Raw genomic sequence first — 55930 nt, 5'->3', positions numbered from 1 at the left:
GTTCGTCGGGCCGGGCCCAGCGCCCGAGCGCGGACTTCTCGGCGTACGCGCGGCCCCAGTCGGCGTCGTCGCGGATCTGGCGGGTGAGTGGGGTCTCCACGACGCCCGGTGCGACGGCGTTCACCCGCACCCCGGCGGGCCCGTACTCGGCCGCCGCCGTCCGCAGCAATTGCACCAGCCCGGCCTTGGTCGCCGCATACACGCCCTGGCCCGGTTCGGTGGTCACCGCCCGGATGGAGGAGAAGCCGATGATGCTGCCCCCGCCGCGCGCCGCCATCGCGCCGCCGAACTCGCGCACCAGCGCGAACGACGCGCGCAGATTCAGCGACACGACGCGCTCGAAGTCGTCGGCGGTGTAGTCGGCGATCCGCTTGCGGACATTGGTCGCCGGGGTGAAGACGAGGACGTCGACGGTCAGCTCGGCGGCCGCCCGCGCGACGGCTGCCGGGTCCAGCACGTCGAGCGGGTACGCCGTCGCGGGCTCGCCGAGACGGCGTACCGTCGTCGCCAGCGCCGCCTCGTCGCGGTCGGCACAGATCACCGCCGCACCCTGGGCGGCCAGGCCCGCGGCGCACTCGGCGCCGATCCCGCCCGCCGCACCCACCACCAGCGCGCGCCGGCCATCGAGCCGGAACAGGTTCGCATAGTCCATGATCATCTCCGTCTGGTCAGGCCCCGCCTTGTCAGGCCCCGGCGCGGGTGTCCGGCCGGATGATCGCCATCCGGGTCACGGTGAGTTCCTCGATCGCGAACCGCGGCCCCTCGCGGCCGGCGCCGGAGTCCTTCACGCCGCCGTAGGGCATCACGTCGGAGCGAAATCCCGGCACCTCGTTGACGACCACGCCGCCCGCCTCGATCCGTTCCACAGCGGCGAAGGCGGCGGCCAGGCTGGCGGTGAAGATCGCGACGTGCAGCCCGTAGCGCGAGTCGTTGACCAGGTCGATCGCGGCGGCCAGGTCGGGCACCGAGCGGACGGCGACGACCGGCCCGAAGATCTCCTCGGCCCAGGCCTCGGTGACCACCGGCGGGTCCACCAGCACCGTCGGCTCGATGGCGCCACCGACCAGTCGGCCGCCGGCGATGATCTCGCCGCCCGCGGCCTGCGCCGCGGCCAGCCAGTCCCGCACCCGCCGGGTGGACCGCTCGTCGATCAGCGCGGCGACCCGGGTCTTCGGGTCCCGCGGATCGCCGACGACCACCTCCGCCAGCCGCGGGGCCAGTTCGGCGAGGAAGGCCTCGCGTACCTCCTCGACCACGATCACCCGCTGCACGCTGATACACGCCTGACCCGAGGCGTAGTAGCCGCCGCGGATCACCGCATCGGCCGCCGCGGCCAGGTCGGCATCGGCGGCGACCACCAGCGCCGCATTGGATCCCAGCTCCAACAACACCTTGGTCGGCGCGGCGTCGCGGGCGATCGCGTGCCCCACCGCGGCCGAGCCGGTGAACGAGACCGCGCCCACCCGCGGGTCCGTCGTCAGCGCGCGACCCACCGCCGCATCGCCGGTGACCAACTGCACGGCGCCGGCCGGCGCGCCCTCGGCGACCAGCGCCCGGCGCAGCACGTCGACCAGCCACAGCGTGGCGAGCGGCGTCTGCGGCGCGGGCTTGACGATCACCGGACAGCCCGCGGCGAGCGCCGGCGCGATCTTGTGCATCGCCAGCAGGAAGGGATAGTTGAAGCCGGCGATGCCCACCACGACGCCGATCGGGCGGCGCTGCCAGAAGCCGATCAGACCGTCGCCGCTCGGCAGCAGATCCAGCGGCACGGTCTCGCCGTGCAGCCGGGCCACCTCCTCGGCGGACAGCTCCAGGGTGAGCAGGGCTCGGTCGACCTCCACCCGGCAGTCGATCAGCGGCTTGCCGGTCTCGGCGACCAGCAGTTGCTCCAGCTCGGCGCGCTGCCCGCGCAGCTCGGCCAGCGCGCGCTGCAGCGCGCCGCGGCGGATCCGCGACGGCAGGGCTCCGACCACGTCGGCCAGGGCTGCGGCATGGTCGACGGCCCGCGCGGCGACCGCCTGGTCGCCCACCGGCGCAGTGCCGATCACCGATCCGTCGTGCGGGAAGATCACCTCTTCAGAACCCGGTACGCGCTGCCAGTCCTCGCCGATCGGAAGCCCGTCGGGCCAGCGCTGTTCGATCATGGTTCCTCTCCGTCCGTGCCGGCAAGCAGGTCGGCGGTGCCGGCACCCGCCAGTGCGCGATCGAGATCGGGCACCGCGGTGATCAACTGGCGGGTGTAGGCGGCCGCGGGATCGGCCCAGATGCGTTCCACCGGGCCGATCTCGACGATCTCGCCCGCGCGCATCACCGCCATCCGGTCGCAGACGTGCCGGACCACCGACAGATCGTGCGAGACCAGCACGAGCGTCAGCCCCAGGTCGTCGACGAGCCCGGAGATCAGGTCGAGCACCTGCCCGCGCACCGAGACGTCGAGCGCGCTGACCGGCTCGTCGGCCAGCAGGATGTCCGGTCGCGGGGCGAGCGCGCGGGCGATCGAGATCCGCTGCCGCTGCCCGCCGGAGAACTGGTGTGGGAAGCGGCGGGCGGCCTCGGCCGGCAGGCCGACCTGTTCCAGCAGCTCGCCGACGCGGGCGCGTCGTTGCGCGGGGGTCGCGCCGATCAGCGGCTCGGCCACGATGTCGGCGATCCGCATCCGCGGGTCCAGCGAGCCCGCCGGATCCTGGAAGACGAGTTGCAGCCGCCGGCGCAGGAACCCGAGCCGGCGCTCGGGCAGGCCGGAGACGGGCGTACCGTCGATGATCACCCGGCCGGCGCTCGGTCGGTCCAGCGCGGCCAGCAGTCGCAGCAGGGTCGACTTGCCCGATCCCGACTCGCCGACGATCCCGAAGCGCTCCCCCGCCGCGACCTCGAAGTCCACCCCGCGCAGGGCGTCGACCACCGGCGCCGGCCCGAACAGCGACCGGCGGGCGCGTCGGTAGCGCCGGGACACGCCCTGGGCGACGACGAGGCTCATCTGCCCACCTCCGCCCGCGGGGTCAGCCGGGATGCGGCGAGCAGTTTGCGCGTGTAGGTGTGCTGGGGCCGGGCGAGCACCTCGCCGACCGCCCCGGCCTCCACGATCCGGCCCTCGGTCATCACCAGTACCCGCTCGCAGACGGTCGCCACCACCCCCAGGTCATGGGTGATCAACAGCAGCGCCGCATCGTGCTCGGCCACGCCGCGCCGAATCAGGTCGAGCACCCGGGCCTGCACGGTGACGTCGAGCGCGGTGGTGGGCTCGTCGGCGATCAGCAGCTCCGGGTCATTGGCGAGGGCGATGGCGATCACCACTCGCTGTCGCTGGCCGCCCGACAGTTGGTGGGGGTACGCCAGCGCCGCCTGGGCGGGATCGGGCAGCCCGACATCGGCGAGCAGCTCGACGGCCCGGCGCCGGGCGGCCGCCCGGTCCGGGCGGGTGCGGTGGATGATCATCACCTCTGCCACCTGGTCCCCGATCCGCATCGTCGGGTTCAGCGCGGTCATCGGCTCCTGGAAGACCATGCTGGCCAGCCGCCCGCGGATCCGGGCGCGGGCGCGTTCGCCGGCCTCGACCAGATTGCCCTCGAACCCCGCCAGCCCGACCCGCCCACCTGCCCGCAACCCGTCGGCGAGCAGGCCCAGCGCGGCGAGGGCGGTCAGCGACTTGCCCGAGCCCGACTCGCCGATCAGCCCCACGCGCTCGCCGCGGCCGACGGTGAACGAGACGTCGTCGACCAGCCGCCTCGCGCCGGCGGTGACGGTCAGGCCCTCAACCTCGAGCACGCTCATTGCACACCCGCCAGTCGTGGGTCGAGGCGGTCGCGCAGGCCGTCGCCGAGCAGGTTGAAGCCGAGCACCGCAAGGGCAATCGCGATCCCGGGGATGATCACCAGCAGGGGTGCGGCGTAGATCAACTGCTGGCTCTCCTGCAGCATCCGGCCCCAGGACGGCGTGGGCGCCGGCGTGCCGAACCCGAGGAAGGACAGCGCCGCCTCGGCGAGGATGGCGATCGCGAACGAGACGGAGGCCTGGACGATGATCAGGCTGGCGACGCCCGGCAGGATGTGCCGCACGGCGATCCACAGCGGCGAGCGGCCGGCGGCCCGGGCCGCCGTGATGTAGTCCGCGTGCAGCAACTGCAGGGTGCCGGACCGGATCACCCGGGCGAAGATCGGCACCGTGGAGATGCCGATGGCGATCATCGCGACGGCGGTGCTTCCGCCGTAGACGGCGGTGAACATGATCGCCAGCAGCAGGGCCGGGAAGGCCAGCAACAGATCGACCCCGCGCGCCAGCAGCACGCCGAAGATGCCGGGCAACATGGCGGCCAGGATGCCCAGCGGTACGCCCACCACGGCCGCCACCCCGACGGCCACCACGCCCACCCACAGCGTGGTCCGGGCACCGACCATGAGCTGGCTGAAGACATCGCGTCCCAGCGCGTCGGTGCCCAGCAGATGCTCTGCCGACGGACCCTGCAGCCGGTCGATCGCGTTCACCAGGGTCGGGTCCCACGGGGTCCAGACGAAACTGATCAGCGCCATCGCGATGATCAGCGCAACCAGGATCCCGCCCACCCACAGGCTCGGGTTGCGTGGGCCGCTCATCGCGCCGCCCGCAGCCGCGGGTCGATCACCAGGTACAGGGCGTCGACCACGAAGTTGACCACCAGCACGGCGACGACCAGGACCATCACGACGTCCTGGACGACGATCAGGTCGCGGTTGGCGACGGCGTCCAGCAGCAGGGAGCCGATGCCCGGCACCACGAAGACCCGCTCGACCACCACGGCCCCGATCAGCAGCGTGGTCAACTGCAGACCGAGCACGGTGACCACCGGGATCGCGGCATTGCGCAGCCCGTGCCGCAACAGCGCCGGCACCGGCCGCAATCCCTTGGCCCGGGCCGTGCGCAGATAGTCCTCGCCGAGCACGTCCAGTACCGCGCTGCGGACATAGCGGGCCAGCACGGCCGCCTGGACCAGGGCAAGCGCGAGCACCGGCATGATCAACTGCTTGACGAACATCGCCGGGTCCTCGCTCGGCACCGTCCACCCGCCGGCCGGCAGCCAGCGCAGGCGTACCGCGAAGATCGTCACCAAGACGATGCCCGCGGCGAAGGCGGGCACCGCCATGCCGACCTGGGACAGCGCCGACAGGACCAGACCCGAGACCCGGCCGTTGCGCAGCGCCATCAGGCAGCCGAAGGGCACGGCGATCAGCACCGCGACGATCATCGCGCAGGCGACCAGCCAACCGCTGACCTGCAGCCGGTCACCGATCAGCGGCGCGATCGGCGTGCGGCCGATCCAGGAGTCGCCGAGGTCGAGGGTGAGCAGCCCGCGGACCCAGTCGACGTACTGCACCACCAGCGGACGGTCGAGCCCGAACTCCGTGCGCAGCCGGGCCACCGCCTCCTCCGAGCTGTTCACCCCCAGTGCGACCCGCGCCGGATCGCCCGGCAGCACCGCCATGAAGAGGAAGACCAGCACGGAGGCCGCGAACAGGCTGATGATCAGCAGCCCGAGCCGGGCCAGCAGCCGCAGCGCCATGGTTCAGCTACGGCCCAGGCCGGACAGGTCGAAGGACTCGGACACCGCATTCTTCGGCAGCCCGGTGATGTCGGCATCGGCGACCATCAGGTTCGGGAAGAGGAACAAGAAGTCCGCGGCGGCATCCTCGGCGATCATCCGGGCCGCGCGCTTCATGTTCTCGGTCTGCTCGGCCTCGGTGCCGGTGTCGGCGGCCTTCAGCGCCGCGACGAACTCGGGCTTGCCGTAGTGGGTGTAGTAGTCCGGGTCGCCGAAGACGGTGCCGATGTCGCGCGGCTCGACGTGCGCGACGATCGACATGTCGTAGTCTGAGTCCTTGAACACCGTCTGCAGCCACTGCGCCGGGAACTCGAGCTGATCGAGTTCGACGGTGAAGCCGGCCTGCTGTAGCTGGCTCTGCACCACCTGGCCGCAGGAGACCGCGTAGGGCAGGTTCGGGACCCGTAGCCGGATCGTCTCGTCGGCCTTGCCGGACTCGGCCAGCAATTGCCGCGCCCGGGCGGGGTCGTAGGGGTCGACCGCGGTCAGGTCCTCATACCAGGGGTCGGTCGGCGGGACCATCGAGCCGATCAGCGTGCCGCGGCCCGCCCAACAGGTGTCCAGCAGGGCCCGATGATCGATGGCCGAGCGGACGGCCCGGCGTACCCGCTGATCGCTCATCGGCTCGGTCGAGTTGTTGAACGACAAGACCACCTCGCCGTTCGTGGTGCCCTCGATGATCTGGAACCGCTGATCGCCCTCGAACTGGCGCAGCGCCTCGGGCGCCTGCACGGTGCCGATCACGTTGATCGTGTTCGACAACAGCGCGTTGTTCAGCGCATTCGGGTCCTTGAAGTAGCGGAAGGTGACCTCGCCGAAGGCCGGCGGGTTGCCCCAGTAGTCGTCGTTGCGGGTCAGCGTGATCGAATCGCCGCGGCGCCACTCGCCGAAGGTGTAGGGGCCGGTGCCGACCGGGGCGTTGGCAAGATCGCCGACGCCGTCGGGGGTCATCATCGCGCCGATCCGGGTGGTCATCCGGTAGAGCCAGTCGTTGGACGGCTCGCGCAGGGTGACCCGCAACTGGGTCGGCGAGACGGCCTCGGCGCTCGCCACGCGATCCATCGCAGACTTCAGCGACACCGACCAGTTCGACTTGACTCGCTCGATGGAGAAGGCGGCATCGTCGGCGGTGAAGGGCTTGCCGTTGCTGAAGGTCGCGCCCTCGACCAGCTCGAAGGTGTAGGTACGCCGGTCCTCGCTGAGCGTCCAGGACTTCGCCAGGGCCGGGACGATCTGGCCCTCGTTGTCCACCTTCACCAAGGTCTCGTAGACGTTGTAGAGCAACACCTGCGGGATGGCCGCCCCGTCGGTGCTGGTGAAGTCGAGGTTGGCGGGCTCGGCGATCAGGCCGACCGCGAGCGCATCGGTGTTCGGCCCGTCGGTCCCGCCCGGTGCGCCGCCGTCACCGGTGGCACCGGCCGAGCACGCGCTCATGATCACCAGCGCCAGCACCGCCAGCGCACCCGCGGCAGCCCGCGCCCATCCGTCAGTCCGGCCAGCCATCGCCCGCCCTCCCTCGCATTCGTGGGCCTCGTCGCCCGCGCTCAGCGTACGGTCCGAGCCGCCGCCCGCCGGCGCCGTCTCAGTGGTCTGACCAGTTGACTCGCCCGACCGTGGGGCTACCCTGCTGTTCGGATCGGGCGGTGTCAAGGGCCCGGCGAGATGCCCGCCGACGGGCAGAGCGGAGACGTCGATGACGAACCCGGCACGACTGAGCGCGGCCGAGTTGCTCCGCCGCTACGCCACGGGCGCCCTCACCCCGACGCAGGCCCACGACGCGGTGCAGGCCGAGATCGAACGCCGCGAACCCGTACTGAACGCCTTCTGGGTACGCGATGCCTCCGCCTCGGCGGCCGCGGCGGAGCAGAGCACGAAGCGCTGGGCCCGGGGCGAACCGGCCGGGCCGCTGGACGGCGTACCGGTCACGATCAAGGAGAACCTGGCCCGGGCCGGCGTACCCATGCCGGCGGGCAATGCCGCCGTGGCGCCGGTGCTGCCGGAGCGCGACTCGCCCGTCGCCGCGCGGCTGGCGGCCACCGGGGCGATCATCCTCGGCTCGACCGTGATGCCGGACTGGGGCATGTTGTCCTCGGGCGTGTCCAGCCTGCACGGGATCACCCGCAGCCCGTGGAACCCCGACTGGACCACGGGCGGGTCCAGTTCCGGGGCGGGCGCCGCCGCGGCGGCGGGATTCGGCCCGCTGCATGTCGGCACCGACATCGGCGGCTCGATCCGGCTGCCCGGCACCTGGCTCGGCCTGGCCACGCTGAAGCCGACCGGCGGACTGATCCCGCTGGATGCGCCCTATCTCGGTCGGGCCGCGGGACCGATGGGGCGCTCCGCCGATGATCTTGGTCTGCTGCTCGGCGTGCTCGCCGGGCCCGACCGACGCGACTGGACCGCGCTGCCGACGGTGACGGAGCCGACACCCGCACCGTCCGTGGCGGGTCTGCGAGTCGGGGTCCAGCGGGCGGCCGGCGCCGGGATGGACGTCGACGCCGAGGTCGCGGCGGCGACCGATGCGGCGGCCGCGATCTTCGCCGCGGGAGGCGCGGAGTTGGTCGACCTGGCCGGGTTCTTCACCCCCGAGCTGTTGCGCCGCCTCGACCTGTTCTGGCGGGTTCGCTCGCTGCATGATCAACGCGCGCTGCCGGCCGAGCGGGCGGAGCGGACGCTGCCGTTCATCCAGCGCTGGGTGGCCGGCGGCGCGGGCGTGGACGGTCTCGAGCTGATGGCCTGCTACAACGCGATCATCGAGCTCCAGTCCCGCACCATCGCCGCCACCGACGGGCTCGATCTGATCATCTCGCCGGTGGCGCCGGTCGCGGCCTTCCCCGCCGAGTGGCCGATGCCGTTCGGTGATCAGGATCTCGGGATGGCCCATATCGGCTTCACCGCGCCGTACAACATGTCCGGTCAGCCCGCCGGGACGATCAATTGCGGATTCACCTCCGACGGCCGGCCGATCGGGCTGCAGGTCGCCGGGCAGCGCTTCGCCGACCGGGCGGTGCTGGCGGCGCTGACCTGGTTCGAGAACCACCGGCCGGCGACCGCCGAACCGCACTGGCCGATCGGGGGGTCGTGATGGCGCCCTTCTCGCCGGTCCAGCCCGTCCGCCTCTACGAACGGATCGTCGAGCAGATCGAGCAGGCGGTCCGGGCCGGCGAGCTGCGCCCCGGGCAGCGACTGCCGAGCGAGCGGCAACTGGTTGCCGAGTTCGGCGCATCCCGGGCGACGGTGCGCGAGGCCCTGCGCGTGCTGGAATCGAACGGCGTCGTCCGCTCGCGACCCGGCGACCCGGGCGGGCCGGAGGTGCTGGGCTTCTCCACCGCGGCACTGAGCCGCCAGCTCCAGCGGCTCGCCGGCTCCGCCGAACTCGATCTCGCCGATCTGGTGGGATTCCGGATGATCATGGACGGCGCGGCCGTGACGCTCGCGGCGCAGCGGCGTACCGACGACGATCTGGCGACGCTGGATGCGCTGGTCACCGAGATGGAGGCCGCCGCCGAGCGGGGCTTCGGACCGTTCAGCGAGGCGGACCTCGCCTTCCACGAGGCGCTGACCCGCGCCGCCGGGAACACGCTGGTGCTGTTGTGCCTGCAATCGGTACGCAGTGCGGTGCTCGGATTGATCGCCGACGAGCTGGCCCGGGCGAGCGACGCGACCGCGCGGATGCGGGAGTCGGTCGAGCGTCACCGCGGCGTGCTCGCCGCCGTCCGGGCCGGCGACGGCGAGGGCGGCGCGGCGATTGCCCGGCGCGACCTCTACGACTACTACGCACCCCATGTCGCGGCGTCGGCCCGCGATCAGTTGCGGGCGCTGCTGGGCTGATCGGGCTCGAGCCAGCGGCGCACCTCGGGCTCGATCTCGCGCCAGGAGCCGACCGCCTCGGCCTGCTGCCCGCGCATCGCCCTCAGGTACAGGCCATCGCCGATCAGCAACAGGATGCGGGCCATCGCCGGGTCGCCGACGACGTCCAGCAGTGCGGCGTACCAGCCGTCCTCGAGGCCGTTCAGCACCGTCCGCGCACGGTCGGCGCCGGTCTGGGTCAGCCGGCTGGCGGCGATGTAGAGCTCGTTCAGATCGCTCGGGGACTCCGCCGAGGTGCGCAGGTAGTAGTCCACCGGCCCTTCGGGTGCCTCCCGCATCAGCGCGACGTCCTCGCCACCGAGCTCGGCGAGTCGGTCGAGCAGGCCGTCGACGAGCGCCTCGCGCGACCCGAAGTGATAGAGCAGGCCGCCCTTGGAGACGCCGGCCCGAGCCGCCACGGCGTCCATGGTCGCCGCCTGTTCGCCCGCCTCGGCGACGATCGCGGCGAAGGCGTCGAGCACCTTGTCACGGGCGGCGGGCGGTCGCGGCATGCGCTGCAGCGTACCCAGCAAGCCGGCGGGCGCTCAGCGCGGCACGCCCGCGCCCGGTGCTGAGCGGCTCTCGCGCGCGGCCGGCCGCTCCGGGGCCTGCCCCGCCGACGCGGCCCCGGCCAGGGCCTGCTCGAGATCGGCGATCACGTCCGCCGGTTCCTCCAGGCCGACCGACAGCCGCAGCAGCCCGGCATGCGGGCGCGCCTCGGCGGCGACCGGGCGGTGGGTCAGCGCCGCCGGGTGCTGGATCAGACTGTCCACCCCGCCCAGGGAGACGGCATGGGTGATCAGCCGGCAGCGCTCGGCGACGGCGGCCGCCGCGGCGTACCCGCCCCGCAGGCTGAACGCGAGCACCGCACCGGGTGCGCTCATCTGCCGCTCGCAGATCCGCTGCGGATCGTCGATGCCGGGATGGTGCACGCGAGCCACGGCGGGCTGGGCGGCGAGCCAGTTGGCGATCATGGTCGCGTGCTCGGACTGGGCGCGCACCCGCAGCGGCAGCGTCTGCAGGCCGCGCTGGGCCAGATGTGCCGCATCGGGATGCAGCAGGCCACCGGTGATCGCGCGGATCCCGCGCAGGCGCCGGGCCCACGCGGCATCGGCGGCGATCGCGCCGCCGACCAGGTCGCCGTGTCCGCCGACGAACTTGGTCAGGGAGTGCAGGGCCATCGCTGCACCGTGCGCCAGCGGGTTCTGCAGCACCGGGGTGGCGAAGGTGTTGTCGATCACCACGGGTACGCCGCGCGCCTGCCGCACCAGGTCGGCGATGTCGACGAGATCCAGGGTCGGGTTCGCCGGCGTCTCGGCGAGCACGATGCCCGTGCGGGGCGTGATCGCGGCGGCCACCTCGGCGGGACGCGCCCAGGTCACCTCGGTGCCGAGCAACCCGGTCGCGAGCAGGTGATCCGTGCCGCCGTAGAGCGGGCGGACCGCCACCACGTGCGGCGTACCGGCCTGCACGCAGGCAAGCAGCAACGCGGACACCGCGGCCATTCCGGACCCGAACGCGACCGCCTCGGGCGCGCCCTCCAACTCGGCGAAGGCGTCCTCGAACCGGGCGACCGTCGGGTTCCACAGCCGCTGGTAGACGAAGGAGTCGGCCGGCCCGGGGCGCCCGCCCGTGGCGAGCGTCTCGTAGGCGTCGCCGCCCGCCAGCACGCCCGGGAGCGCCGAGGTGCTCGACCGGTCGATCGGCGGCACGTGGGCCCAGCGCGTCGCCGGGCCGCCCAGGTCGCGGCGTCCCGCGTGTACGGCCCGGGTATCTGCGCTCATGCCGGTCATCTCCGCTGCTCCTTTGCTCGTCGATCTGACGTGATCCTGCACAGATGCCCGCGAGAGTGCGACACTGATGACGCAAGATTTCGCAGATTGTCCGTCTGTCACTCGATTCCTCGATGACAGCGGTACGCCGGGAGGACCTCGTGCAGGAGATGCAGCCCCTCGACGACCTCGACCGCACCCTGGTCCGGCTGCTGGCCGAGGACGCCGCACGGTCCAACAAGACGCTCGCCCGGGCAGCCGGCGTGGCCGAGTCGACCTGCCTGAACCGGATCCGCGCGTTGCGCCGCCGCGGGGTGATCACCGGCGTCCGCGCCGAGATCGCCCCGGAGCAGCTCGGGCTCGGGGTGGTTGCGATGGTCTTCGTCCGCTTCCACGCCCAGCAACGCACCCAGTTCGCGCAGTGGCGGCGCGAGATCTCCGCGCTCCCCGGCGTGATCGCCGGCTATCACCTGTCCGGCGCCTACGACTACCTGGTGCACGTCGCGACCGAGTCCCCCGACGCGTTGCGGGACTTCGTGCTCGATCACCTCTCACACCGTCCGGGCGTCGCCCGGGTCGAGACCAGCCTGGTCTTCGACACGGTCCGCGGCCCCGGTCTCGTGTGAACACACCCGTGGAAACTTAACCGTCTAGACGGTATAGTTACGGTCATCCACGTCCCGCAGGAGGAGGGTGACCATGACCAACCAGTTGATCGGCAGCTCCGAACGCGCCGGCCTGCGCGAATGGCTCGCGCTCGCCGTCCTGATGCTGCCCGTGCTGCTCGTCGCGGTGGACAACACCGTGCTCGGCCTGGCCCTGCCGGCCATCGCCGCCGACCTCCATCCCAGCGCCACCCAGCAACTGTGGATGATGGACGCCTATCCCCTGGTGCTCGCGGCGCTGCTGCTGGTGATGGGCAATCTCGGCGACCGGATCGGCCGGCGCCGCCTGCTGCTGGTCGGCGCCACCGGGTTCGCCGCGATCTCCTTCCTCACCTCCTTCGCGCCGAGTGCTGGGTGGCTGATCGCCGGCCGAGCCGGGATGGCGATCTTCGGGGCGATGCTGATGCCCTCGACGCTGGCCCTGCTCCGCTCGACCTTCGCGGTCCCCGCCGAGCGCCGGTTGGCCATCGCCGTCTGGACGGCGACCTTCGGCGCCGGCGCGGCACTGGGCCCGCTCGTCGGCGGCGTGCTGCTCACGGCCTTCGACTGGGGCGCGGTGTTCTGGATCGCCGTGCCCGTCCTGGTACCGCTGCTGGCGCTGGCTCCCCTGTTGATCAAGGAGTCGCGCAATCCGGCCCCCGGCCGTGCCGATCTGCTCAGCGTCGCGCTGTCCATCCTGGCGATGGGCCCGGCCGTGCTGGCGATCAAGGAGTTCGCGGTGCAGGGCCCGGGTCTCGAACCGTTGCTGCTCGCCGGCTTCGGCGCGGCCGTCGGTGTGATCTTCGTCCGCCGCCAACGGCTGCTCGCGGCAAGCGCCGGTCGCCAGCCGATGCTGGACGTCGCGCTGTTCGGCATCCCTGCCTTTCGCTACTCCGTGCTGGTGAACCTGTTGAGCATGATCGCGATGGTCGGCTTCCTGTTCCTGGTCTCCCAGCACCTGCAACTCGTGCTGCAGCTTTCCCCGCTGGACGCCGCGCTCGTCCTGGCGCCGGGCGCGCTGGCCTCGATCGTCGCCGGGTTCGGGGTGGTCTTCGCGGTCCGCCGGATCCCGGTACGCGTGGCGATCACGGCCGCCCTGTTGCTGTCGGCATCGGCGTACCTGAGCATCGCGATCGCGGGCGCCGGGGTGTCGGCGCTCGTGCTCGCGGCCGCGTTCACCCTGCTCGGGCTGGGCGTCGGCGCGGCCGAGACCCTGTCCAACGACCTGATCATCTCCTCGGCCCCGCGCGACCGGGCCGGCGCCGCGTCGGCGGTGTCGGAGACCGCATACGAGGTGGGCGCGGTGCTCGGCACGGCGCTGCTCGGCAGCGTGGTGACCGTGGCGTACCGAGCGCACCTGTACCTGCCGGCCGGTGTGGACGGCGTCGCCGCGGACGCGGCGCAGGGTTCCCTCGGCGGCGCGCTGGACGAGGCGGCGCGGATCGGCGGCGAGAGGGGTGCGGCACTGGCCGATGCGGCGCGTGCGGCCTTCGAGTCCGGAGTCACGGTGACCACGGCGCTGGGGGCCGCGCTGATGCTGGCCGCCGCGGTGATCGCCTGGCGGGGGCTGCGACAGGCTCGCTGACCCCCAGGCGGGGTGCAATCTTCCCATGGCCCGCCGTCACCGCCCGCTCCTTTTGCTCGTCACGCTGCTGCTCGCGATCATGGGCGGCGTGGTGGCCGCACCGGCGTACGCGTGCGCGTGCGGCGCCTACGAGCCGAGCCGGCAGCGCGATCTCTCGCTGAGCGGCGAACAGGCTGCGATCAGCTTCGACGGCAGCCGGGAGCGGATGGCGATCAGCACCGGGCTGCGCACGGACAGCACCGACCTCGCCGTCCTGCTGCCGCTGCCGGCCGAGGCGACGCTGACCCTGGCCGATTCGGCGATGTTCGATCAGCTCTACGACGCCACCGCACCGGAGGTGATCACGACCGAGAACTGGCTGCCCGGCGGCTCGGGCGTCGGCGATGGCGCGCCGGGCGCGGGCGGGGGCTCGGTCCAGGTGCTGGAGGAGAAGCGAGTCGGGGAGTACGCCACGGCGCAGTTGCGCGGCACGCGGGACGCCGTCGCGGACTGGCTCGGCGCGAACGGATTCCGCAGCCGAGACGACGTGCTCGACGGGCTCGGCGACTATCTGGAACGCGGCTGGATCGTGCTGGCCGTCCGCGCGAGCCTGCCGGGCGGCGGGGCCGACGAGCTGCGGAACCTGCAGCCGCTGGTCGCAGAGTTCGCGACCAGCGAGCCGGTGTATCCGATGCTGCTCTCGGCGACCTCGGAGGACCGGCTGCCGTTTCGGCTGTACGCCTTCGCCCCCCATCGCCTCGACGCGACCGTCGGCGCCGCGAGCCTGCCGGTCAGCTTCGCCGGCCCGTTCGATGCTGGAGCGGCCCCGGCGGCGGCGGCGTTCGCGCAGCCGGGGGCGGGCTTCCTGACCCGCTTCGACGACGTGCTCGATCCGCGGGAGATCACCAGCGACGTCGCCTTCGCCGACAGCGCGGTCGGCGACCAGCCGCTGCGTGGGGTGATCCACCGGACCGTCGATCGCAGCGGGTGGACCCTGGCGGGCGGGGCGGCGATCCTGATCATCGCCGCGATCGCCGTCGCGGTCGGGGTCGGCCTGCGGCGCCGCCGAGCGGCTGGCTGACTGCTCACCCCCTGCTCACACCCCCCGGGGCGCCCGGGTTGTCCCGACGTTTGCGTCAGATCTGACGCAAACGTCGGGACAGACCCGTCAGCGGCCGCCGGTCCCGCCGACGACGGGTACGCCCTCCGAGGGCTGCACCACCACGAAGCCCGGGCCGTGGAAGGCGAGCTGGAAGGTCTCGCCCGAGCCGCGGCCGATCAGCGAGCCCATCTTGAAGTCGTTCTTGATCTGCGGCGCGAGATTCGCCGACCAGCAGACGGCCGCCTGCGGGTCGACATAGGTCGGCTGCTGCGAACAGTCGAGCAGCATCGGCGGACCGTCGGAGGTCACCGCGACCATGCCGTGGCCCTGCAACAACAGGTTGAACAGCCCGCCGGCCATGAAGCCCGCCCCGCCGAGCGACTTGATGTCCCAGTCGATGCTGGAGTCGAAGGCCAGCATGTTCTTGGTGTTCAGCGTGAGCGCCTCGCCCTCGAGCTGGACCAGGAAGATGTCGTGGGCCTGGCGGGCGTAGAAGACCTCGCCGTGGCCGCTGGCGCGCATCATGTTGGCCCCCTCGCCGGTGGCCATCTTCTTCAGCAGCTTCATCCCGCCGCCCGAGCCCTGGTAGGAGAAGTCCAGCTGGCCCTGGTAGGCAACCATCGCCCCGGCCGCGGAGACGATCTCCGGTGCCTGCGGAGTGAGGGCGCAGCGCAGCATCTTCTGCGACTGCAGGGCCCAGCGTTCGTTGGTCTGACGTTCGGCGTTCGAGGCGTCGAACAGATTGCTGCGCATGCAAGTCCTCCTGGGATTTTGGCCGGTACGCGAGGCCCATCCCAGCAGATGCGCGGGTCAGCGCGGGTCGACGCGGCGCGCCAGTCCCGGGTAGTTGATCACGAACCCGTCGGCGTCGACGGTCAACTCCGCACGAAAGTCGCGCAGCTCGCTCTCGTAGCGCACCCGGCCCGGGCCGGCGCTGGCGTAGCGCTGGGCCGACGAGATGACGCGCAGCGACGGGACCTCGATCCAGGCCATCGTCAGCACCTGTTCCTCGACGGTGCCGTCCAGCAGACCGAGGCGGCGGATCGGCATCACGTTGGTCAGCGGACACAGCCCGAGATCGCAGTCCAGCGCGCCGTCCAGCCCACCCGGGTGATCGAGCCCGGGCGGCGGCAGATCGGGCTCGCCGTCAGTCGTGACCGCGCTCGTCCAGCCGCCGTCGTCGTCGCGGCGCAGGTCGAGCGTCCGTGCCCAGCCATCGCCGAGCGCGCTCACGCGCATCCGTCGGGTGATCCAGCCCTCGCCGCACTCCAGCGCCCAAGCGAGCGCCCAGACGTTCGTGCGCTGGGTGCCGTGCGCGGTCAGCGTCGCACCGTCGACCGACGCAAGGGCCGTGTCGAGGCGTTCCGGATCATCCTCCCCGAGCCAGGCGAATGATCGTCGCATGGACCCATCCTCGCAGTGTCGCCGCACAACCTCGCAGCCGGCGTGGCTGCGGTCAGAAGTCCCAGTCCTCGTCGGTGGTATTGACGGCCTTACCGATCACGTACGACGAGCCGGACCCCGAGAAGAAGTCGTGATTCTCATCCGCATTCGGCGACAGCGCGGACAGGATCGCCGGCGACACGTCGGTCACCGTCGCCGGGAACATCGCCTCGTAGCCGAGGTTCATCAGCGCCTTGTTGGCGTTGTAGTGCAGGAACTTCTTCACATCCTCGCTCAGCCCGACGCCGTCGTAGAGCGCGTGGGTGTAGGCCACCTCGTTGTCGTAGAGATCGAAGAGCAGGTCGAAGGTGTAGGTCTTCAGCTCCTCGCGCCGCTCCGGGGTCTGGGTCTCCAGGCCGCGCTGGTACTTGTAGCCGATGTAGTAGCCGTGCACCGCCTCGTCGCGGATGATCAACCTGATCATGTCCGCGGTGTTGGTCAGCTTGGCCCGGCTCGACCAGTGCATCGGCAGGTAGAACCCCGAGTAGAACAGGAACGACTCGAGCAGCGTCGAGGCGACCTTCTTCTTCAGCGGGTCATCGCCCTGGTAGTAGCCCATGACGATCTCGGCCTTGCGCTGCAGGTGCTCGTTCTCCACCGACCAGCGAAACGCCTCGTCGATCTCCCGGGTCGAGCACAGGGTCGAGAAGATCGACGAGTACGACTTCGCATGCACCGACTCCATGAACGCGATGTTGGTCAGCACCGCCTCCTCGTGCGGGGTCAGCGCATCCGGGATCAGGCTGACCGCGCCGACCGTGCCCTGGATGGTGTCCAACAGCGTCAGGCCGGTGAAGACCCGCATGGTGAGCTGCTGCTCCTCCTTGGTCAGCGTCCCCCACGACTGCACGTCGTTGGACACCGGCACCTTCTCCGGCAGCCAGAAGTTGTTCACCAACCGGTTCCAGACCTCGACGTCCTTGTCGTCGGCGATCCGGTTCCAGTTGATCGCCTGCACGTGGTCGACCAGCTTCACCGCCGGCGTCGCCGTGCCCTCGCCCGTTGTCGTCATGATCAGTTCTCCTTCACAGCATGCACGAGACGCAGCCCTCGACCTCGGTGCCCGACAGCGCGAGCTGTCGCAGCCGGATGTAGTAGAGCGTCTTGATGCCCTTCTTCCACGCATAGATCTGGGCCTTGTTGATGTCGCGGGTCGTCACCTCGTCGGTGAAGAACAGCGTGCAGGACAGGCCCTGGTCGACGTGCTGGGTCGCGGCGGCGTACGTGTCGATGATCTTCTCGTAACCGATCTCGTACGCGTCGGCGTAGTACTCCAGATTGTCGTTGGTCAGGAACGGTGCCGGGTAGTAGACCCGCCCGATCTTGCCCTCCTTGCGGATCTCGATCTTGGCCGCGACCGGGTGGATCGACGACGTCGAGTTGTTGATGTAGGAGATCGACCCGGTCGGCGGCACGGCCTGCAGGTTCTGGTTGTAGATCCCGTGCTCCATCACGTCGGCCTTGAGCTGCGCCCAGTCGGCCTGGCTCGGGATGGCCACGCCGGCGGTCGCGAACAGCTCCTCGACCTTCTCGGTCTTCGGCTGCCACGGCGCATCCGTGTAGGAGTCGAAGAACTCGCCGCTGGCGTACTTGCTGCGCTCGAATCCGTCGAAGGTCTCGCCCCGCTCCCGGGCGATCTTGTTCGACGCGCGCAGGCAGTGGAAGAGCACCGTCATGAAGTAGATGTCGGTGAAGTCCACACCCTCGGCCGAGCCGTAGTGGATCCGCTCGCGGGCCAGGTAGCCGTGCAGGTTCATCTGCCCGAGCCCGATCGCGTGGCTCTTCGAGTTGCCGTACGCCACACTCGGCACCGAGTCGATGTGGCTCATGTCCGAGACCGCGGTCAGGCCGCGGATCGCCGTCTCGACCGTCTGCCCGAAGTCCGGGGAATCCATTGCCGAGGCGATGTTCAGCGAACCCAGGTTGCAGGAGATGTCCTTGCCGATCTCGGCATAGGAAAGATCATCGTCGTAGCGGCTCGGCGTGGAGACCTGGAGGATCTCGCTGCACAGGTTCGACATCGTGATCCGGCCGTCGATCGGGTTCGCCCGGTTCACCGTGTCCTCGAACATGATGTAGGGATAGCCCGACTCGAACTGGATCTCCGCGATCGTCTGGAAGAACTCCCGCGCGTTGATCTTGGTCTTGCGGATCCGCGAGTCATCGACCATCTCGTAGTACTTCTCGGTCACCGAGATCTCGGTGAACGGTACGCCGTAGACGCGCTCGACGTCATAGGGCGAGAAGAGGTACATGTCCTCGTTCTTCTTCGCCAGCTCGAAGGTGATGTCGGGGATCACCACGCCGAGCGACAGCGTCTTGATCCGGATCTTCTCGTCGGCGTTCTCCCGCTTGGTGTCGAGGAAGCGGTAGATGTCGGGGTGGTGCGCGTTCAGGTACACCGCGCCGGCGCCCTGGCGCGCGCCGAGCTGGTTGGCATAGGAGAAGGAGTCCTCCAGCAGCTTCATCACCGGGATCACGCCCGAGGACTGGTTCTCGATCTGCTTGATCGGCGCACCGGACTCGCGGATGTTGGTCAGCGACAGCGCGACACCGCCGCCGCGCTTGGACAACTGCAGCGCCGAGTTGATCGCCCGCCCGATGGACTCCATGTTGTCCTCGACGCGGAGCAGGAAGCACGAGACGAGCTCGCCGCGCTGCTTCTTGCCGGCGTTGAGGAAGGTCGGCGTCGCCGGCTGGAAGCGGCCGCCGAGGATCTCGTCGACCAGGTTCTCCGCCAGCGCCTCGTCGCCCCGGGCGAGCGCCAGCGCGACCATGCACACGCGGTCCTCGTAGCGCTCCAGGTAGCGCTTCCCGTCGAAGGTCTTCAGCGTGTAGGAGGTGTAGTACTTGAACGCGCCGAGGAAGGTCGGGAAGCGGAACTTCTTGGCGTACGCCCGCTTCCACAGGCCGCTGATGAACTCGCCGCTGTACTGGTCGAGCACCTCGCGCTCGTAGTAGCCGTGCTTGACCAGGTGGTCGAGCTTCTCCTCCAGGTCGTGGAAGAAGACGGTGTTCGGGTTGACGTGCTGCAGGAAGTACTGGTGCGCGGCCTCCCGGTCGGCGCCGAACTGGATCCGGCCGGCCTCGTCGTAGAGGTTCAGCATCGCATTCAGCTCGTGATAGCCGAGCCCGCGGAACCGCTCGGGGATCGCCTTGTCGTCGGCATCCGGGGCGACATCGGACGCGATGAGCTCGGGCGCCGGCTGTGGCGCGCTCCCCGGCTCGCCGCTGCCGGCGTCGGTCTCGGGCCCGGGCGCGGCGCCCTCGGTCAGCTCTTCGACTGTCGTCTCCACAGTTCCTCCAGTCCCTCCCGGACCCGGGTCACGTCCTCCGGGGTCCCCATCAATTCGAACTTGTACAACACGGGCACCCCGCACTTCGCCGCGATGATGTCGGCGGCGACGCCGTAGGTGTCATGGAAGTTGGTATTGCCGGCCCCGATCACTCCGGTCAGCCTGGCCCGGTTGGCCGGATCGTTGAGGAAACGCACCACCTTCGGTGGCACGTGCCCCTTCCCGTCGGCCCCGTAGGTCGGGACCACCAGCACGAACGGCGACCCGGCCCTGACCTGTTGCCCGGCCAGGGGCAGCCTCGTCGCCGGGAGCCCCAGCTTCTCGACGAAGCGGTGGGTGTTTCCCGAACTGGACGAGAAGTAGATCAGCCGCTCGTTCGTGTCGAGCAGATCAGATCCGTCGGCGTTGCCCGCGTCCGCTGCGGTGGCCAGCATCGCGTTCGGCATCGGTACGCCCGGATCGGTTTCGCCCGCGCCGCTCAGGCGACGTTGCTGGCCGCGGCATCGGCCTTGGCCAGCGCCGCGATCTTGTCGGGCCGGAAACCCGACCAGTGATCGGTGGCGGTGATCACGATCGGCGCCGCGAAGTAGCCCAGATCCTTGCTGTGCGCCAGGGCCGCATCGTCGGTGGTGAGATCGATGATCTCGTAGTCGATGCCGGCCTTGTCGAGAGCGCGGTAGGTCGCCGTGCACTGCACGCAACCGGGCTTGGTGTACACCGTCACGGACATGAGTCGGGCTCCTCGGAAGTGGGGTGGATGACGGGCCGGATTGCTCCTCCGGGCCTCGTTGTGCTTGTGTTGTGCGCCGGGTGCTCAAACACTAGATGTAGTGGCTGACGCTCACCTCGACCGCTAGATAAGCGTATTACACCGGTGTGATTTTGGGAAGACGACGGCGTGTCTTTTTCGCCTCGGGCCACCCCGCCCAGCGCTGGCGCGGGCGAGCGGGGATCAGTCGTCCGAACGCTCGGGCGTGTCGCGCCGACCACCCTCCTCGGCCTCGTCCTCGAGCCGCTCCCGCTCCGCGCGCATCCGCTTCATCATGCTGCGGAACAGCAGCACCATGACGACGGCCATCACCACCAGCAGGATCGCCATGCCCCAGCCCGCGATGGCGATGTCGGCCAGCGGATTGCCCTCGTTCCTCATGCCCGGGCCTCCTGCGCCGCCGACACCGCGATGCCCGCGAACAGGTCGTCCTCCGGGGTCGCGGCGTCGATGCGGCTGCGGGCCAGCTCGAAGTCCTCCGTGGGCCAGGCCGTCTGCTGGACGTCGAGCGGCACGGCGAACCAGCGGCCGTCCGGATCGATCTGGGTTGCGTGGGCAAGAAGCGCCGCATCGCGTACCCCGAACCAGTCCGCGGCATCCACCCGCGTCGTGATCCGCTGCTCCCACTCGGGCTCGCGCTGCCAGTTCGCCAGTTGCTCCGCATACGGCGATTCGAGGCCCCGCTCGCGCATCGCGGCATCCAGCGCCTCGAACCGGGCCCGATGAAACGACATGTGGTAGTAGAGCTTGCTGACCGCCCACGGCTCGCCGTGTTCGGGCCAGGCGGTCGGATCGGCGGCGGCATCCCACGCCGCCAGGCTGATCCGATGGGTCATGATGTGATCCGGGTGCGGGTAGCCGCCACGTTCGTCATAGGTCGTCATCACATGCGGCCGGAACTCCCGGATCACCTGGACCAGCCGGCCGGCCGACTCGTCGATGTCGGTCAGCGCGAAGCATCCGTCGGGCAGCGGCGGCAGCGGATCGCCCTCGGGCAGGCCCGAGTCGACGAAGCCGAGCCAGACCTGTTCGACTCCGAGGATCTCCCGCGCCGCGTCCATCTCGGCCTTCCGGACGGCGGCGATGTTGGCCTCGATGTCGGGGCGCTCCATCGCGGGATTGAGAATGGATCCCCGTTCGCCGCCGGTGCAGGTCACCACCATCACCTCCACCCCCTCGCCGACGTAGCGGGCCGTGGTCGCCGCTCCCTTGCTCGACTCGTCGTCGGGGTGGGCGTGCACGTGCAGCAGCCGCAGTGGTTCTCCCGCGCGGTCGCGGCGCAGTACGGGGACATCGTGCTGGGTGGTGCCCTCGTGGGCCAGCTCACGCTCGGTCATGTGCCCATCCTTCCCAGCCGCGCCCGTCCCGGCCAACTCGGGGTCTCGCTCTCCCCTTGCCGCGCCACCCCACTACTGCACAACACCGCGCCGACGGCACGGATTCCCTGCCGAGCGCCGCGGTGCCGCACAATTGCGGGGTGTCCGAGCAGCCGCTGACCGAGGCCGAGCAACGCATCGCGCGCCGTTACCCGCCGCCGCGGATCCCGCGCGCGGCGTGGTGGATCGCCGGCGGTCTGTTGATTCCCGTGCTGGTGGCCGGCTGGCTGTGGATCGCGACGAGCCAGGCCAATCGGGCGGTCACGGCGAGCGTGCACACCTTCGAGATCGCCGACGACCGGGTGGACGCGGTGATCACCGTGCAGCGCCCCGATCCTTCGCGCGCGGCGACCTGCGAGGTCTTCGCCCAGGCGGTCAACTTCGAGCGCGTCGGGGAGATCTCGGCGCCGGTGCCGCCGTCGACGCGTACCTCCGACACCATCGCGGTCACGATCCAGACCTACCGCCGGGCGACCGCGATCGACGTCGGCGACTGCACGATCGTCGACTGATCGACCCGGACCCGGGCCGCGTCGGGGCCCCGTGAGGGCGCCCTTTGCTAGCCTTGTCCGATGGCAGAGACCACTCAACCGAACACGATCTGGCTCACCCAGGAGGCCTACGACAAGCTGGCCGCCGAGCTGGAGCACCTGCAGAACGAAGGCCGCGCCGAGGTGACCGCCCGGATCGCGGCGGCCCGCGACGAGGGCGACCTGCGCGAGAACGGCGGCTACCACGCCGCGCGTGAGGAGCAGGGCCAGCAGGAGGCTCGGATCGTCCAGCTCAAGGACATGCTGCGGCGCGCCGAGGTGGGCGAGCCGCCGACCGATCCCGACGAGGTCGTGCCGGGCAGCAAGGTGACGATCGCCTTCGACGGCGATGAGTCCGACACCGACACCTTCCTGCTGGGCTCGCGCGAGATGCTCGGGCTGGACGACGGCGTCGACGCGCTCAACGTCTACAGCCCGCAGAGCCCGCTGGGCGCGGCCATCCTGAACAAGAAGAAGGGTGACGCCGTCTCCTACGAGGCGCCCAACGGGTCATCGATCAACGTGACCATCGTCTCCGTGGAGCCGTTCGACGGCTGACGCCCCTGCACTCTCCGCCATCCGCGAGGGCCGCACGGATCACCGTGCGGCCCTCGCGGTTTGTCTGCGTTCTCGGCGAGACCGCAGCTTCAGTTGTGTTCCTCGGCGGTCGACCCGGTGCGGATCGTGGCGGCACCCATCACGATCGCGACATCGAGCCGGGCAGCACCGTTGCCGAGGACCACCTCATCGGCGGCACCCGTGTGCTCGCCGGCCCAGCCGACCCGGCCGAGCTGGCTCTCCGCGTGCACGGTGACATTGGAGTCGGCCCCGAGGGCGACGGTGAGACTGCCGGATTCACAGCGGACGCGGGACCGGCCGGTGGTGATCGTGCCCGTGACGGTGCCGGGGCCGGCCTGGATCAGCACGTCCTCGGCCTCGGCGATGCCGATCAGCCGGGCGCCGCCCACGGTCACCCGGACCTTGCCGAGCAGATCGATCGATTCGGTACGCAGGGAGCCACCCGTCACCTCGGCGTCCAGCACCAGCTCGGGGTTGATCCGGACGACGAGCTCCTTGCCCAGGCCCATCGACTTCACGTCGTCGAAGCTGCGCGGCGGTCGGAACAGGCTGAACCCCTGCATCGACGGGCCGACATCGCCCTCGCTGATGATCTCCACGACATCGCCGCTGCGCCGCAGCACGTGCTGGCCGTCGACCTCGGCCGTGGTCACACCCGGGTCGCCCAGCACGCGTACCCGCCGGCCGACGACCCGGATCGAGACCCGCCGCACCCCTCCCGGGCGAGCGCCCGGTCCCCGCGGCGCCGGCCGGGTGAACTCGTCCGCGCCCGCCCCGGCCGGTCGCTCGGAAAAGCGCGTCTCGGCCTCGTGCCGCAGCCGTCCGAGCCCCTCCTCCGCCTCGTGCCGCAGCCGATCGAATCCCTGCCGCGCGAGGTCGAACCAGGACTGCTCGGCGCCGGCGCGCCCGGTGCCGGTCTGCTCCCCGGCAGCGTGCTGCTCCGGTGACTGTTGATCATCGTCGGGCTGGTTCTCGGTCTCGCCGGCAGGCTCTTCGGGCGACGGCTGGCTGAAGTCCTCGCGGGCGAGGCCCGGGCGCTGCGCCCGGCCGAGCTCCTCCTCGCTGCGCTGCTCGACCACGGGCTCGGCGTCGCTCGCCCGGTCGCCAGCGGGCTCGGCGTCGCTCGTCCGGTCGCCAGCGGCGGCGTCGCTCGCCCGGTCGTCCGTGGGCTCGGCCTCCGGCCGGGGCCGAAGATCCTCCTCGTCGGGCGGCACGGTGCCCGACCAGGCGGCCGACCGGGCCCGCCTCGGCTCGCCTGCCGGGCCGTCCGCGGCACCGCGTACCTGCTCGATCCGGCGCGCCGCCTCGGCGGAATCGATCCGCCCGGCGGCGAGGTCGTCGAGGATCGGGTCCAGCTCCGATGAACTCATGGGCCCGAGTCTAGAGAGCCGAAATCCGCCGCGGGTCCGCCTGTGGTGCCGGTTCAGGGCAATCTCCGGGACCGCACGGGTTGGGCTAGCCTCGGCGAAGTGAGGGGGCGGGTCCGAGGGTGGGTACGCGATCGCTCCACCCTCCCCCGCGATGTCTTCGTGCTGGCCCTGATCGCCTTCAGCGTTGCCGTCGGCTTCGGCGTGCTGGTGCCGGTCCTGCCGGTCTTCGCGAAATCCTTCGGGATCGGCAACCTCGAGGCGGGTGCCGTCATCTCCGCATTCGCACTGCTGCGGCTGCTCACCAGCCCGCTCGCGGCGCGGCTGCTGCGACGCTTCTCCGAGCGCGCCGTGCTGGCGACCGGCGTATTCGTCGTCGCGGCCTCGAGCGCCGCGGCCGGCCTCGCCCAGAGCTATCCGCAGTTGTTGATCATGCGCGGCCTGGGCGGGATCGGCTCGGCGATGTTCACCGTCTCGGCGATGACCCTGCTGCTGCGCTCGGTCCCGGCGACCATGCGGGGCCGCGCCGCCGGCTTCTTCCAGTCCGGGTTCCTGCTCGGCGGCATGGCCGGCCCGGCGCTCGGCAGCCTGCTCGCCACCATCTCGCTGACCGCACCGTTCTTCTTCTACGCGGCGACGCTGGCGGTCGCGGGCACCGTCGGGCTCGCGCTGCTCCGCCCGCCGGTGCACGCGGGCGCCTCGACGTCTCGGCCCGGGGTGCCCCTGCGTACCGTGCTCGGCGACGCCCGCTTCCAGGCGGCCTGCGCGACCAATTTCGCTCAGGGCTGGAATGCCTTCGGGGTACGCAGCTCGTTGGTTCCGGTCCTCGTGGTGGAGTCGTTGCACCGCTCGCCCGCCGACGCGGGCATTGCCTTCGCGATCGCCGCCGTCGCCCAGACCCTTGCGCTCGGCCCGGCCGGCCGGTTCGTCGACACGATCGGTCGCCGACCGGCCATGATCGCCGGCGGCCTGATCTGCGGGTTGTCCGCGGCCGCAATCGCGTTCGCGCCGGATCTGTGGGTGCTGACCGGGGTGTTCGTGATCTTCAGCCTGGGCGCGGCGCTGCTCGGCACCGCGCCGGCGGCGGCGGTCGGGGACGCGGCCGGGCCGAACAGCGGCCAGCCGGTCGCCGTGTTCTCGATGTGCGCCGACATCGGGGCGATCATCGGCCCGCTGGTCGCGGGCGCACTGGCCGACGCGTTCTCGATGCCGGCCGCGTTCGCGGTGGGTGCGGTGTTGTTGATCATGTCATCCGCCCTCGCGACGCGGATGCCGCCCGGCGTACCCGAACCTGAGCCCGCGACGAAAGGGACGAGATGAAACGACCACTGTCCGAGCTGATCGCGCCCGACTGGGCGGCAGCGCTCCACCCGGTGGCCGACCGGATCGCCACGATGGGCGACTTCCTGCGGGCCGAGAACGCCGCCGGCCGGGGCTACCTGCCGGCCGGCGATGCCGTGCTGCGGGCCTTCACCCTGCCGCTGGAGCGAGTACGCGTGCTGGTGGTCGGCCAGGATCCCTACCCCACGCCGGGCCACCCGGTCGGCCTGAGCTTCTCGGTGGCCCCCGACGTGCGGCCGTTGCCCAAGTCGTTGATCAACATCTACCGCGAGCTGCACGATGATCTTGGCGTGCCGCCCGCGGAATCGGGCGACCTGACCCCGTGGTTCGACCAGGGCGTGTTGCTGCTCAACCGGGTACTCACCGTGCAGCCCGGCCGGTCGGCGGCGCATCGCGGGAAGGGCTGGGAGGTGATCACCCAGCGAGCGATCGAGGCGCTGGTGGAGCGCGGCGGACCGCTGGTCGCGATCCTGTGGGGCCGCGACGCCCAGTCGCTGATCCCGATGCTCGGGTCGGTGCCGCACGTGGCCAGCCCGCACCCCTCGCCGCTGTCGGCGCACGCGGGCTTCTTCGGCTCCCGGCCGTTCTCCCGGGTCAACGAACTCCTCGAACGGCAGGGCGCGGACCCGATCGACTGGTCGCTCGACGCGCAGCGGGCCTGAGTCGAGTTAGCCTGCCGCCGTGGAGCGCGACCACGTCCTGCACCCGGCGCTGCGGCCCATGTTGCGTCGCTGGTCGGCTACCGCGCGCGTCTGGACCCCCGCGCGGTGCATCACGGCCTGCCGTCGCCGACGATCACGGTCGTGCTGTCCTTCGACGAGCCGCTCGACGCCGGCTGGCTGGGCCGGCCGGCCGGTCGCGGCGACTTCTGGACCTGCGCATCCGGCCTGCACACCACCCCCGCGCTGATCCGCACTCACGGCGCGCAGCACGGCATCCAGCTTGCGCTGACCCCGCTCGGCTCGCGCGCGCTGCTCGGCCTGCCGGCGGGCGCGCTGGCCGGTGAGCTGGTACGCCACGAGGACCTCCCGGTCGGCATCGGCGCGGGCCTGCACGCCGAGCTGGCCAGCCTCGATGGCGGCGAGCGGGTGCGTCGCCTGGAACGACACCTGCTGGCGCTGCTGGCCCGGTCCACCACCGACCCGGCGCACGCGATCGGCCCCGAGCTGGCCCGCGCCTGGGCGCTGTTGCAGCGCACCGGCGGCACCGTTCGGATCGACGAGCTGGCCACCCGGATCGGTTGGGGGCGGCGCCGGCTGACCCGCGAGTTCCGCGCCGAGTACGGCGTCTCGCCGAAGCAGGCCGCTCGGGTCACCCGGTTCGACCGCAGCCGGCGGCTGCTCGCCGCGGGGAGACCGCTGGCCGAGCTCGCCGCGAGCGCCGGGTTCTTCGACCAGGCGCACCTGTCCAGGGAGTACGCGGCGCTGGCCGAGCGCAGCCCGGGACAGTTGCGCGCCTCGGCGTACCACCTGGCCTGATGCCCATTCGTCCAAGCCGGCCGGCCCGCGGCGCGGGCACGCTGGCGCCATGAGCAGACAACTCTTTGCAGCATTCGCCTTCGACGACCCGGACGCGGCGATCGCGTTCCTCACCGCGGTCGGGTTCGCCGAGGCGGGGGTGTATCGCGACGGCGCCGGCACCGTCGTGCACGCGCAGTTCGACTGGCGGGACACGGGCGGGGTGATGTTCGGCGCTGCCCGCCGCGGGGACGAGGGCGACGCCGACCGTGCCGCGACCGTCGGGCGGGGCGCCTGCTACTGCGTGTGCCCCGACGACGCCGCGGTCGATGCGGTGCATGCGTCGGCGCTGGCGGCGGGCGCGTCCTCGGTGCAGGCGCCGACCGACATGGACTACGGCGGCCGCGGGGCCACGGTCCGCGACGCCGAGGGCAACCTGTGGTCCTTCGGCAGCTACCCGGGCTCCTGATCCGCGGCGCGAGTGCGCGGGTTGACCTCCAGCGTGGTTGAGCTCCTAGCGTCGCTGCCATGACGACACCTACCGCGCCCACGGCGGCCATCCGAGCGATCATCGTCGAGGAGTTCGGCCCGCCGGACGTATTGCGGCCCCGGGAGGTGCCGGCCGCGGAGCCGGGCGCCGGTCAGGTGGTGATCAACACCGTTTTCGCCGACGTGATGTTCCTCGACGTGCGGCTGCGCAGCGGCTGGGGCGCCGACTACTTCAAGATCACCGCGCCCTATGTCCCGGGCGGCGGCGTCGGCGGCACCGTCGCGGCCGTGGGCGCGGGCGTCGACGACGGCCTGGTCGGGGCCACCGTCACCGCCCGGGTCGGCGGCCGCGTCCCGGTCGGCGGGTACGCCGAGCGCGCCCTCGCGCAGGCCGACGACCTGACCCGCGTACCCGCGGGGCTCGGCCTCGACCTGGCCACCGCCCTGGTGCACGACGGCAAGACCGCGCTCGCCGCCTGGCGCGCGGTCGACGTCGCCGCGGGCGACACCGTGTTGATCACCGCGGCCTCGGGCGGGCTCGGGACGCTGCTCACCCAGCTCGCGGTGCGCGCCGGCGCCGAGGTGATCGCCGCCGTCGGCAGCGCCGCCAAGGGCGAACGCCTGCGCGCGCTCGGCGCGAGCGAGATCGTGGCGAGCACCGACCCGCGGTGGAGCGACGCGGTGTCGGCCCGGCCGCAGGTCGTCTTCGACGGCGCGGGCGGCGACGTCGGCCGCGCGGCGGCGGGCCTGCTCGCCGACGGCGGCGCACTGGTCGGCTACGGCGCCGCATCGGGCGGGTTCGCCGCCGTGGACGATCCGCGGATCCGCGTCGTCGACCTCGGCAAGATCAACGCGGCCGAGCCCGGCCTGGCCGACGAGGCGCTGGAGCTCGCCCGCACCGGCGAGCTCGCGGTCACCATCGGCCAGACGTTCCCGCTCGCCGACGCCGCCGAGGCCCACCGCACGATCGAGGAGCGCCGCGCAATCGGCCGGACGCTGCTGACGATCTGAGCCGCCGGCGGCGGGGCGGTCCGAGGGCGGCGGTGCTCAGCCCGGCCAGGCGTCGGCGAGGGCGGCGATGTCGGAGCGTTCGGTACGCACCGCGCGGCCGGGGACCAGCGCCGCGTCGGCGACGAAGCCCTCCTCGCGCCCGGTCAGGTCGTCCACCAGCCGCCGGCGCCAGAGCGCGATCTCGTCCGAGCGCGCGGGGTCGTCGATCAGATTGTGCAGCTCGTGCGGGTCGGCCTCGAGGTCGAAGAACTGCTCGATGCCCTTCGCCGATGCCCACAAGAACTTCCGCCGGCCGTCGGTCACCCACTGCAGGGACTGATCGAAATGCACGTGCTCGCCGTGCAGATGATCACGCCACCGGGCCACCTCGCCGCCGACCGCGCCCGGCGCCAGGCTCGCCCCGTCCATCGACGGCGGCGCCGCCACACCGGCGAACTCCAGCACCGTCGGTGCGATGTCGCGCAGCTCGGTGACCTCGCTGCGTACCTGACCGCGCGGTGCCTCCGGGCTGAACCGCGGCGCCGGCCGGACGATCAGCGGCACCCGCGCACTGCCCTCGTAGCCGACGCTCTTGCGATACATGTCATGATCACCGAGCATCTCGCCGTGGTCGGAGGTGAAGATGATCACGGTGTCGTCGAGCAGCTCATGATCGGCGAGCGCCTCGCGGATCCGGTTGATCTGCAGGTCGAGGTGACTGATGTTGCCGTGGTAACCGGCAACCGCGCGGTGCCGGGTCTGCGGGTCGAGCCGACCCATGACGGTCTGGTGATGATCATCGCGGCGAAACTCGGCAAAATCGTCGATCCAGTCCCCGCGCGGCGGTTCGGTGCGCGGACCGTGCAGGTACTGGTCGAAGGCCCACCGCGGCGGATTGAACGGCGCGTGCGGGCGGTGGAACGACACGTAGCAGAAGAACGGCACCGTCGGATCGCGTCGCGCCAACCAGTCGACGGTCTCCTGGGCGACCCAGTTCGTCGGGTGCAGCCGCTCGGGCAGCGTCCACGGCACCGCGACCATCGAGTTCGGCCCGACCCCGTCACCGAAGCCGTCCGCGTCCGGCCCGACCTCGGGCTGGCGACGGAGCCAGGCCAGATAGTCGTCGTGCGCGGCAAGATTGCGCCCGCCGTAGCGCCGGGAGAAGTGCAGGAATCCGTCGTGCAGCCGAACATCGTCGAAGCCGCAGCGCGACCGCTCGGGAAAGACGTGCATCTTGCCGATCGCCTGGGTCTGGTAGCCGTGCTCGCGCAGCACCGCCTGCATCGTCACGGGGTGCGCGTCCGCGAACGGCACGCCCTCCCGATAGCCGTAGCGCCCGTGCCGCTCCTGCGACTGACCGGTGAACAACCCCACCCGGGCCGGAACGCAGGTCGGCGTCGCGGAGTACGCCCGGGCGTACCGCGTTCCCTCGCCGGCCAGCTCGTCCAGGTGTGGCGTACGAACCACGGGATGACCGGCCGAGGACAGCGCGTCGCCGCGCATCTGGTCGACGCAGACGACCATGATGTTGGGCCGGTCGTGGCGGATCGCGCGGGGACCACTGGCCCGCGACGCAATCGACTCCGCCATCTCCCACCTCCGCCGAAAACCTATCGCCCGCGGCTGCGCAGCCTTGGCGGCGGGTGCAGACTGGAGGCATGCTCTTCCGCAACTTCACCCCCGAGATGGTCACGGCCGACCGCGCGCTGCCCGGGCGCGACACCCCGGTGCTGGCCCCGATCCCGAAGCACCTCGCCTACGGGATCCCGCTCGACGAGGTGCCCGAGGGGTCCGAGGTCGCCTACTTCGGGATGGGCTGTTTCTGGGGCGCGGAGCGCCTGTACTGGCTCACCGACGGGGTGACCAATACCGGGGTCGGCTACCAGGGCGGGTTCACCCCGAACCCGACCTATGAGGAGGTCTGCTCCGGGCGTACCGGCGACGCCGAGGTCGTCAAGGTCGCCTACGACCCGAACCGGGTCAGCTTCGAGGAACTGCTGAAGGTCTTCTTCGAAAACCACAACCCCACCCAGGGGATGCGGCAGGGAAATGACGTGGGTACGCAGTACCGCTCGCTGATCCTGACCACCACCCCCGAGCAGTTCGCCACCGCGGAGCGCGTGCGCGATCTCTACCAGCAACGGTTCACCGACGCCGGCTTCGGCACGATCACCACCGAGATCGTCGAGGCGAGCCCGTTCTACTGGGCCGAGGACTATCACCAGCAGTATCTGATCAAGAACCCAGGCGGCTACTGCAACCACGGCCCCAACGGCGTCAGTTGCCCGGTCGGCGTGCTGCGGCAGGACCAGGTGCCGAGCCAGGAGTCCGTGCTCGGGCGAGAGGAGTAGCCCCGGCCGTTCCGATACGGCAGACTCCCTGCCCATGATCACGACGGGGGCCGATCGCGAACTGCTCGAGGCGATGCTCGACGACAACCGGGCCGAGCTGGTGGCGAGCGTCCGCGGGCTGTCCGATGCCGACGCGCGCCGCAGGCTGGTGCCCTCGCTGACCACCCCGCTCGCGCTGCTCACCCACGCCGCGGCCGCGGAGCGATCCTGGTTCCAGCGCCGGTTGGCGGCGCTGCCGGAGTCGGAGTGGGACGGCTACGGCTACGGCGACGACGCCAGCTTCGCCACACCCGAGGGCCTGACGCTCGACGAGGCGACCGCGGCGTTCGAGCGGGCCTGCGCCCGTAGCCGCGAGATCGCCGCCGAGTTCGACCTCGACCACGAGGTGCACCACGAGCGGATCGGCACGGTCTCGCTGTGCTGGATCATGTTGCACATGATCCGCGAGCTCGCGCGGCACGCCGGGCACGGCGACATCCTGCGGGAGCAGTTGCTGGGGGGCGGGTCGGCGACCCGGCCGGAGTTCGGCGTACCGCCGCCGGGGTCGGGCAGCGACTCACCGCACAACCCGTAATCTGCGTCACATGACAGCAGTTCCTACTCCTGCTGCACAATGGTGCACGGCGGAAGCGAGGTGCCGGACGAGTCCCCCCGAACGAACGTCGGGTTCAGCGCAGCCCATCCGTTCAGCTCCCCGACACCCCGCTCCCGAGAACGCTAATCGCTGGCTCTTCACTTACCGCGGGCCCGCAATGTGAACGCACCCGACCCGCACCGCCTGCGCCGACCGGCCGAGAACGATTTCCCGACCGCATTCGCCCGCGCGCTGACCTCGCAGGGCCGGACCCTGGAGTGGTTGCGCAGCCGCCTGGCCGATCGCGGTACGCCGGTCAGCCTGGCGACCCTGAGCTACTGGCGGTCCGGGCGCAGCCGGCCCGAACGCCTGGCCTCGCTGGACGCGCTCGACCAGATCGAATCGCTGCTGCGGCTCGAGCCCGGGCACCTGCGCAACCGGTTGGGTCCATCGCGGCGCGTGGGGCCCGACGGTGCGTCCGCCCCGATACCCGACATCGCCGCCATGCATGCCGACAGCATCGGCGATGCGCTGCGGCGCCTGGGCTTCGGCGACGGTTGGGGCATGATCGACCTGAGCACCCATGTTGTGCTCCGGATCGATGCCGATCGCGCCCTGCGCCGGGTCTCGACCCGGACCCTGTGGCGCTGCCAGCACGATCGGGCCGACGCGCTGCCGCTGATCTACGTGCCGAGCGATCCCGACGAGACCGTGCCCACCATCGGCCTCGTCCGCGGTGGGACGGTCGAGCAGATCCTCTCCGACACCCCGAACATGCTGGCGGCGCGGATCGCTGCCGATCGGCCCGTTCGCTGGGGCGAGGAGATCGTGGTCGAGCACGAGCTGGAGTTCCCCGGCGTGTCCGACGACTGCTACGAACACCACGTCGTGCGTCGGATGCAGGAGGTGCTGATCTGGGTCCAGTTCGACCCCGCCCGGTTGCCGGCATCCGCCGATGTCTACTGGCACGACGCCGACGACGGATCCAGGATCGAGCCGGTCGACATCACGGGGCTGACCACGCTGCATCACCGACGTCGCGGCTTCGGCCCGGGATCGTTGGGCATCCGGTGGCGCTGGTGAGCATCCGGCGTACCCCATGACGGAAGTCACGCGCATCCGGTGACCGCGCGCACCGGTCGCACCCGCAGGCATGTGATCGACTTCTCGGGTGCCCGCCTTGCCCGCGATTGAACAAGCGTTTAACGTAGCGCTCATGCCGCCCGACGCCCCCGAACGCATCCGCCGCGCCGCGGTCGAGCTGTTCGGTGAGCGCGGGTACGCCGGCACGACCGTGCGGGCCATCGCGGAGCGGGCGGACGTCTCCCCCGGACTGGTGATCCACCATTTCGGCGGCAAGGAGCGTCTGCGCGCGGCCTGCGACGAGCTGGTCGCCGAAGCCATCCGGGCCAAGGCACCGATCCTCGAGGGCGTCGACCTGCCCGATCCCGCAGCACTGCGCGATCTCCAGGCCGAGGCCGAGCCGTTGCGGGCCTATCTGGTCCGGATGATCGGCGAGGGCGGCGCGGGGGCCGACGCACTGTTCGCTCGGATGGTGGAGTTGACCGAGGGGATGCTCGCCGCCGGCGAGCGGGCCGGCACCGTCCGCCCGAGCGACGATTCGCGGGCGCGTACTGCCATGCTGGTGGCGTACTCGCTCGCGGCCCCGCTCCTCGGCGGCCAACTGGCGAGCTACCTCGGCTACCGCGATCCCCGCGACGCGGCCCTGCAGCATCGGCTCGGCCGCGCGTCGGTCGAGGTTCTCGTCCGCGGGATGTTCACCGACGAACGGCTGCTCGCCCTGATCACCGCCATGGGTGACAACCCCGAGCCCGGCATCGGTCGAAAGACGGATGCGGACTCTGACCCCGAGCAACCAGACTCGAACCCGGCCGACCGGCGCTGATCGGCACACCGTGATCGACAACTCCTCGACCAGAAACTAGGAATCTCGTGAGTCATCTGACCCGCCTCAGCCTCGGCAACCGCGCGGTGATCGTGTTGTTGTGCCTGACCATCGTGGGCCTCGGCCTGTTCGCCACCCGTTCGCTGAAGCAGGAGCTGATCCCGCAGACCGACTACCCCTTCGCCTACATCACCGCCTCCTACCCCGGCGCCTCGCCACAGGTGGTCGAGCGTGACGTGACGAAGCCGATCGAGGACGCGGTACGCGGCGTCGCCGACATCACCAAGACGACGTCGGCGTCGTCGACCGGCTTCGGCCAGGTCCAGGTGGAGTGGAACTTCGGCATTCCCACCGACGACATGCAGAACAAGCTGCAGGGCGCCGTCGACCAGATCAAGGCGAATCTGCCCACCGATGTCGAGCCGAAGGTCACCACGATCAGCCTCGACGCCGCGCCGGTGCTGGCGCTGGGTGTCTCGTCGGACTACAGCTCCGAGGAGCTCAGCGACAAGCTGAACGACATCGCGGTACCGCGGCTGAACGGGCTGCCCGGCGTGGGCTCGACGGAGGTATCCGGCCAGCAGGTGAACGAGGTCGTGGTGACATTGCGCCAGTCCGATCTCGACGCCAAGAAGGTGCAGCCGAGCCAGCTCCAGCAACTCTTCCAGGCGTACAAGTCGCAGATCCCCGCGGGCAGCCTGACCGCCGACGGGCAGCAGATCAATGTCCAGGTGGGCAAGACGCTGACCACGGTGGACGACGTGAAGAACCTGGAGCTGCAGGGCACCGACGGACCGGTGAAGCTCGGCGACGTCGCCGACGTGGCGGACAAGCCGGCCGAGTCGACCTCGATCTTCCGGGTGGACGGCCAGCCGGCGCTGGGCCTGACGGTGACCAAGACCGCCGACGGCAATGTCGTCGAGGTCGCCAACGCGGTGAAGCAGGCCCTCCCGGAGCTGCAGACCCAGCTCGGCGGCAACACCAGGTTCAACACGCTGTTCGACCAGGCGCCCTACATCGAGGACTCGATCAAGGACCTGGGTACGGAGGGCGTGCTCGGTCTGATCATGGCGATCGTGGTCATCCTGATCTTCCTCTGGTCGGTACGCCCGACGATCATCAGCGCGATCTCGATCCCCCTGTCGCTGCTGATCGCGATGATCGGGCTGTTCGTGGGCGGCTACACCCTGAACATGCTGACGCTCGCCGCGCTGACGGTCGCGATCGGCCGGGTGGTGGACGACTCGATCGTGGTGATCGAGAACATCAAGCGCCACCAGGGCACCGGCGCCGAGTTCGGGGCCGACCTGATCATCAAGTCCGTCAAGGAGGTCGCGGGCGCGATCACCGCGTCCACGCTGACCACGGTCGCGGTGTTCTTGCCGATCGCCCTGGTCGGCGGTCAGGTCGGCGAGCTGTTCCGGCCGTTCTCGGTGACGGTCGCGATCGCGCTCGGCGCCTCGCTGGTGGTCGCGCTGACCATCGTGCCGGTGCTCGCGTACTGGTTCATGCGGCCGTCGCGCCGCCCGGTGAACCCCGAGAAGGCCGCGCGCCGCCAAGCCAAGGCGGACGCACTGGCGGCGCGGGAGGCCGAGCGGGAGAGCGCGGCCCAGGCGAAGACCGCCGCCCGCGTACAGGCCAAGGAGGAGCGACTCGTCGCCAAGCTGCAGGCCCGCGGCAAGAGCCCGGAGCAGATCGGCGCGAAGGTCGCCGCGCTGCGCGCGAAGTACCCGACCGGCAGCTCGCTGCCGGCCGATCACGACGCGCACGCCTCGGCCGAGACGCCCCTGCAGCGCGGCTACCTGCCGATCCTGCGCTGGACCCTGCGGCACCCGGTGATCACCAGCGCGGCGGCGATCCTGATCTTCATCCTGACCATGGCGATGACGCCGTTCCTGAAGACGGACTTCCTCGGTTCGTCGGGCGAGACGACGCTGCAGGTGACGCAGACGCTGCCGGCGGGCTCGGCGATCGAGCGCACCGACGAGGACGCGAAGAAGGTCGAGCAGGTGCTGTCGGCCGATCCCGACATCGACACCTACTCGACGACCATCACCGGCGGCGGCGGGGACGTCTACATGGGCACCGGGGGTGGCGCGAACGTCGCCAGCTATTCGATCACCCTGAAGGATCGCGCCGACGGCACCGCGACGATGGAGCGGTTGCGCGGCCAACTCACCGCGCTGCCCGACGCCGGCGAGATCGAGGTCGCGGTGGCCGGCGGCACGGGCGGCGGCAACGAGATCGCGATCCAGGTGCAGGGCAACGATGAGAAGGCCGTCTCCGAGGGCACCGACCGGGTGGTCGAGATGCTCAAGGCCATCCCCGGCATGTCGGAGGTGAAGAGCGACCTGTCGGAGCAGCAGACCATCCTGCAGGTCGACATCGACGAGTCGAAGGCGGCCCAGTACGGGATGAGTCAGGGCACGATCGGCCCGGCCGTCACGGAGGCGCTGCGCGGCACGACGCTCGGCCAGATGCAGATCAACGACAGCGAACAGGACGTGGTGCTGCGCTCGCGCGAGCCGGTGAAGACCAAGGAGGAGCTGGAGAATCTCGAGCTGCCGGTCACCGAGAAGCAGACCGCCGATGCCCAGCAGGACGAGCAGGACTCGATCAAGGACGAGCAGGACGAGCTCGCCGACGAGCAGAAGCGCAAGGCCGAGGAGCAGGCCGACAAGCAGCAGGATCAGTTGCGCGAGCAGCGCGACAAGCTCTCCGACCAGCTCGACGAGCTGCTCGGCCAGCTCGACGACGCCCGCAACGCGCCGGTGCCGGCCGCCCCGCCCGCCGGAGCGCTGCCCCAGGCCCCGGACGCCGGCGGAGGGGTCGGCGCGGGAGCGGGAGCCGGCGCGGGAGCGGGAGCCGGCGCCGGCGCGGCCGCCAAGCAGGCCCAGGTGGACGCGCTGGAGGAGCAGGTCTCGCAACTGCGCGAGCAGTTGAGCGAGATGGACGACCAGATCGAGGAGGCCCGCCAGCAGCGCGCCGATTCCGACGAGCAGCAGCGCCGGAGCGACGAGCTGGCCGACCGCAGCGAGAACCTGAAGGACATCACCGGAAAGCCGGTGAAGCTGAAGGACGTCGGTAAGGTCAACGAGATCACGGCGCCGTCGACGATCAACCGGATCGACGGCGCGCGGGCGGTCTCGGTGACCGGCAAGCCGACCGGTGACGACCTGGGCGCGGTCACGGCGCAGATGCAGAGTGGCCTGGCGACGATCAGCCTGCCGAGCGGGGTCACGGCGAGCATCGGCGGCGTGTCCGCCGACCAACAGGAGGCCTTCGGACAGCTCTTCGCGGCGATGGGGGTGGCGATCGCGATCGTCTACATCATCATGGTGGCGACGTTCCGCTCGCTGCTGCAGCCGTTGATCCTGCTGGTCTCGGTGCCGTTCGCGGCGACCGGCGCGATCGGACTGCTGTTGCTCACTGGCGTACCGCTCGGCATCGCGTCCATGATCGGCCTGCTGATGCTGATCGGCATCGTGGTCACCAACGCGATCGTGCTGATCGACCTGATCAACCACTATCGAGCCCAGGGCGCATCGGTCGACGATGCCGTGATCCATGGCGCGCGGTTGCGGTTGCGACCGATCATCATGACGGCAGCGGCGACCATCTGTGCCCTGATCCCGATGGCGTTCGGCCTGACCGGCGGCGGGGTGTTCATCTCCCAGCCGCTGGCGGTGGTGGTGATCGGCGGACTGATCAGCTCGACGCTGCTCACCTTGGTGCTGGTGCCGGTGCTCTACCACTTCGTGGAGAAGTTCCGCTCCCGCAAGTCCGACAAGGGGAACCGGCCGCGTCGCGACGCCGAGCGCGACGAGCCGACGACCCCGCTGAACACGATGTTCGGCGACGATCCGGGCCCGGCGCCGGCGCGCTGAATGCCGACGCCGGGCGTCTCAGGCCAGCCGGTCGAGGCGCCCGGTGTCGACGTCGTACATGAAGCCGCCGACCGCGACCGACTCGTTGATCAACGGGTGCGAACGGACCTTCTGCACGTCGGCGGCGAGCGTCCGCTCGGGGTCGGTGATCACGCCGATGCTCATCCAGCTCGCGTCGACTCCGGTGCTGTCGGTGAGCCGCTGCCGGATCTCGTCCTCGCTGGACGACGCGACGGCACACCGGGTGTGCTGCACGATCAGTACGCGGCTCACGTTCAACAGGTTGACGCCGAGCACGAGGGCGACCAGGGCTGCGTCGTTCACGCGACCACCCGGGTTGCGCAGGATCTTCGCGTCGCCGGCCCGGAGCCCGATCATCCGCAGCGGGTCGATCCGGCTGTCCATGCAGGTCAGCATCGCGACACCCGCGCGGGCGACACCGTCGAAGCCCTGCAGGTCGAAGCTCTCGGCGTAGCGGGCATTGGAGTCCAGCAGATCATCGAACTCGCCCATGATCATTCCGTTCTGCGCGGTGCCCGGCCGGTGCCGGGCGTTCGGTCGGTCAGCCTAGCCGGACGGTACGCCGAGACGGTCGGATCGCCCGCGATGAAGAATCGCCACGGCACGTCGGTCGCCCGGCTCACGCCGACCCGTGGTCCGGCCGTGATCAACTCGGGCGGTAGCGGATCGGCGAGTTCCAGGGCAGGCCCCTCGCCCGCCGCGAGATCGGCTCCGTCGTAGGCGCGGGTGATGCCCAGGCAGCGGGTCAGATTCCCGGGGCCACGGGCCAGCCGGGCATCCGGCACGGGTGCGGCGGTCCGCTCCCCCCGCCTGGCCCGTGCGGCGTCGATGCCGCCGATCACCTCGCCTGCGCGGACCAGCAACCCGGTCGGCGTGCCCGCCGCCCCGCAGACCACATTGCAGCAACTGTGCCCGTGCATCGTGTAGACGTAGAGGTGGCCGGCCGGCCCGAACATGGTGGCATTGCGCGCCGTCTCACCGCGCCAGGCGTGCGAGGCGGGATCGTCGGCGCCGGCGTAGGCCTCGACCTCGGTGATCCGCACCGCCACCTCGCCGTGCCGCAGCACCGACCCGAGCAACCGGGGGGCCACCTCGGGCGCGGATCCGGCGAGCTGGCGTTCCAGCCACTCCCGGCGCACCGGCGCTCAGGCGGCCGCGCCGGTCGAGACGTTGGGATCCATCAACTGCCGGCACACGTTGGGGTCGCCGCTCTGGTAGCCGCGCATCAGCCAGGCCTTGCGCATCTCCGACGAGCCGTGCGTCCAGGTCTCCGGGCTCACCTGACCCCGCATCGAGGACTGGATCCGATCGTCGCCGACCGCCTCGGCCGCGTCGACGGCCCGGTTCAGGTCGTCGGCGGTGATCACCTCGATGGCATCGTCGGGATCGGTCGCCGACCAGGCGAGCCAGTTGCCGGCGAAGCAGTCGGCCTCCAGCTCCAGGCGTACCGCCATCGACTCGGGGCCGGTCGAGCGGTCGGACTGCCCGCGGCCGAGGTCGCCGATCAGGTTGGAGATGTGGTGGCCGTACTCGTGGGCGATCACGTACGCCTCGGCGGCGTCGCCGCCCTGGGCACCGAACTGCGAGCTGAGTTGGTCGAAGAAGCCGGTGTCGAGGTAGACCGTCTCGTCCCCGGGGCAGTAGAAGGGCCCGACCGCCGAGGTCGCGGTGCCGCAGGCGGTCTGGATCTGGCCGCTGAAGGTGCGGGTCACGGTGGGGCGGTAGCCCTGCACGGTCTCCCCCCAGTACTGCTGGATGGAGTTGGTGTAGGCGACGAAGCGGCAGCTCCGGTCGGTCGCGATGTCGCCACCGGTGCGGCAGGCCTCGTTGCTCGTCCCCTCGGACTGGGTCTGGGCCGGGCCTGAGGCGACCTGCCCACCGGCCAGCCCGGTCAGGTCGACGCCGAGGATGTTGGAGAGCAGGAACAGGATCAGCAGCGTGCCGATGCCGCCGCCGACGGCGATCTTGCCGCCGCCGATCCCGCCGCCACCCCCGCCGCCGCTGCTGCGCACCTGGGACGTGTCGAGCCGCGCGTCGTCCTTGTACTGCACGAGATGACCTCCTCGCCGGCGGCTACCTGCCGCGCGATGAGCATAGTGGGCGGGTCCCCTGCGTGGTGGCTGGCCGGCCCCCGGGCGGGCGCGCCATGATGGCGAAATGCGACTGATCGGACTCGGGCCCGCGGGTGAGCCGCTGGTGAGCCTGGAGATCGATCACGGCGTGGACCCGCACACCGCCTTGTGGAACCGGGGCCTGTCGCTCACCCGACCCGTGCGCGCACAACGCGGCCCGGCCGGCGAACTGGTGCTACTGGTGCACGCGACGCCGCACGGTCGCAAGCGTGGCCGCCCGGGCGGGCGCCAGCGGCCGGAGCGTCCCGGATCGGGGGCGGTACGCCGGCAGCGCGTCGCCGCCTATGCCATCACGCTGAGCGACCGCGGCGTGCTGGGCACCGAGTTCTCCGCCCGAACCCACGTGCCGGGTCAGTGGGGGCTGCCGGGCGGCGGCGTCGATCCGGGCGAGGAACCTCCGGAGACGGTACGCCGGGAGCTGATGGAGGAGGCGGGCCAGCGGGTCGATCTGGGGCTGCTGATCGACGTGCAGTCCGACCACTGGGTCGGCACCTCGCCCTCGAACGTGCTGGAGGACTTCCACGCGCTGCGGCTGATCTATGCCGCCGACTGCCCCGAGCCGACCGACCCGGTGGTGCACGACGTTGGGGGCACGACCTCGGCCGCCGCCTGGATCCCGCTCGGCCGGTGGCGGGAGTGGCGCTGGACCGCCGGCGCCCGCGCCCTGCTCGAACGACACCTCGGCTAGCGCCGGCCCGAACGCGACGAAGGCCCCGCCCGGTGGGGCGGGGCCTTCGGTTGCGCGGTGCGTACCGGTCAGCGGCGCAGGTAGCTGATCAGGCGCAGCATCTCGACGTAGAGCCAGACCAGGGTCACGGTCAGCCCGAACGCGGCCTTCCACGACTGGTCGGCCGGGGCGCGCATCGCGATGCCGCGCTCGACGTGGTCGAAGTCCAACACCAGGTTCAGCACGGCGAGCACGACCGCGATCAGCGAGATGCCAACGGCGAGCAGCGTGGGCGGGCCGGTCAGGCCGCCGCGCAGCCCGACACCACCGCCGAACAGCACGAACAAGAAGTTGATCAACATCACCGCGGCGAACGCGATGGTGGCGATCACCACGACCTTGCGGAAGGTCTGGCCGACCTTGATGTTGAAGAACTTGTACGCGGCGAGCGTGACCACCGCCGCGACCAGCGTCGCGAAGACGGCCTGCACGACGATGCCGGGGTAGATGTTCTCGAAGATCCGAGAGAACAGCCCGACGAAGGCGCCCTCGAGGACGGCGAAGAGGATCGCCAGCGGGACCGGGACGGTACGCCGGGCGGCGACGACGATCGTGATGATGAAGGTGCCGAGTGCGGCGACGATCGCGACCGGCAGGCCGAGGGAGACCGGCAGCAGCATGAAGGACGCGGCCGCGGTCAAGATCACGATGCCGAGCATCACGCCGGTCTTGGTGATCACGTCGTCCAGGGTCATCACCCCGCCCGAGCGCGGCGACTGCTGCGGCTGACCGCCGAACTGCTGGCCGTACTGGCTGTCGGCCGGCGCGTAGCCGCCCGACGACCAGGCGTCGCTGCGCGACAACACCGGGTTGGAGCTGCGCATCATGGGGTGGTCCTTTCTCGGTCTGGCTGATCGGCTCGGCGATCCGGCCGACCTCGTTCGACAACGGCGCCCATCCTACCGGGCGGTGCGTTTCGTTACTCTCTGGTAACCCCGGGCGGGGCCCCGATATTCCCCCTGCCCTAAGCTCCGCCCGTGAGCTATGAGTTCGATGCCGTGACCACCCTGGCCCCCGTCGCGGGCGACGAGGCGACCCTGGCCGGCGACTTCGGCACCGGTTGGCTGGTCGGCAAGGCGGTCAACGGCGGGGTGGCGCTGGCCGTGGCGGCGCGGGCGCTCTCGCTCGCCGCCGGCCCGCGCTATCCCGATGCGATCGCCGTGACCGGCACCTACCTGAACCCGTCGATCGCGGGTCCGCTGACGGTGCGAACCGACGTGCTGCGCCGCGGCGGCAGCCTCGCCACCGGGTCGGCGCTGCTGCTGCAACCGGACGCCGACGGTACGCCGGTGCCCCGTGTACTCGTCCAAGGCAGCGTCGGCGACCTGGGCGCCCTGCCGCCCGACGACGACGGCCCGACCGATCCGCCGACCGACCTGCCGGCCGTCGAGGACTGCATCTCCTCGACCGAGAACCGGCCGCCGAGCCTGCACAAGTCGGCGCTGCTGGACCGGTTCGACATGCGATTGGACCCGGCGACGCTCGGCTGGGCGCTCGGCGAGCCGTCCCACCGGGGAATGATCCAGGGCTGGTTCCGGCTGCGCGACGGGCGCGAGCCCGACACCTCGATGCTGCTGTTCGCCGTCGACGCGCTGCCGCCCGTGACGGCCGATCTCGGCCGCCTCGGCTGGGCACCGACCCTGCAGCTGTCGGTCTATGCCCGCGCCCGGCCCGCGCCGGGCTGGCTGCAGTTGCGGCACGAGACCCGGCACCTGTCGGGCGGGCAGTTCGAGGAGGATGCCCGGATCTGGGATTCCACCGGGACGCTGGTCGCGCAGGCGCGCCAGCTCGCCCGCGTACCGCGCTGATCCTCCCTAGACTTCTGTCCGGGCCCCCGTAGCCCAATCGGCAGAGGCAGGCGGCTTAAACCCGCCACAGTGCGGGTTCGACTCCCGCCGGGGGCACCGGTGCGTCGTTGTTCGGATCGGTGTCGATGTAGACCGTCGTGAACGTGAGCGGCCCCTCGGGCTCGATCGTGCACGCGTCCTGGCTGTCCGACGCCCTCGCCCTGAGGCGGCGGTCGGGTCGGGATCGCCGCAGCGCCGGCGTGAGCCGCACCCTCTCGACGCGCGCATGAGCGTTTTGTCGTCATCTCGGCGACCGATGTGACCACAAAGTGCTCACGCCCGCCGGGTGGGGATCACAGCCTTACCGGCCCGACGGTCCGGCCGCGACGGCCGAATTGCGCGCATGCCAATAGATGCCGAACTGGATGATTCCGATCAACAGAATCATCATCGCCTCGGCCCGGGGGGGGACGACCTGCGTGGAGTCTGCCGTGCGGGTATTGCGGTGTCCACAGGTTGTTCGAGTTGTGCACAGGATTTCACCGCGCAAACGGGGATATCCACAGAAATGTGAGGGGCTATCGACAGGGCGCCGGGGCTGCTGGAAGGATCCTCGAAATCGGCGAGAGGAGCCCCCCAGTGATCGCTGCCGACCTCCGGCGCTTCGGCGCGCTCGTGATCGCGCCCGTTGTTGCTGTCCTGGCCGCCTGCACGCCCGCCGCATCCGAGCCTGCGCCAACGCCCACCCCCTCACCCTCTCCCTCCCAGACCCCCTTCGCCGAGAAGAATGCCGCCGCCATCGAGGCGTACAAGCGGTATGAGGAGATGCTGGAAGAGACCTTGATGTCGGGCGGCTACCAAACTGCCGAGGAAGCTCCGCCATCGGTGCGTGCCACGACCATGGGCGAGGAGCGGCAGCTCGTTGATCAGGACAACATCGACCTGGCCAAGGACAAAGCCAAGGGCACCGGTCAGGTGACGATCAGAAACATCGCCATCACGTCGTCGGTCCCGATGCCCGGCGCGCCCGGAGGCCACCAGATCAAGATCGTTGCCTGTCGGGATAACAGCGGTGCACGCATCATCGAGGGCGGCCGAACCTCTGAGCCACCTCAGCGTCTGCAGGAGGTCCGGGTGACGCTCTACTTCGATGAAGAGACGCCCGCCGGCTGGAAGGTGTCCGAGCAGCGCGGGAAGGGTGTTTCCGAATGCTGAGTGCCATGCGAGCTCTCGCGGTTTGGACGAGTGGGCTAGTCATGCTGGCTGCCGCGCTGCCGGCGCATGCCAGCCCGACGCCAAGCCCTCCTCCCCCGCCCGAGGAACCGAAACGCACAAGCACCCGCGATGGCGAGACGGACATCTATGTCGACGCCGAGTCCGAGGGGGTGCGCAAGACTGACACCAACCGACAGCCGAGAGAGCATCGAGGTACCGGCCCGGCCCCTGATCCCTGGGCGGGCTTCTCCAAGGAGGAGCGCGAGGTTGCCGAGCAGACGGGTGGCGTACCGAGCGCGAACGGCAACGGCGAGATGGTTCACCTGTCGGTGTGCCTGGATGACCCGACCGTGTCCGTGCTGTGCCCGAACTATCCAGGCGGAGGGGACGGCGCCCCGCCCGCGCCGACCATCGCGCCCGAGGAGGCCGCCCGTCGCGCGGTCGCCAAGATCCGACTGACCGCCAAGCCGCCAGGGCTCAGCCCGGACTGGAACAAGAACAAATACAAAATGCTGGCCGTCGGATTCCCGGTCTGGGTGCACGCCGACCCGGATTCACTCACCCCCGTCAACGACTCCCAAAACATCGAAGGCCTCGGCGTCTCACTCGACGCCGCCAAACCGAACATCGCGGTCAAGATGGGCGACGGCACCACCCTGCGCTGCGCGCTGAAAGGCCGCCCGTTCAACGACCGCGACGAACCGGGCAGCGACGGCCCCTGCTCGCACCGCTACCAGAAAATGTCCCCACCCGACGGCTACACCGTCACCGCCATCTACACCTGGGACGTCGCCTGGACCGCCGGCGGACAATCCGGCGTGATCACCGTGAGCAACCAGGCCAGCACCCAGATCCCCATCGGCGAACTCCAGGCGCTCATCACCGCCCCACGCTGACCACCCCCAACCACAGCCGGCCCCCAAGCAGCGCCCGCCGCGCACAAGCATGTGCGTTCTGTCGTCATCCCCGCGACCGAGATGACCACAAAACGCACACGCTCGCCAGGTGAAGCCGCCGGCGCACCGGCCCGCACCCATCCAGATCCCTCCCGCAGTTATGCCCGCTCTGCGGCCCGCAGAGCGGGCATAACTGCGGAAACAATCGGAGGCGAGGGGGAGATCAGACCAGGACGCGGGAGACGGGCAGGCCCGAATCGGCGCCGAACCCCAGACCCGACGACGACAGCCCAGCCGCGGCGCGCCCCGCCCGACCACCGGTGGTGGGCGGTCACTAGGGTGCGAGACCGAACCCACGCATGGACGACGACCCGGAGCAGGTGACCGATGGACGCACTGGAGGACGTGCTCAGCTCGATCAGTTCGGTGATCTGGGGGCCGTTCATCCTGATCCCACTGCTGCTCGGTACGGGCCTGGTGCTGACCATCCGGCTGCGCGGCATCCAACTGCGCAAACTCGGCCCGGCGCTGCGGCTCGCGCTGATCCAGCGCAAGGACGACGACGCCGAGGACTCGGGCGACATCTCGCAGTTCCAGGCGCTGACCACGGCGCTCGCGGCCACCGTCGGCACGGGCAACATCGTCGGCGTGGCGACGGCGATCGCGATCGGCGGGCCGGGCGCGCTGTTCTGGATGTGGGTGACCGGCCTGGTCGGGATGGCGTCGAAATACTCCGAGGCGTTCCTCGGCGTACGCTTCCGCACCACCGACGCCGCGGGCGAGCGCTCCGGCGGACCGCAGTACTACCTCGAGCGCGGCATCGGCGGCGGCTTCGGCAAATTCCTGGCCCTGTCCTTCGCCGTGCTCGCCTTCCTGGCCTCCTTCGGCATCGGCAACATGACCCAGGGCAATTCGATCTCGGCCAACCTGGAGTCCTCCTTCGGCGTACCGCTCTGGCTGACCGGCGCGGTGCTCACCGTGCTCACCCTGGTCGTGCTGGTCGGCGGCATCCGCTCGATCGGCCGGGTCACCTCGGCGCTCGTCCCGGTGATGATCGTCTTCTACGTCCTCGGCGCGCTGTGGATCCTGATCGTGAACGCCCCCCAGGTGCCGGCCGCCCTCGCGCAGATCTTCGGCAATGCCTTCACCGGAACGGCTCCGGTCGGCGGCTTCGTCGGCTCGGTGATCATGGTCGCGATCCAGTACGGCGTGGCCCGCGGCATCTTCTCCAACGAGTCCGGGATGGGCTCGGCGGCGATCGCGGCGGCGTCCGCGCAGACCACCCATCCGGTACGCCAGGGCCTGGTCTCGATGACGCAGACATTCATCGACACGATCATCGTCGTCACCTGCACCGGACTCGTGATCGTCACCACCGGCGTGTGGACCGGCGGCGAGGACGCCGCCGCGACGATGACCGGCGAGGCGTTCAGCCGCGGCCTGCCGGGCGAGTGGGGGCACTGGATCGTCACGCTCGGGCTGGTGATGTTCGCCTTCTCCACGATCCTCGGCTGGGCCTACTACGGCGAGCGATGCGTCGAGCGACTGGTCGGGCGCCGCGGCGTACTGCCCTATCGGGTGCTGTTCTCCCTCGTCGTGTTCGTCGGCTGCACCGTGCCACTCGCGGTGGTGTGGAACTTCTCCGACGTGATGAACGGGCTGATGGCCATCCCGAACCTGATCGGCTTGTTGATCTTGTCCGGTCTGGTCGCCCGGGAGACGGCGCACTATCTGCGCAACGACCCGCGGCTGCGCGCCGACCGCGCCGAGGTCGACGCGTTCATGGCCGACCGCGAAACCTGAGCTCAGCGCAACAGCGCCGCGGCGATGACTCGCCTTTCAAGGAACTCGCCGGTCAAACAAACTCGGGTAGAGTGGATCCACCACCGTCACGGGGAACGGTGGCTGCCCGACTCGGACGGGGTAGCCGGCTCGGACAGTCTTTCGACAGGGGAGTAATCGCACGTGCCTCGGTTCACAGACGATTCTTCGCAGGGGACATCGACGCCGAGCAGGAATGGCCGGCCGCCGGCATCTGCGGAGGTGCTCGGGTTCATGGATCAGGTCGGGCGGCTCGCGCTGGCCAATGAGCGGGTCCGCGCCACCCTGGCCAAGGAGATCAACCTCAGCCTGCACGAGTTCAACACCTTGTTGCACCTTGACCACGACGGTCCGGTGACCCCGAAGGACCTCGCGACCCGGCTGTCGATCACCACCGGCTCGGCGACGGCGCTCGTCGACCGGATGGTCGGGGCGGGCTATGTGAACCGCGAACCACACCCCGCCGACCGGCGCAGCATCCTGCTTCGGCTGACGCCCCGGGGCACCGACATCGTTCGCGGCGTCCGCGAGCGGTACGCCTCGGCGGCCGGCACCGCCTTCGACGGTCTCAAGCCCGAGCAGATCCGCGAGCTCGAGCGGTTCACGGCGGCCTTTGCCGACCAACTGCGCGCGTGGAAACCCTGACCCGCCCGGCAGCGAGGTCGCATCACCATCGAGTCACACTACTGACGAGTTGTTCGCCTATCGACTGACTTGATAGCCAAACTGTTTGGTTGTAGAGTCTCCTTCATCCGGGACGATCCCCGGCCACCCACGGCCCCCACGAAGGAGCGTAGATGCCCGTTTCCCCTCGCCTCGCCCGCGCCGCCAAGTTCGCTGTGATTCCGGCCGCCCTCGCGGTCAGCGGACTGCTGGTGGCGCAGAGCTCGTACTCGGCGTTCAGCGCCCGCACCGACAACCCGGGCAATTCCTGGGCCAGCGGGAGCGTTGCACTGACCGATGACGACAACGGCGTGGCCATGTTCGATGTGACAAACCTCAAGCCCGGTGACAGCGGCTCCAAGTGCCTGACCGTCACCTCGAACGGCTCACTGCCGTCCGATGTCCGGCTGTACGCCGAGGCGGGCGAGGCCACCAAGAACCTGGATCAGCACCTGTCGCTGAAGATCACCCAGGCCGCGTCGTGCGATGCGGCGACGAAGGACACGATCTTCGACGGCACGCTGAACGAGTTCCACACTTCCAAGACCAACTTCTCCACCGGCGCGGGCTCCTGGGCGACCGCCGGCGGCGAGGGCGAGAAGCAGGCCTACACCGTCGCCTACACGCTGAGCGACGACACCCCCAACTCCGCTCAGGGCGGGACCGCCAAGGTCAACTTCGTGTGGGAGGCGCAGAACCAGTAATCCCCCATCCCCCGGAACCGCTGGGCCATCTCGCAGCCGACCAGCCCTAGAGGACAAGCGATCATGTCACCCGACCGCACGGCACCGTCGTCACCGCGATTGGTGATCATGCTGCTCGCCCGGTTGCTGCTGGCCACCTGCGTGGGCCTGGCGTTCTGGGCCGTCGCGCCGATGATCCTCGGCTGGATGCCGACGACGGTGTCATCTGGGTCGATGGAGCCCGCGATCGTGACCGGCGACGTGGTGGTCACCAAACCCGCCGCGGCGGATGAGTTGGCTCCCGGTCAGGTTCCCCTGGTCACAGATCCCGACCACCCGGACAAGCTGCGCCTGCACCGCCTCGAGCGAGTCGAGGCCGACGGGCGACTGGTCCTGCGCGGCGACGCCAACCCGGCCGCCGACTCCACCCCGGTCTCCCCCGACGCGGTACGGGGTGTCGGGGTGTTGCGGATCCCGCTCCTCGGGCTGCCGGGCCTTTGGTGGCGCGCCGGGAACATCGGCGCCCTCGCCGGCTGCGTCGTCACTCTCGGCGTGCTGCTGCTGCTCGCCTCGGAAAAACCCCTGAGCCGCCGCCTCGGCATCGGCGCTGCCGCGTCCGGCGCCGCCGCGACCGTCCTGATCGCGACGACCGTCGTGCCCGCGTTCCGCCCGGCCTACGCGGGCTTCTCCGACACCACCCAGGCTTCGGGTTCCTTCGTCAGCGCACCAGGAATGACCTATCGCCAGCAGGTGCTGTCGGACAAGCCGCTCGTGTTCTGGGAGGGCGAGTCCGGCGACGCGACGCTGGACACCAGCGGCAACGGCCAGACCACCGACTACCACGGCATCACCACGGCGTCGCCGGGCTCGCACCCGAACAGTGATCAATCGTTCACGGTTGCCGGCGACACCAACTACAACGGCCCGCACATGACGCTGCAGCCGCGGATCCTCAACGCGGGACCGCGAGAGTTCAGCCTCGAGCTGTGGTTCAACAATCCCGTCGCCGGTCGCGGCGGCCGGATGATCGGTTTCGGGCTCTATCCGACCAACTACGACACCTACTACGACCGGGTCGTCTACATGACGACCAAAGGCACGGTCATCTTCGGCGTCGGCCCGTACGGTCCACACCGGATCGAGACCACCAAGCGATACGACGACGGGAAGTGGCACCACCTGGCCGCGACCCGCGCGAGTGACGGCACGATGCAGTTGATCATCGACGGCGAGAAGCTCAGCAAGCCGACCAGCGAGGTGCAGTACTACGACGGGTTCTGGCGCGTCGGCTGGGGCCAGCTGGACGGTTGGCCGGAGGAGCCGATGCCGCGCAACCTGCCCTTCCCGGGACGCCTGGACGACATCGCGATCTACGACAAGGCGCTGCCCGCAGCCCACGTCACCAGCCACTACGAGGCTGCGCTGGGCGAGGGCTGACTCAGCGCAGCAGCGCCGCAACCATCCCGTCCAGAATGTCGGACTCGCTGACCCGCAGGGTGTCCGTGCCGACCCTGCGCGCCAGCCGGTCCAGGATCAGCGCACCGCCGGCCAGCACCTCGGCGCGGCGCGGCGGGATCGGTCCCCGGTCGATCAGGTCGGCGATGGTGCTGGTCTCGATCTCCCGGCACACCAGGTGCAGCCGCTCGACCGAGATCTGCGCGCCGTGCACCCGCGACCGGTCGTAGCTGCCGAGGCCCATCGCGAGCGCGGCCACGCTGGTCGCCGTCCCGGCGACGCCGAGCCAGGTCCGCGCCGCACCAAGATCAATATCGGCCCCGTCGAGCTGCGCGTCGACCTCGGCCTCCGCGGCGGCGATCTCGTCGGGGGTGGGCGGGTTCCCGGGCATCAGCCGCTCGCGCAGGCGTACCGAACCGATGTCCAGCGACACCGCCTGCTCCACCCGGCCGGCGCGGCCCAGCACCAGCTCGGTCGAGCCGCCGCCGATGTCGGCCACCAGCGTCGGGTCCCGCACCTGCGCCGCTCCCGCGATCGCCCCGGCGAACGACAACCGGGCCTCCTCCTCGCCGGAGATGATCTCCGCCTCGACGCCCAGGCGCTCCCGCACCCCGGCGAAGAACTCCTCGCGGTTGCGCGCATCCCGCGCGGCCGACGTGGCGACGAACCGCGTCCGCTGCACGGGTACGCCGAAGCCGGCCACGATCTCGGCGTACTCTCCCGTGGCGGCCAGCGTGCGGGCCAGCGCGTCCGGGGCGAACTCCCCGGTCGCGTCCACGCCCTGGCCGAGCCGGACCAGCTCGAGCTGGCGGTGCAGCTCGACCGGCGCGCCGTCCTCGCCGGGCTCGGCGACCAGCAGCCGGATCGAGTTGGTGCCGCAGTCGATCGCCGCGACCCGCTCCGCGCTCATCGCCCGGCCTGCTCGACCAGGCACGGGCGGGCGAGCCAGTCGGCCAGCCGCTCGACGACCTCGTCACCGAGCGGATTCACGCCGGGACCCTTGGCCAGCGCGTGCGCGGCCAACACGTGCAGGCACTTCACCCGGTCGGGCATCCCGCCGGCCGACACGCCGGCAATCTCCGGCACCTCACCCAGCGCGGCCCGGTCGGCGAGATAGGACTCGTGCGCCGCCCGATAGCCCGCGGCCAGCTCCGCATCCTCGCCCAGCCGCCGGGTCATCTCGGCCATCAGGCCCGAGGCCTCCAGCGTCGAGCAGCCCGCGATCAGGCTCGGGCAGGTCAGGTAGTAGGTGGTCGGGAACGGCGTACCGCCCGGCAGCCGCGGCTCGGTCATGATCACCCCGGGGCGGCCGTCGTGGCAGCGCCACGCCACCCGCACGACGCCGCGGGGGCGCCGCTGCAACTGCGCCTCCACGACATCGGCGTCCGCCTCGGTGAAGGTGTCGGAGGCGCTCATCCGCCCTCGTCGTCAGTGGTGATCGGCGGCCGGTCGGCGGGATTCTCCGTCGGCTCGGGGGGCGGCGCGGGGTGATCGGCGGCCTCGATGCTGCCCCAGGCCTTGCCCCACCAGGGCACGACGGGCGGGAGGTCGCTCGCCGGGGTGCGCCGGTCGGAGTCGATGCTCGCGCCGATGCCCTGGCCGTCCGGCCCGATCACCCGGAAACCGGTCTCGCCGGGCACCACCCAGCCCAGCCGTTCCCGGGCCTGGGCGCGGACATAGTCCTCGTCCTGCCACCGCGACAGGTCGGCGTTCAGATCATCGATCGTCTGCTGGCGCCGCTCGGTCTCCAACTGCAGCGCGGCGATCTCGGCCTCCTGGTCCAGATAGATGCGCACGCTGTTGGCGTAGGAGATCATCAGCACCGCCAGCACCACCAGCAGCGCGATCGCCCGCGGGGTCACGCCGACACCGCCCGGCAGCGTCAGCCACGGCCGCCGCCGACCGTCCGGCGAGGCCGAACCCGTCGACCCCGCCGGCGCCTGCGGCGACGCGCTCACGGGCCGACGATCGGTCCCCGTCCGGCGGGCCCGCGTGCGGGTACGCGTCGGGCCGGAATTGTCCGGCCGCCCCGTGGGGCGACGCCTACTGGTGGGAGCCACTGATCCAGTTCACCATGCGCCCGGTGATCGGCGAGGTTCCCGCGCCGGGCGCCACCGGCCCTCAGCGGGCGCTGAAGCGCGGGAAGGCGGACGCGCCGGCATAGGTCGCGGCGTTCTCCAGATCCTCCTCGATCCGCAGCAGCTCGTTGTACTTCGCGACCCGCTCCGAACGCGCCGGGGCACCGGTCTTGATCTGTCCGCAGTTGGTGGCGACGGCCAGGTCGGCGATGGTGGTGTCCTCGGTCTCGCCGGAGCGGTGGCTCATCATCGCGTTCATCCCTGAGCGCTGGGCGAGGCTGACCGCGTCCAGGGTCTCGGTGAGCGTACCGATCTGGTTGACCTTCACCAGCAGCGCATTCGCGGCGCGCTTCTCGATGCCGGTACGCAGCCGCTCGACATTGGTCACGAACAGGTCGTCGCCGACGATCTGCACCTGCTGGCCGATCTTGGCATACAGCGCCGCCCAGCCGTCCCAGTCGTCCTCGGCCAGCGGGTCCTCGATCGAGACGATCGGGAAGTCGTTCAACCAGCCGGCGTAGATCTCGCCCATCTGCTCCGCGGTCTGCGGCTTTCCGTCGAACTGGTAGACCCCGTCGGTGAAGAACTCGGTGGCCGCGACGTCGAGGGCCAGCGCGATGTCGGTGCCGAGCTTCAGGCCCGTGGACGCGACCGCCTCGGCGATCAGCTCCAGCGCGGCGCGGTTCTGCGGCAGGTTCGGCGCGAAGCCGCCCTCGTCGCCGAGCCCGGTTGCCAGCCCCTTGGCCTTCAGTACCGACTTCAGCGCGTGGTAGACCTCCGCGCCCTGGCGCAGCGCCTCCCCGAAACTGGGCGCGCCGATCGGCGCGATCATGAACTCCTGGACGTCGACATCGGAGTCGGCATGCGCGCCGCCGTTCAGGATGTTCATCATCGGCACGGGCAGCACGTGGGCATTCGGGCCGCCGACATAGCGGTAGAGCGGCAGGTTGGCCGACTCGGCCGCGGCGTGGGCGACCGCCAGCGAGACACCGAGGATGGCATTCGCGCCGAGGTTCGCCTTGTTCGGCGTACCGTCCAGCTCGATCATCACCTCGTCGATGTAGCGCTGCTCCGACGCCTCATAGCCGACGATCTCCTCGCCGATCGTGTCGATCACGTTGTCGACGGCCTTCAGCACGCCCTTGCCGCCGTAGCGGGCCTTGTCGCCGTCGCGCAGTTCGACGGCCTCGAACTGGCCGGTCGAGGCGCCGCTCGGCACGGCCGCACGGCCGACCGAGCCGTCGTCGAGCAGGACCTCCACCTCGACGGTGGGGTTGCCGCGGGAGTCGAGGATCTCGCGGGCGTCAACGAATTCGATGGATGCCACGGGCAGGCCTTTCCGAGCGGGGTGCGGAGTCCGGCCTCAGCCTAGCGATCCGATTCGGCGGCGGCGATCCGGTCCTCGAGCTCGCGCAGCGCCCCGCGTACCGCCTGGTCGGCGTCGACGCCGCCGGCCTGCGCCCGCGCGACCAGGGCGAGGATCTGCTGCCCGACCTCCTCGGCCGTCACCGGTTCGGCAGGCAACTCGACGGGTACGCCGTGCGAGCGCGAGCGGGAGATCACCTTCTGCGCCCTGGCCAGCGCGGGCATCGGCGGGATGCCCTGCAGCGCCGAGGTGCGGCCCTTCTCGGCACGCTTGCGCTGCTCCCAGGTGGCGTGCAGATCCTCGGGCACGGCGCCGTCGCCGAACACATAGGGGTGGCGCCGGACCAGCTTGTCCGCGACCCCACCGGCGACCGCCTCGATGTCGAAGGCTCCGCGCTCGGTGGCGATCTCGGCGTGGAAGATCACCTGCAGCAGCAGGTCGCCCAGCTCCTCGCGAAGATCGGCATCGCCGCCCTCCTCGATCGCCTCGACGAGCTCATGACTCTCCTCGATCAGGTAGGAGACCAGGGATCGATGGGTCTGCTCGGCGTCCCACGGACACTCGGCGCGCAGCCGGTGCATCACGGCGACCAGCCGATCCAGTTGGCTCGGCGCCGGCTCGGTCACGGATCAGGCCGCGGCGGGCGCGGGCACCGACAGCGATCCGGTGCTGACACCGTCCAGGCCGCCGGTCTGGTAGCTCCACGAGCCGTAGGCCGGGTTGATCGTCAACGGCACCTGCTGGCTCAGCTCGAGATAGGCCGGCGCGCCGAGCTTCTGCTGCACCAGCGCGGGGTCGATCAGGTCGTCCAGGAAGTCGCGGGCGGCCGGGTCGGCAGCGAGCTGGGACAGGATCGGCGCGTTGGCGGTCGCGATGAACTTGGCCCGATCGTCGGGGGTGATCGTGGTGTTGGTGGCCGCGGCGACATCGTCGGCGATCTGGCCGCCGATCAGCGTGGCGGCGACGGCGCGGGTCGAGACCGCCCCGGGCTCGGCCTGCAGCGCACGCTCGACGACGGCGGTCGCTTCCGACAACTCGCCCGTGGTGATCCGCTGACCGCCGACATCGGCGACGGTGGCCGGCGAGCCGGCACAGCCTGCCACCCCGAGCATCGCCACGATCATCACGGCCACTGCGGCCAGGCGCTTGGTCATCGTTCTCCTTCGCTCACGCATCCGCACGGCATGGTACGCGACCCCGCGCAGCCGCCTCACCATCGCGGTACTGCCGCCACCATTCGCCGGGTCCGCCCGCCCGATCGGCGCGTCGGTCCAGTCCAGCGCTTAATCGATTGCCACCGCGCGTGCGTGCGGCGCTTGATCAGATCCAGCAGGTCGCCGGCAGGGCGACCGCCCTCATGAAAGGTCCCGTCATGTCTTCGATCCGACACTCGTCTGCGCCCGATCCCGCGCACTCGCGCGGCGCACGACTCGCGCTCGTCGTCGGCGCTCTCGCCGCGCTGGGCGTGCCACTCCTCGTCGCCGGTCCCGCCGCGGCCGACGACACGGACCTGATCGACCGCGAGAACGTCTCGCTGCGTACCGAGGACGCGGTCACCGTCCCCGGCGCCGAGGCCCTCGGCGAGGAGGTGCTTGCACAGGTGCTCGAGCGCACCGGCGGCGCGGGCACCCCGGGCGAACGCCTGGAGCGCCTGGCCGGACAGGGCAGCGACGTCCAGGTCCGGGTCAGCGCCGCCACCGGTGACTGGGCCGAGGGGGTCAGCGTGGTCACCGCGCAGGCCGGGGTGGACGCGATGCCGGAGGCCTGGGTCTACCTGGCCCGGCAGGTCGACGGCCGCTGGACCGTCGCGCTCGAGGGCGACCCGCAGTTCGCCGACTTCGCGACCGAGAGCGCAACCCTCGACGACGAGGCGCGCGACACGCTGAGTGGGTACGCCCGGGGCGCGCGGGTCCCGGCCGGGACCACCTCGACCGACCTGGGGATGCAGTTCCCGGTGAAGAAGGGCACCTGGTTCAACCTGACCGGCGGCCCGCACGGCTGGAGCGGGAGCGGCGCCGAGCCGCAGAGTTCGATCGACCTCTCCGGCAGCGACGGCACCGTCCGCAGCGCGCGCGGCGGGCGGGCCTATGTGGTGTGCTCGGGCATGACCCGGGTGATCCACAACAACGGCTTCTCGACTGACTACTACCACATGTGGAACCAGAAGAACCTGAACGGCGGCATCGGTCAGGACGTCGTGCTCGGCACCCAGGGCACCAACGTCACCTGCGGTGGCATCGCGCGCGGCGCGCACTTGCACTTCGCGATCCGCAGCTACTCCGACCCGAACGCGGCCGGGAAGTACGTGGACTGGAACGGCTACCGGATCAACAACCACGAGATCACCGGCGGCAACTACTCCGGCAAGACGGTCGACGTGACCAACGGCAACGTGAACTACACGCCCGCCCGCACCTACAACTACTGATCAACATCCCGGAGCCGCCGGGCCGGCAGCGCGTCCGGCCCGGCGGCGGGTGGTTCGGACTGGGCGAGCTGGGGCCCGGGTTCAACCCGCGACGGGCGCCAGTACCGGCGCCAGGATGTCCTCGACCACCCCGGTCGCCCAGCGCAGCAGCTCGTCGTCGGTCGGCGGCGGGCCGCCGACCCGCTCGGCCTGCGGCCGCGGGACCAGGATGATGCCGGTCTGTTCCTTGATCACCGAACGCGGGTGCAGCCGCTTCAGCCGCAGCGTGCGCGATTCGGGCAGGTGCACGGGGGCGAATCGGATGTAGTTGCCCTGCGCCACCACCTCGGTCAGCCCGGCCGCGCGCGCCGCGAGCCGGAACCGGGCCACCTCGATCAGCGTCAACACCGGCCCGGTCGGCTCGCCGTAGCGGTCCGTCAGCTCGGCCACCACGGCCGCCAGATCCTCCGGCGTGCGGGTCTCGGCGAGCCGCTTGTACATCTCCAGCCGCAGCCGCTCGGTCTCGATGTAGTCCTCCGGCAGGCGGGCGTCGACGGGCAGCTCGATGCGTACCTCCGGCTCCGGCTCGCCGCCCTCGCCGCGGAAATCGGCGACGGCCTCGCCGACCAGCCGGATGTAGAGATCGAAACCGACATCGGCGATGTGCCCGGACTGCTCGCCGCCCAACAGATTGCCGGCGCCGCGGATCTCCAGGTCCTTCATCGCGATCTGCATCCCGGCGCCGAGGTCGGTGTGCGCGGCCATCGTGGCGAGTCGATCATGGGCGGTCTCGGTCAACGCCCGCTCCGGCGGGTAGAGGAAGTAGGCATACCCGCGCTCGCGGCCGCGGCCGACGCGACCGCGCAACTGGTGCAACTGCGACAGCCCGAGCAGGTCGGCGCGCTCGATGATCAACGTGTTCGCGGTGGAGATGTCCAGGCCGGCCTCGACGATCGTGGTGCACACCAGCACGTCGGCGCGGCGCTCCCAGAAGTCGACCATCACCTGCTCCAGCTTCGACTCGCCCATCTGGCCGTGCGCCGTCGCGACCCGCGCCTCCGGGACCAGCTCGGCGATCCGCCTGGCGGTCTTCTCGATCGACTGGACCCGGTTGTGGATGTAGAAGACCTGGCCCTCGCGCATCAGCTCGCGCCGGATCGCTGCGGCCACCTGCGCCTCGTCGTAGGGCCCGGCGAAGGTCAGCACCGGGTGCCGCTCCTCCGGCGGGGTGGCGATGGTGGACATCTCCCGGATGCCGGTGATCGCCATTTCGAGGGTACGCGGGATCGGCGTCGCCGACATGGCGAGCACGTCGACATCCATCCGCAGCCGCTTCAGGGCCTCCTTGTGCTCGACGCCGAAGCGCTGCTCCTCGTCGATGATCACCAGCCCGAGATCCTTGAACGAGACCTCGCCGCCGATCAGCCGGTGGGTGCCCACGACGACATCGATCGAGCCGTCGGCGATGCCCTCGCGGACCTTCTTCGCCTCCGCCTCGGACTGGAAGCGGCTGAGCGCGGCGACCTTGACCGGGAAGCCGGCGTACCGGTCGGCGAAGGTGGCGTGGTGCTGCTGCACCAGCAGCGTCGTCGGCACCAGCACGGCGACCTGCTTGCCGTCCTGGACCGCCTTGAACGCCGCGCGGACCGCGATCTCGGTCTTGCCGTAGCCGACATCGCCGCAGATCAGCCGATCCATCGGCACCACCTGCTCCATGTCCTGCTTGACCTCGGTGATCGCGCCGAGCTGGTCGGGCGTCTCCACGTAGTTGAACGCATCCTCCAGCTCGCGCTGCCAGGTCGTGTCCGGGCCGAAGGCATG

The 55930-nt window shown here is 70.7% G+C and carries 56 protein-coding genes and 1 tRNA gene (2 of these 57 cut by a window edge); 27 read left to right on the top strand and 30 right to left on the bottom strand.

The features are described from left to right. The 7 genes in view from GGQ54_RS12170 to GGQ54_RS12140 are tightly spaced (at most 31 nt apart) and all read right to left on the bottom strand, a layout consistent with a single transcriptional unit that may run on beyond the window. On the bottom strand, positions 1-652 hold the 5' portion of the coding sequence (locus tag GGQ54_RS12170; protein WP_179445627.1) for an SDR family NAD(P)-dependent oxidoreductase. 116 nt of this gene lie to the left of the window's left edge; 652 of the gene's 768 nt are visible here — the first part of the coding sequence; the start codon lies at positions 650-652; its stop codon lies off the left edge, out of view. A gap of 31 nt (positions 653-683) precedes the next feature. Next, positions 684-2144 carry an aldehyde dehydrogenase family protein gene (locus GGQ54_RS12165; RefSeq protein ID WP_179445626.1) on the bottom strand — a complete coding sequence of 487 codons (1461 nt, stop codon included), beginning with the start codon at positions 2142-2144 and terminating at the stop codon, positions 684-686. Next, positions 2141-2977, bottom strand: coding sequence for an ATP-binding cassette domain-containing protein (locus tag GGQ54_RS12160; RefSeq protein ID WP_179445625.1), 837 nt, complete (start codon positions 2975-2977; stop codon positions 2141-2143). Before GGQ54_RS12160 ends, GGQ54_RS12165 begins: the two co-directional genes overlap by 4 nt. Continuing rightward, positions 2974-3771, bottom strand: coding sequence for an ABC transporter ATP-binding protein (locus tag GGQ54_RS12155; protein ID WP_179445624.1), 798 nt, complete (start codon positions 3769-3771; stop codon positions 2974-2976). Before GGQ54_RS12155 ends, GGQ54_RS12160 begins: the two co-directional genes overlap by 4 nt. Next, positions 3768-4589 carry an ABC transporter permease gene (locus GGQ54_RS12150; RefSeq protein ID WP_179445623.1) on the bottom strand — a complete coding sequence of 274 codons (822 nt, stop codon included), beginning with the start codon at positions 4587-4589 and terminating at the stop codon, positions 3768-3770. Before GGQ54_RS12150 ends, GGQ54_RS12155 begins: the two co-directional genes overlap by 4 nt. Continuing rightward, positions 4586-5533 carry an ABC transporter permease gene (locus tag GGQ54_RS12145; protein WP_179445622.1) on the bottom strand — a complete coding sequence of 316 codons (948 nt, stop codon included), beginning with the start codon at positions 5531-5533 and terminating at the stop codon, positions 4586-4588. Before GGQ54_RS12145 ends, GGQ54_RS12150 begins: the two co-directional genes overlap by 4 nt. A 3-nt stretch (positions 5534-5536) precedes the next feature. Beyond that, positions 5537-7075, bottom strand: coding sequence for an ABC transporter substrate-binding protein (locus GGQ54_RS12140; RefSeq protein ID WP_179445621.1), 1539 nt, complete (start codon positions 7073-7075; stop codon positions 5537-5539). Between the two features lie 190 nt (positions 7076-7265). Here GGQ54_RS12140 and GGQ54_RS12135 point away from each other — a divergent pair, with 190 nt between their 5' ends. Next, a complete protein-coding gene (locus GGQ54_RS12135; protein WP_179445620.1) occupies positions 7266-8657 on the top strand; it encodes an amidase in 1392 nt (463 codons plus the stop codon). Then, the gene (locus tag GGQ54_RS12130) at positions 8657-9403 is read left to right on the top strand and encodes a FadR/GntR family transcriptional regulator (protein ID WP_179445619.1); all 747 of its coding nucleotides are present in this window, start codon (positions 8657-8659) and stop codon (positions 9401-9403) included. The genes GGQ54_RS12135 and GGQ54_RS12130 overlap by 1 nt, the downstream gene beginning before the upstream one ends. Here GGQ54_RS12130 and GGQ54_RS12125 read toward each other — a convergent pair. Together GGQ54_RS12125 and GGQ54_RS12120 are read right to left on the bottom strand one after the other, a co-directional pair. After that, entirely contained in the window at positions 9379-9933 is a 555-nt protein-coding gene (locus GGQ54_RS12125; protein ID WP_179445618.1) for a TetR/AcrR family transcriptional regulator, read from the bottom strand. The genes GGQ54_RS12130 and GGQ54_RS12125 overlap by 25 nt on opposite strands. A gap of 33 nt (positions 9934-9966) precedes the next feature. Next, positions 9967-11205 carry a trans-sulfuration enzyme family protein gene (locus GGQ54_RS12120; protein ID WP_246292631.1) on the bottom strand — a complete coding sequence of 413 codons (1239 nt, stop codon included), beginning with the start codon at positions 11203-11205 and terminating at the stop codon, positions 9967-9969. A gap of 122 nt (positions 11206-11327) precedes the next feature. Here GGQ54_RS12120 and GGQ54_RS12115 point away from each other — a divergent pair, with 122 nt between their 5' ends. From GGQ54_RS12115 to GGQ54_RS12105, 3 genes are all read left to right on the top strand, one after another. Then, the gene (locus tag GGQ54_RS12115; RefSeq protein WP_179445616.1) at positions 11328-11819 is read left to right on the top strand and encodes an Lrp/AsnC family transcriptional regulator; all 492 of its coding nucleotides are present in this window, start codon (positions 11328-11330) and stop codon (positions 11817-11819) included. A gap of 73 nt (positions 11820-11892) precedes the next feature. Then, on the top strand, positions 11893-13422 hold the full coding sequence (locus GGQ54_RS12110; RefSeq protein ID WP_179445615.1) for an MFS transporter: 1530 nt from the start codon (positions 11893-11895) through the stop codon (positions 13420-13422). A 25-nt stretch (positions 13423-13447) separates the two neighbouring features. Beyond that, complete coding sequence (locus tag GGQ54_RS12105) at positions 13448-14482, top strand: DUF2330 domain-containing protein (protein ID WP_179445614.1); 1035 nt, start codon at positions 13448-13450, stop codon at positions 14480-14482. A gap of 87 nt (positions 14483-14569) precedes the next feature. On the opposite strand, the gene GGQ54_RS12100 is transcribed toward GGQ54_RS12105, so the two are convergent. From GGQ54_RS12100 to mca, 8 genes are all read right to left on the bottom strand, one after another. Then, complete coding sequence (locus tag GGQ54_RS12100; RefSeq protein ID WP_179445613.1) at positions 14570-15256, bottom strand: AIM24 family protein; 687 nt, start codon at positions 15254-15256, stop codon at positions 14570-14572. A 57-nt stretch (positions 15257-15313) separates the two neighbouring features. Next, positions 15314-15907, bottom strand: coding sequence for a putative glycolipid-binding domain-containing protein (locus GGQ54_RS12095; protein WP_179445612.1), 594 nt, complete (start codon positions 15905-15907; stop codon positions 15314-15316). A gap of 52 nt (positions 15908-15959) precedes the next feature. Beyond that, a complete protein-coding gene (gene nrdF, locus GGQ54_RS12090; protein WP_179445611.1) occupies positions 15960-16958 on the bottom strand; it encodes a class 1b ribonucleoside-diphosphate reductase subunit beta in 999 nt (332 codons plus the stop codon). A gap of 13 nt (positions 16959-16971) precedes the next feature. Beyond that, on the bottom strand, positions 16972-19242 hold the full coding sequence (nrdE, locus tag GGQ54_RS12085; RefSeq protein ID WP_425487403.1) for a class 1b ribonucleoside-diphosphate reductase subunit alpha: 2271 nt from the start codon (positions 19240-19242) through the stop codon (positions 16972-16974). Beyond that, on the bottom strand, positions 19218-19688 hold the full coding sequence (gene nrdI, locus GGQ54_RS12080; RefSeq protein ID WP_179445610.1) for a class Ib ribonucleoside-diphosphate reductase assembly flavoprotein NrdI: 471 nt from the start codon (positions 19686-19688) through the stop codon (positions 19218-19220). Before nrdI ends, nrdE begins: the two co-directional genes overlap by 25 nt. A gap of 32 nt (positions 19689-19720) precedes the next feature. Next, a complete protein-coding gene (nrdH, locus tag GGQ54_RS12075) occupies positions 19721-19972 on the bottom strand; it encodes a glutaredoxin-like protein NrdH (RefSeq protein WP_179445609.1) in 252 nt (83 codons plus the stop codon). 222 nt (positions 19973-20194) lie between these two features. Further along, a complete protein-coding gene (locus tag GGQ54_RS12070; protein WP_179445608.1) occupies positions 20195-20392 on the bottom strand; it encodes a hypothetical protein in 198 nt (65 codons plus the stop codon). Continuing rightward, entirely contained in the window at positions 20389-21348 is a 960-nt protein-coding gene (gene mca, locus GGQ54_RS12065; RefSeq protein ID WP_179445607.1) for a mycothiol conjugate amidase Mca, read from the bottom strand. The genes GGQ54_RS12070 and mca overlap by 4 nt, the downstream gene beginning before the upstream one ends. Before the next feature lie 140 nt (positions 21349-21488). On the opposite strand from mca, the gene GGQ54_RS17410 reads away from it, so the two are divergent. Then, positions 21489-21899, top strand: a complete 411-nt coding sequence (locus tag GGQ54_RS17410; protein WP_179445606.1) for a DUF4307 domain-containing protein — start codon at positions 21489-21491, stop codon at positions 21897-21899. A 60-nt stretch (positions 21900-21959) separates the two neighbouring features. After that, positions 21960-22475 (top strand): transcription elongation factor GreA, encoded by a 516-nt coding sequence (gene greA / locus GGQ54_RS12055; protein ID WP_179445605.1) that lies wholly within the window; start codon positions 21960-21962, stop codon positions 22473-22475. An 89-nt stretch (positions 22476-22564) separates the two neighbouring features. Here greA and GGQ54_RS12050 read toward each other — a convergent pair whose 3' ends face one another. Continuing rightward, a complete protein-coding gene (locus GGQ54_RS12050; protein WP_179445604.1) occupies positions 22565-23866 on the bottom strand; it encodes a hypothetical protein in 1302 nt (433 codons plus the stop codon). A gap of 99 nt (positions 23867-23965) precedes the next feature. Between GGQ54_RS12050 and GGQ54_RS12045 the strand changes: the two genes are divergently transcribed. From GGQ54_RS12045 to GGQ54_RS12025, 5 genes are all read left to right on the top strand, one after another. Beyond that, entirely contained in the window at positions 23966-25183 is a 1218-nt protein-coding gene (locus GGQ54_RS12045) for an MFS transporter (RefSeq protein WP_179445603.1), read from the top strand. Beyond that, positions 25180-25866, top strand: coding sequence for a uracil-DNA glycosylase (locus tag GGQ54_RS12040; protein WP_179445602.1), 687 nt, complete (start codon positions 25180-25182; stop codon positions 25864-25866). Before GGQ54_RS12045 ends, GGQ54_RS12040 begins: the two co-directional genes overlap by 4 nt. Positions 25867-25971: 105 nt before the next feature. Beyond that, the gene (locus tag GGQ54_RS17655; RefSeq protein ID WP_179445601.1) at positions 25972-26682 is read left to right on the top strand and encodes a helix-turn-helix domain-containing protein; all 711 of its coding nucleotides are present in this window, start codon (positions 25972-25974) and stop codon (positions 26680-26682) included. Positions 26683-26731: 49 nt separating this feature from the next. Then, positions 26732-27130, top strand: a complete 399-nt coding sequence (locus GGQ54_RS12030) for a VOC family protein (protein WP_179445600.1) — start codon at positions 26732-26734, stop codon at positions 27128-27130. Between the two features lie 59 nt (positions 27131-27189). Continuing rightward, positions 27190-28161: a zinc-binding dehydrogenase gene (locus tag GGQ54_RS12025; RefSeq protein WP_218843850.1), complete on the top strand. Its 972-nt coding sequence runs from the start codon at positions 27190-27192 to the stop codon at positions 28159-28161. A gap of 36 nt (positions 28162-28197) precedes the next feature. On the opposite strand, the gene GGQ54_RS12020 is transcribed toward GGQ54_RS12025, so the two are convergent. Further along, positions 28198-29730, bottom strand: coding sequence for an arylsulfatase (locus GGQ54_RS12020; protein WP_179445599.1), 1533 nt, complete (start codon positions 29728-29730; stop codon positions 28198-28200). Positions 29731-29798: 68 nt separating this feature from the next. Here GGQ54_RS12020 and msrA point away from each other — a divergent pair, with 68 nt between their 5' ends. The 5 genes from msrA to GGQ54_RS11995 all read left to right on the top strand — a co-directional run bounded on the left by msrA (position 29799) and on the right by GGQ54_RS11995 (position 36858). Beyond that, positions 29799-30491 (top strand): peptide-methionine (S)-S-oxide reductase MsrA, encoded by a 693-nt coding sequence (gene msrA / locus GGQ54_RS12015; protein ID WP_218843849.1) that lies wholly within the window; start codon positions 29799-29801, stop codon positions 30489-30491. 34 nt (positions 30492-30525) lie between these two features. Further along, a complete protein-coding gene (locus GGQ54_RS12010) occupies positions 30526-31065 on the top strand; it encodes a DinB family protein (protein ID WP_179445598.1) in 540 nt (179 codons plus the stop codon). A gap of 180 nt (positions 31066-31245) precedes the next feature. Then, the gene (locus tag GGQ54_RS12005) at positions 31246-32148 is read left to right on the top strand and encodes a hypothetical protein (RefSeq protein WP_179445597.1); all 903 of its coding nucleotides are present in this window, start codon (positions 31246-31248) and stop codon (positions 32146-32148) included. Between the two features lie 133 nt (positions 32149-32281). Next, positions 32282-32971: a TetR/AcrR family transcriptional regulator gene (locus GGQ54_RS12000; RefSeq protein WP_179445596.1), complete on the top strand. Its 690-nt coding sequence runs from the start codon at positions 32282-32284 to the stop codon at positions 32969-32971. A 47-nt stretch (positions 32972-33018) separates the two neighbouring features. Beyond that, complete coding sequence (locus tag GGQ54_RS11995; protein ID WP_179445595.1) at positions 33019-36858, top strand: efflux RND transporter permease subunit; 3840 nt, start codon at positions 33019-33021, stop codon at positions 36856-36858. An 18-nt stretch (positions 36859-36876) separates the two neighbouring features. Here GGQ54_RS11995 and GGQ54_RS11990 read toward each other — a convergent pair whose 3' ends face one another. From GGQ54_RS11990 to ypfJ, 3 genes are read right to left on the bottom strand one after another with little or no spacing between them, the layout of a single operon-like run. Beyond that, positions 36877-37371, bottom strand: a complete 495-nt coding sequence (locus tag GGQ54_RS11990) for a beta-class carbonic anhydrase (protein WP_179445594.1) — start codon at positions 37369-37371, stop codon at positions 36877-36879. A gap of 2 nt (positions 37372-37373) precedes the next feature. After that, entirely contained in the window at positions 37374-38018 is a 645-nt protein-coding gene (locus GGQ54_RS11985) for a DNA-3-methyladenine glycosylase (RefSeq protein WP_343045948.1), read from the bottom strand. A 6-nt stretch (positions 38019-38024) separates the two neighbouring features. Continuing rightward, a complete protein-coding gene (gene ypfJ / locus GGQ54_RS11980; protein WP_179445593.1) occupies positions 38025-38930 on the bottom strand; it encodes a KPN_02809 family neutral zinc metallopeptidase in 906 nt (301 codons plus the stop codon). A gap of 169 nt (positions 38931-39099) precedes the next feature. Here ypfJ and GGQ54_RS11975 point away from each other — a divergent pair, with 169 nt between their 5' ends. After that, a complete protein-coding gene (locus GGQ54_RS11975; RefSeq protein ID WP_425487420.1) occupies positions 39100-39699 on the top strand; it encodes an NUDIX hydrolase in 600 nt (199 codons plus the stop codon). A 68-nt stretch (positions 39700-39767) separates the two neighbouring features. Here GGQ54_RS11975 and GGQ54_RS11970 read toward each other — a convergent pair whose 3' ends face one another. After that, complete coding sequence (locus GGQ54_RS11970; protein ID WP_179445591.1) at positions 39768-40565, bottom strand: Bax inhibitor-1/YccA family protein; 798 nt, start codon at positions 40563-40565, stop codon at positions 39768-39770. A 150-nt stretch (positions 40566-40715) separates the two neighbouring features. Between GGQ54_RS11970 and GGQ54_RS11965 the strand changes: the two genes are divergently transcribed. The 8 genes from GGQ54_RS11965 (at position 40716) to GGQ54_RS11930 (ending at position 48240) form a co-directional block, all read left to right on the top strand. Then, positions 40716-41546, top strand: coding sequence for an acyl-CoA thioesterase domain-containing protein (locus GGQ54_RS11965; RefSeq protein ID WP_179445590.1), 831 nt, complete (start codon positions 40716-40718; stop codon positions 41544-41546). Between the two features lie 22 nt (positions 41547-41568). Further along, a tRNA-Leu gene (locus GGQ54_RS11960) sits at positions 41569-41642 on the top strand. A gap of 522 nt (positions 41643-42164) precedes the next feature. Next, positions 42165-42740 carry a hypothetical protein gene (locus tag GGQ54_RS11955; RefSeq protein WP_179445589.1) on the top strand — a complete coding sequence of 192 codons (576 nt, stop codon included), beginning with the start codon at positions 42165-42167 and terminating at the stop codon, positions 42738-42740. 41 nt (positions 42741-42781) lie between these two features. Then, positions 42782-43636 (top strand): hypothetical protein, encoded by an 855-nt coding sequence (locus GGQ54_RS11950; protein ID WP_179445588.1) that lies wholly within the window; start codon positions 42782-42784, stop codon positions 43634-43636. Positions 43637-44023: 387 nt separating this feature from the next. Further along, positions 44024-45439 (top strand): alanine/glycine:cation symporter family protein, encoded by a 1416-nt coding sequence (locus GGQ54_RS11945; protein ID WP_179445587.1) that lies wholly within the window; start codon positions 44024-44026, stop codon positions 45437-45439. Positions 45440-45691: 252 nt separating this feature from the next. Further along, complete coding sequence (locus GGQ54_RS11940) at positions 45692-46102, top strand: MarR family winged helix-turn-helix transcriptional regulator (protein WP_179445586.1); 411 nt, start codon at positions 45692-45694, stop codon at positions 46100-46102. 152 nt (positions 46103-46254) lie between these two features. After that, complete coding sequence (locus GGQ54_RS11935) at positions 46255-46824, top strand: TasA family protein (protein WP_179445585.1); 570 nt, start codon at positions 46255-46257, stop codon at positions 46822-46824. A 63-nt stretch (positions 46825-46887) separates the two neighbouring features. Next, positions 46888-48240, top strand: coding sequence for a LamG-like jellyroll fold domain-containing protein (locus tag GGQ54_RS11930; RefSeq protein ID WP_179445584.1), 1353 nt, complete (start codon positions 46888-46890; stop codon positions 48238-48240). A gap of 1 nt (position 48241) precedes the next feature. On the opposite strand, the gene GGQ54_RS11925 is transcribed toward GGQ54_RS11930, so the two are convergent. From GGQ54_RS11925 to GGQ54_RS11900, 6 genes are all read right to left on the bottom strand, one after another. Beyond that, positions 48242-49168 (bottom strand): Ppx/GppA phosphatase family protein, encoded by a 927-nt coding sequence (locus GGQ54_RS11925; RefSeq protein ID WP_179445583.1) that lies wholly within the window; start codon positions 49166-49168, stop codon positions 48242-48244. Then, entirely contained in the window at positions 49165-49674 is a 510-nt protein-coding gene (locus tag GGQ54_RS11920) for a DUF501 domain-containing protein (protein ID WP_179445582.1), read from the bottom strand. The genes GGQ54_RS11925 and GGQ54_RS11920 overlap by 4 nt, the downstream gene beginning before the upstream one ends. Then, a complete protein-coding gene (locus GGQ54_RS11915) occupies positions 49671-50216 on the bottom strand; it encodes a septum formation initiator family protein (RefSeq protein ID WP_179445581.1) in 546 nt (181 codons plus the stop codon). Before GGQ54_RS11915 ends, GGQ54_RS11920 begins: the two co-directional genes overlap by 4 nt. Before the next feature lie 163 nt (positions 50217-50379). Beyond that, positions 50380-51663, bottom strand: a complete 1284-nt coding sequence (gene eno, locus GGQ54_RS11910) for a phosphopyruvate hydratase (RefSeq protein WP_179445580.1) — start codon at positions 51661-51663, stop codon at positions 50380-50382. A gap of 41 nt (positions 51664-51704) precedes the next feature. Beyond that, entirely contained in the window at positions 51705-52283 is a 579-nt protein-coding gene (locus GGQ54_RS11905; protein WP_179446584.1) for a nucleoside triphosphate pyrophosphohydrolase, read from the bottom strand. Positions 52284-52331: 48 nt separating this feature from the next. Beyond that, positions 52332-52856, bottom strand: coding sequence for a peptidylprolyl isomerase (locus GGQ54_RS11900; protein WP_179445579.1), 525 nt, complete (start codon positions 52854-52856; stop codon positions 52332-52334). Positions 52857-53074: 218 nt separating this feature from the next. Here GGQ54_RS11900 and GGQ54_RS11895 point away from each other — a divergent pair, with 218 nt between their 5' ends. Continuing rightward, the gene (locus tag GGQ54_RS11895) at positions 53075-54130 is read left to right on the top strand and encodes a M23 family metallopeptidase (protein WP_179445578.1); all 1056 of its coding nucleotides are present in this window, start codon (positions 53075-53077) and stop codon (positions 54128-54130) included. A gap of 81 nt (positions 54131-54211) precedes the next feature. Here the strand turns inward: GGQ54_RS11895 and mfd are convergent, their stop codons facing one another. Further along, positions 54212-55930: the 3' end of a transcription-repair coupling factor gene (mfd, locus tag GGQ54_RS11890; RefSeq protein ID WP_179445577.1), read on the bottom strand. It continues 1881 nt past the right edge of the window; the window shows 1719 of its 3600 coding nt (coding positions 1882-3600); the start codon falls outside the window, past its right edge — the gene reads right to left on this strand; its stop codon occupies positions 54212-54214.

Source organism: Naumannella cuiyingiana, from assembly GCF_013408305.1.
Lineage (GTDB): Bacteria > Actinomycetota > Actinomycetes > Propionibacteriales > Propionibacteriaceae > Naumannella > Naumannella cuiyingiana.
This window is presented reverse-complemented; position numbering and strand designations above follow the sequence as displayed.

What these genes read in the sequence shown, in the direction of transcription:
- GGQ54_RS12165 (WP_179445626.1), bottom strand. Translation starts at nt 2,144, where the DNA reads ATGATCGAACAGCGCTGGCCCGACGGGCTTCCGATCGGCGAGGACTGG.
- GGQ54_RS12160 (WP_179445625.1), bottom strand. Translation starts at nt 2,977, where the DNA reads ATGAGCCTCGTCGTCGCCCAGGGCGTGTCCCGGCGCTACCGACGCGCC.
- GGQ54_RS12155 (WP_179445624.1), bottom strand. Translation starts at nt 3,771, where the DNA reads ATGAGCGTGCTCGAGGTTGAGGGCCTGACCGTCACCGCCGGCGCGAGG.
- GGQ54_RS12150 (WP_179445623.1), bottom strand. Translation starts at nt 4,589, where the DNA reads ATGAGCGGCCCACGCAACCCGAGCCTGTGGGTGGGCGGGATCCTGGTT.
- GGQ54_RS12145 (WP_179445622.1), bottom strand. Translation starts at nt 5,533, where the DNA reads ATGGCGCTGCGGCTGCTGGCCCGGCTCGGGCTGCTGATCATCAGCCTG.
- GGQ54_RS12140 (WP_179445621.1), bottom strand. Translation starts at nt 7,075, where the DNA reads ATGGCTGGCCGGACTGACGGATGGGCGCGGGCTGCCGCGGGTGCGCTG.
- GGQ54_RS12135 (WP_179445620.1), top strand. Translation starts at nt 7,266, where the DNA reads ATGACGAACCCGGCACGACTGAGCGCGGCCGAGTTGCTCCGCCGCTAC.
- GGQ54_RS12130 (WP_179445619.1), top strand. Translation starts at nt 8,657, where the DNA reads ATGGCGCCCTTCTCGCCGGTCCAGCCCGTCCGCCTCTACGAACGGATC.
- GGQ54_RS12125 (WP_179445618.1), bottom strand. Translation starts at nt 9,933, where the DNA reads ATGCCGCGACCGCCCGCCGCCCGTGACAAGGTGCTCGACGCCTTCGCC.
- GGQ54_RS12120 (WP_246292631.1), bottom strand. Translation starts at nt 11,205, where the DNA reads ATGAGCGCAGATACCCGGGCCGTACACGCGGGACGCCGCGACCTGGGC.
- GGQ54_RS12115 (WP_179445616.1), top strand. Translation starts at nt 11,328, where the DNA reads ATGACAGCGGTACGCCGGGAGGACCTCGTGCAGGAGATGCAGCCCCTC.
- GGQ54_RS12110 (WP_179445615.1), top strand. Translation starts at nt 11,893, where the DNA reads ATGACCAACCAGTTGATCGGCAGCTCCGAACGCGCCGGCCTGCGCGAA.
- GGQ54_RS12105 (WP_179445614.1), top strand. Translation starts at nt 13,448, where the DNA reads ATGGCCCGCCGTCACCGCCCGCTCCTTTTGCTCGTCACGCTGCTGCTC.
- GGQ54_RS12100 (WP_179445613.1), bottom strand. Translation starts at nt 15,256, where the DNA reads ATGCGCAGCAATCTGTTCGACGCCTCGAACGCCGAACGTCAGACCAAC.
- GGQ54_RS12095 (WP_179445612.1), bottom strand. Translation starts at nt 15,907, where the DNA reads ATGCGACGATCATTCGCCTGGCTCGGGGAGGATGATCCGGAACGCCTC.
- nrdF (WP_179445611.1), bottom strand. Translation starts at nt 16,958, where the DNA reads ATGACGACAACGGGCGAGGGCACGGCGACGCCGGCGGTGAAGCTGGTC.
- nrdI (WP_179445610.1), bottom strand. Translation starts at nt 19,688, where the DNA reads ATGCCGAACGCGATGCTGGCCACCGCAGCGGACGCGGGCAACGCCGAC.
- nrdH (WP_179445609.1), bottom strand. Translation starts at nt 19,972, where the DNA reads ATGTCCGTGACGGTGTACACCAAGCCCGGTTGCGTGCAGTGCACGGCG.
- GGQ54_RS12070 (WP_179445608.1), bottom strand. Translation starts at nt 20,392, where the DNA reads ATGAGGAACGAGGGCAATCCGCTGGCCGACATCGCCATCGCGGGCTGG.
- mca (WP_179445607.1), bottom strand. Translation starts at nt 21,348, where the DNA reads ATGACCGAGCGTGAGCTGGCCCACGAGGGCACCACCCAGCACGATGTC.
- greA (WP_179445605.1), top strand. Translation starts at nt 21,960, where the DNA reads ATGGCAGAGACCACTCAACCGAACACGATCTGGCTCACCCAGGAGGCC.
- GGQ54_RS12050 (WP_179445604.1), bottom strand. Translation starts at nt 23,866, where the DNA reads ATGAGTTCATCGGAGCTGGACCCGATCCTCGACGACCTCGCCGCCGGG.
- GGQ54_RS12040 (WP_179445602.1), top strand. Translation starts at nt 25,180, where the DNA reads ATGAAACGACCACTGTCCGAGCTGATCGCGCCCGACTGGGCGGCAGCG.
- GGQ54_RS12030 (WP_179445600.1), top strand. Translation starts at nt 26,732, where the DNA reads ATGAGCAGACAACTCTTTGCAGCATTCGCCTTCGACGACCCGGACGCG.
- GGQ54_RS12025 (WP_218843850.1), top strand. Translation starts at nt 27,190, where the DNA reads ATGACGACACCTACCGCGCCCACGGCGGCCATCCGAGCGATCATCGTC.
- GGQ54_RS12020 (WP_179445599.1), bottom strand. Translation starts at nt 29,730, where the DNA reads ATGGCGGAGTCGATTGCGTCGCGGGCCAGTGGTCCCCGCGCGATCCGC.
- msrA (WP_218843849.1), top strand. Translation starts at nt 29,799, where the DNA reads ATGCTCTTCCGCAACTTCACCCCCGAGATGGTCACGGCCGACCGCGCG.
- GGQ54_RS12010 (WP_179445598.1), top strand. Translation starts at nt 30,526, where the DNA reads ATGATCACGACGGGGGCCGATCGCGAACTGCTCGAGGCGATGCTCGAC.
- GGQ54_RS12000 (WP_179445596.1), top strand. Translation starts at nt 32,282, where the DNA reads ATGCCGCCCGACGCCCCCGAACGCATCCGCCGCGCCGCGGTCGAGCTG.
- GGQ54_RS11990 (WP_179445594.1), bottom strand. Translation starts at nt 37,371, where the DNA reads ATGGGCGAGTTCGATGATCTGCTGGACTCCAATGCCCGCTACGCCGAG.
- GGQ54_RS11970 (WP_179445591.1), bottom strand. Translation starts at nt 40,565, where the DNA reads ATGATGCGCAGCTCCAACCCGGTGTTGTCGCGCAGCGACGCCTGGTCG.
- GGQ54_RS11950 (WP_179445588.1), top strand. Translation starts at nt 42,782, where the DNA reads ATGCTGGCTGCCGCGCTGCCGGCGCATGCCAGCCCGACGCCAAGCCCT.
- GGQ54_RS11945 (WP_179445587.1), top strand. Translation starts at nt 44,024, where the DNA reads ATGGACGCACTGGAGGACGTGCTCAGCTCGATCAGTTCGGTGATCTGG.
- GGQ54_RS11940 (WP_179445586.1), top strand. Translation starts at nt 45,692, where the DNA reads ATGGATCAGGTCGGGCGGCTCGCGCTGGCCAATGAGCGGGTCCGCGCC.
- GGQ54_RS11935 (WP_179445585.1), top strand. Translation starts at nt 46,255, where the DNA reads ATGCCCGTTTCCCCTCGCCTCGCCCGCGCCGCCAAGTTCGCTGTGATT.
- GGQ54_RS11930 (WP_179445584.1), top strand. Translation starts at nt 46,888, where the DNA reads ATGTCACCCGACCGCACGGCACCGTCGTCACCGCGATTGGTGATCATG.
- GGQ54_RS11925 (WP_179445583.1), bottom strand. Translation starts at nt 49,168, where the DNA reads ATGAGCGCGGAGCGGGTCGCGGCGATCGACTGCGGCACCAACTCGATC.
- GGQ54_RS11920 (WP_179445582.1), bottom strand. Translation starts at nt 49,674, where the DNA reads ATGAGCGCCTCCGACACCTTCACCGAGGCGGACGCCGATGTCGTGGAG.
- GGQ54_RS11905 (WP_179446584.1), bottom strand. Translation starts at nt 52,283, where the DNA reads ATGCACCGGCTGCGCGCCGAGTGTCCGTGGGACGCCGAGCAGACCCAT.
- GGQ54_RS11900 (WP_179445579.1), bottom strand. Translation starts at nt 52,856, where the DNA reads ATGACCAAGCGCCTGGCCGCAGTGGCCGTGATGATCGTGGCGATGCTC.
- GGQ54_RS11895 (WP_179445578.1), top strand. Translation starts at nt 53,075, where the DNA reads ATGTCTTCGATCCGACACTCGTCTGCGCCCGATCCCGCGCACTCGCGC.